The sequence below is a fragment of the Nostoc sp. ChiQUE01b genome, from assembly GCF_034531255.1.
Lineage (GTDB): Bacteria > Cyanobacteriota > Cyanobacteriia > Cyanobacteriales > Nostocaceae > Nostoc.
Genome location: NZ_JAVRBM010000011.1, coordinates 56,688 through 114,358 on the forward strand (window position 1 = coordinate 56,688; position 57,671 = coordinate 114,358).

Genomic DNA, 57,671 nt, shown 5'->3' on the forward strand with positions numbered 1-57,671 from the left:
ATTATTCCTGTGACTTTCCTTGAGGCACAATCTCGAACTTTAATATGAATAAACCTTAAAAAGGACAGATGATTACACCAATGCGTGTTTTTGTGTTAATTTTTAATGCTCGAACGGAAAATGAGGGGATTCACACGATTCGGGAAGGCGAGCGCAATAAAATTCTGATGTTCGAGTCAGAAGACGATGCGACGCGCTTTGCCCTGATGTTAGAAGCTCAGGATTTCCCCGCACCCACACCGGAGCCGATCGATGCTGAGGAAATCAAGGAATTTTGCGAAAGTGCTGGATATGAATGGGAAATCATCCCAGAAAACAGCAATTTAGTTGTAACTCCCCCAGAACTTAACGTCGAAAAAACTGACTGGCAAGAAGATGCCCAGAAGGAGGATACTGTTGAAGACACCTTCTCTCTCAATCAACAGCCACTAGAAGAACCAGAATTGTCTGATTCTGAATTAGAGAAGATTCGTCGCAAATTGGAAGGATTGTTATAAGTAGTCATTAGTCATTAGTCATTAGTCATTAGTCATTAGCCATTGGTCGCTAACTGACTAATGACAACGGACATAGATAGATGCCCAAAGGGCGGCGTAGGGTAGAACAAAGGACAAATGACAAAGGACAAATGACAAATGACAAAGGACAAATGACAAATGACAAATTTGCAAGAACGCGGGCATCTTTTAACTGAGCTGGTAAATCTTAACAGTCTGAACTTAGACCAGCTCAGTTCTCTGGAGTTAGTGGAGTTGTTTAATGACGAAGACCAAAAGGCCGTCGCAGCAGTTGCAGCGGCGAAAATTCAGTTGGCAGTGGCAATTGAGCGCACCGCAGAGCGTTTGCGCCACGGAGGACGCCTATTTTATATCGGTGCGGGTACAAGTGGCAGGTTAGGGGTGTTAGATGCTGCTGAGTGTCCACCTACTTTTTGTACACCTCCAGAGTTGGTACAGGGGATTATTGCTGGTGGTGCTGGCGCATTAGTACGCAGTTCTGAAGATTTAGAAGACAGCATTGAAGATGGTGAGGCTGCGATCGCTGGGCGACACATTACCCAATTAGATGTCGTAGTTGGCATTACCGCTGGGGGGACAACGCCTTATGTCCACGGCGCGCTTCATGCTGCTCGTCAGCGAGGAGCTACAACTATTTTTATTGCCTGTGTTCCTGCTGAACAAGTTAGCTTTGATGCTGATATTGACATTCGCCTATTGACAGGGCCAGAAATAATCGCTGGTTCAACTCGCCTGAAAGCTGGTACAGCCACTAAATTAGCTTTAAATATCCTTTCTAGCGGCGTAATGGTCAAGCTAGGCAAAGTTTATGGCAATCGCATGGTGGATGTAGCAGTAACAAATCAAAAATTACGCGATCGCGCTTTGCGAATTTTGCAAGACCTCACAGGTTTAAGTCGGGAAACTGCTGGTTTTTTACTTGAACGTAGTGGTAAATGGGTTAAGCTGGCGCTATTGATGCACTGGACTGGTTTGGAAAAAGACGAAGGCGATCGGCTGCTTTCAGAACACCAAAGTAATCTCAGGGCAGCTGTTGTCAGCTATCAAAACCACAAGCAACTTTGAAGAAATTTTCTAAATAAATACTTTATAATCTGGCTGCTACTTGTTTTAGTAGCACGCCTTTTTTTAAGAATAATGTTTTCTAGAAAAGTTGATTTTAATTAAAATAATTAAGAATAGTAAACTTAAATAAATATTTTTAACCTCTATTGTCAATTTTAATAATTAAAGCACAACTCTCTACTTTTTTAAACAAAAATTCAGAATTTATACGGATATGATTCAGTATGAAAATTCCTAAAATAATATATCATTACACCAGGATGTCGACTATGGCAACCAACTTTAGTCATAAAAATTAGCAGAAAAGTAAACTCTGCCAATAAAGAAAAGACTCTATGCTAGATTTATTTACTAGCAATAGTTTTGCCCTCTTAACATCTACCTTGCTTTTAACAATGTTGATTTAGACTGCTATATATCAAATGTATTTGCACTGATTCACATATCTGCCAATCGCTATATAGCTTGAACACTGTAACAGAAGTGTTGCCTACCTTTAACAAGTGACTTAATAAATTTGTCTAGTTAATTGAGATGGTAGCTGGATTTACGCCGTGCTTTAATAGTATCGGTTTTTAATGGCTAGCTTTTTAATAAAAGGAACAAACTATGCCTCATCAAGAACTTATTTCAAATAACCTAGTAAATGAATTTAAAACTTGTACTCAGTTGCAATACAATGGCAAATTAAATATTAAGAGTTCCAAAGGCAGCCAATGGACTTTTTACTATCGACTCGGACGGATAGTTTGGGCAACAGGAGGAACTCATCCCTTCCGGCGATGGCGTAGACATATAGCTCAAACTTGTCCCCAGATTAATGTTGATAAGTTGCAGTTACGTGTGCAAGATCTATCAACTGATTACTGGGACTATAAACTGATAGAAATATTTTATAAAAAACAGAAAATTCAAAGAGAACAGATTCAATCTATTGCAGAAAATACAATAGCAGAACTATTATTTGACCTAGCTTTGCAAGGAAACTTTGCTTCTCTAAGTTGCAATCGCACTCAAGAAGTTATCTTAGAAACCCCAATGAGCTTCACGAGTTCAGAAATGTCTGTAAAGCACATGCAAGACTCATGGAAAATTTGGTCAGAAGCTGGTTTAGCAAATTTTTCTCCTGACTTAGCACCAGTTCTACGGCGACCAGAACAACTTGAGCAGATGGTAAGTCCATCTGTCTACAAAAACTTTGTGAATTTAATCAATGGTAAATTCACTCTGCGAGATTTAGCCACGAAAATGAAGCAGAGTGTACTACCACTTACCCGTTCATTGCTTCCCTATATCCTTAAAGGAATCATTGAATTGGTAGAAGTACCTGACATGCCTTTAGGAATTACGGAAGTCAACAATAACTCTACCACCACACAAGCCAAGAAGCGGATTGCTCCACTAGTGGCTTGCGTCGATGATAGCCCTCTGGTATGCAAAATAGTAGAGGATATTGTCACTTCCAATGGATTGAGGTTTGTCAAAATTCAAGATGCTGTACAAGCTCTACCAACCCTTATTCAGGATAAACCAGACCTGATTTTCTTGGATTTGATTATGCCAGTTGCTAGTGGTTACGAAATTTGTACTCAGTTACGACGAATATCTACTTTTTCTAATACACCAATAATTATATTAACAGGCAGTGATGGTCTTTTAGATAGAGTTCGTGCCAAAGTAGTTGGTTCTACAGATTTTCTGACTAAACCTGTAGTGGCTGATAAGGTAATGGGTATAATACGTAAATATTTACCTACACCGAGTCTATCCAGCGATAAGAGGAAATCTAATTTAGAGGTTTGTAATTAGGGAGACTTAGAGGCGATTTTTGATTCGGAATTCTTCCTCAAAATTTATAGACTTTTCCACCTCAGTAAACATGAAATTATTGAGGTTAAACAGTTTTAGATTAACTCTATTCCTCAAATCAGTGATTTGTCACCCAATTTTAGATTTTGGATTTACGATAGCGAAGCGTTCGCGAGTCCGCGTCCCTTGCGCGTCTCGTAGAGAGCGTATGCGTGGATTAACCTCTCCTTATAAAGAAGAAGCTTAAATATTGAAAACTTTTGAATTTTCTTCCCGACTAAAAGTCGAGGGCTTGAAACCTTTTTTTAGATTCTAGATTTCAATTTAATCCAAAATCCAAAATCTAAAATTAGGTTATTAAATTATTTTGTATTCAACTATCTTATATCAAGTTATATTTATTACGTACTTTTTCTGAGGTTGATATATAAAGATTGAATCAAAATTAGACAAATACAATTTTTTGTATTTATAGCAGTCCTATTTGATTTGTGAAATATTGGTTAGGGCAAAGGGGTTAGGGCTAGTCTCTAGTCCCTTCTATGTGTTTTTGAGGAATCATTTAGGATTTGTATATTTTGTTTACATTTTCAGAAAAAGTTAACGAGTAATTGCCATGAATACTGTTTTAGTTGTTGAAGATGGCTTAACAGATATGGAAATAATCAGCCTTTACTTGCAACAGGCAGGTTATTCTGTGATTAGCGCTACTAGTAGTGAAGAGGCTCAAGACAAAATAGATAAAAATAAGCCAGACCTTATATTTCTCGACGTAATTTTACCGGGTAAAAGTGGCTTTGAAATTTGCCGAGAACTGAAAAATAATCCCGATACTAGCAATATACCTGTGGTTTTTTGCTCTACAAAAAATAGTGATGTAGATAAAATTTGGGGTAATATGTTAGGCGCTGATGGTTATCTATCAAAACCGATTGATCGAGACGAACTAGTGGTAATTCTAAAACGATTAATTAATTAGTAAAAATATGATCAATCAACAAATCTTAGAAGTCACTATTTCTTAGATAGAATCTCTCCCAAAAGAGAAAATAACTGCAACCAGTGGCTAAAGATAAATAATCAAAGACAAAGGATCAATAGTTTTGGAAACCCAGGAAAAGTTTTTAAGTTTTAATTTAGGAGTAAGTGATACAGCGGTAATTTCTTTACAACATATCACAGAGGTTTTGCAAGTTTCATTGCCAGAAATATGTGGTGTTCCTCAGATGCCCAGTAGTGTCTTAGGTATTTATAACTGGCGTGGTGAGATGCTTTGGTTAGTAGATTTAGAGGCAATGTTCGGTTATCCTTTAATGTCGCAAGAAGCAAATTTACTTTCTAGAATGATGGCGATTGTTCTAGAAAATGAGGGTAAGTATTTGGGACTATTGGTGCGACAGCTTCTAGATATTGAGTGGCTGGATACTAAACAAATGAAAGTCCCAGGTGCCGAATTATTTTATCCAAAAATTTCACCTTTCTTGCAGGGATATTTTCTTAATGATTCCGAGGAGATAATTTTCAATTTAGATGCTATATCAATTATTCAAGCTCCCATGTGGAAAATTCATAATTGACAACTACCTAATTACTAATTCTTGAGATCCAGAGCCAATAAATAAATTTATCTGTAGAGAATTAAAATCAGCAGAACCTTGCTTTTGAATTTGTCAATATTCAATTATTAACGATTAACAATTACTGAGGTTAGACCATGAAATTTTTGTATCAAAATAATCGAAAAAATGAACGCCTAGTTAGTGAATTAGAAAATCAAAATGGGAGTGCAAGCGTAGTAAATATTCCTAACGATGAAATATCATTATTAAGTGCGATCGCTCAAGAATTTAAAAGTTGGCGGCAACAGTTAAAAGACATTGCAACTCAAATGCGCCAAGCACCTGATATCGATACTCTAGTCAAAGTCACTGTAGAGCAAATTAGGGAAAAGATTGGTTGCGATCGCGCCTTGATTTATCAATTTATTTCCTTTGATTCTGGTACTGTTTTAGCAGAATCAAGAACACTAGATTGGACACCAACTTTAGGCGAAAATATTCCGGTAATCCTTTTTGGCTCTTACACAAATCAAGACTATTTAGAACCTGTAGCTATTGACAATATCAATCATCTACAACTTACCCCTTATCAAAAGCAGCTACTAGAGAAATTTCAAATTAAAGCTAGTTTGAGTTTACCAATTACAGTAGAAGGTAAAATATGGGGCTTACTGGCAGTAAACAATTGCTCCTCAACACGGCAATGGCAGGAAGTAGAAATTAGCCTATTATCTCAAATTACAACAGAATTGACCTACAAATTGCAGAGCTTTGAATTGCAAAAAGAATTACAAAAGCGAACACAGGCTAAGAAATCAGTAGCTCAAGTCATTGATAAAATTCTCCACGTATCAAGTCTCGATAAAATTTTCCAAACAACCACTCAAGAAATCCGCAATTTACTGCGATGCGATCGCGTCGGTGTTTATCGCTTCAAACCTGACTGGAGTGGCGAGTTTGTGGCTGAGTCGGTGGGTAATGGTTGGGTAAAATTGGTTACGCCTGATTTTTATATGGTCTGGGAAGATAGCCACTTGCAAGAAACCCAAGGAGGACGTTATGCCAAGGGTGAAACTTTTGTAGTCAAAGACATTTATCAAGCAGGTCATGCTCAATGCCATATTGATATTTTAGAACAATATGAAATGAAAGCTTATATCATTGTCCCAATTTTTACTGGAGAGAAATTATGGGGCTTGCTAGCAGCTTATCAAAATTCTGGGCCTCGTGATTGGCATCCTTGGGAAGAAAGCTTTCTGACTCAAATTGGCTTGCAATTTGGTGTAGCTGTCTCACAAAGAGAATATGTGGAACAAGTGCAGACAAAATCTGAGCAATTAACTCAAGTTTTTGCCCAAGAAAAAGCTTTAACCAAAATAGTCAATCGGATTCGACAATCCTTAGATGTAGAAAGCGTCTTCAGAACAACCACTCACGAAGTACGACAATTACTAAAATGCGATCGCGTCACTGTCTATCGTTTCAACCCCAACTGGAGTGGTGAATTTGTCGCTGAGTCAGTAGGTGATGGTTGGATAAAATTAGTAAGCCCTGATATTAAAACTGTTTGGGCAGATACCTACATGCAAGAAAATCAGGGAAGTCGATATACCAAAAGTGAAAGCTTTGTTTCTAATGACATTTCTCAGATCAGTCGTTTTCCCTGCTATGTAGAAATGTTAGAGCAGTTTGAAATCAAAGCTTATGTAACTGTACCTGTATTTTCTGGGGAAAAATTGTGGGGTTTGCTGGCAGCTTATCAAAACTCAGGTTCTCGTGATTGGCAACCTTGGGAAGTTAACTTTTTGACTCAAATTGGTTTGCAATTTGGTGTAGCTATATCACAAGCAGAATATCTTGAACAAGTGCGGGTGAAATCCAAACAACTAGCTCAATTAGCGGAACAAGAAAAAGCGATCACCAAAATCACCAACCGCATTCGACAATTATTAGATGTAGAAGAAATCTTCAAAACAACCACTCAAGAAGTACGGCAATTTTTAAAATGCGATCGCGTCGGGATCTTTCGCTTCCAACCTGACTGGAGTGGCGAATTTATCGCTGAGTCAGTGGGTCATAATTGGGTAAAACTAGTAGGTAGTGATATCAAAAACCTCTACGAAGATACCTACTTACAAGAAACTCAAGGAGGTCGATATGCTAAAGGTGAAAGCATAGTTGCTAATGACATCTATCAGGTTGGTTATTCCCCCTGCTACATTGAGTTGTTAGAGCAGTTTGAAGTCAAAGCTTATATAATGGTTCCTGTATTTTCTGGAGAAAAATTGTGGGGCATACTGGCAGCTTATCAAAATTCCGGCTCTCGTGATTGGGAAGAATCACAAGTCATCTTGTTAGCACGTATTGGCGACCAGTTAGGACAGGCATTACAACAGACTGAATATTTGCAACAGCTACAAGCGCAGTCAGCAAAACTAGCAGAAGCCGCAACACGGGAAAAGGCAGCCAAGGAATTACTACAACAACGATCTATTCAACTCCTAACAGCTCTTAGACCCGCCCTCAACGGCGATTTGACGGTACGTGCGCCAATTACAGAAGACGAGCTAGGCACGATCGCAGATGCTTACAATAATACTCTGCAAGCGCTGCGGCAAATCGTTATTCAGGTACAAGGGGCTGCTCAACAAGTTGCTCAAACTTCTAGCAATAGCGACGCTTCACTAGCAGGACTAACCAATCTGGCACAACAACAGTCTGAGGACATTACCGCAGCCTTAGATGACATTCAACAGATGGTGGACTCTACTCAAGCTGTAGTAGCGAATGCTGAGTTAGTACAACTAGCAGTGCAAAAAGCCAATCAAACTGTAGAGTCTGGCGATACTGCCATGAACCTGACTGTAAAAGCAATCCAAGGAATTCGTGAAACCGTTGCTCAAACCAGCAAAAAGATTAAACGCCTCAGCGAATCCTCACAAAAAATCTCCAAAGTGGTGAATTTGATTGGTAATTTTGCCACACAGACAAATGTACTGGCTCTGAATGCAGCTATTGAAGCTACTCGTGCCGGTGAATATGGCAAAGGCTTTGCAGTTGTTGCCGATGAAGTCCGTTCTTTATCTCGCCAGTCAGCAGCAGCGAGCATCGAAATAGAAAAATTAGTTCAGGAGATTCAAGCAGAAACCGGGGAAGTTGCAGTAGCGATGGAAACTGGTATTCAGCAGGTGGTAGAAGGTACAAGTCTTGTCAGCGACACTCGCCAAAACTTAAATGCGATCGTTTCTGCAACTGCCGAAATTAGTCAGCTAATCGAGCGAATTACCGCAGCAACTCAAAAACAAATGGCGCAATCTGTAACAGTAACTAAATCAATGCAAGATGTTGCAGAAATTGCCGATAAAACTTTTGCTGAATCTCAAGAAATTGCGACTGTGTTCCAAGATTTATCAGGAATGGCGCAAGAGTTATTAACAACTGCTAGTAAATTTAAAGTGAAATGAGAAATAGTTAGGAGTTAGGAGTTAGGAGTTAGGAGTTATTAGGTCAAAGCATTAATTATATAAAGCACTATTTTATTGGCAAATGTAAAATGCTTTGACCTTAATTACTTCTAACTTTTTAGTTAAAGAGAGGAGAAGAGTAATTGGCAGAGAGTATTATTCAACAGAAGAGTTTTAAATTTGCTTTAGAAATTATTCACCTATATATTAAACTGCAAGAGCAACGGGAATATGTGCTTTCTAAGCAATTACTACGAAGTGGGACAAGTATTGGCGCGAATGTTGAAGAGGCTAGCGGTGGTCAGAGTAGAAAGGATTTCTTGGCAAAAATGTATATTGCATACAAAGAAGCTAGGGAAACCAAATACTGGCTACGTCTACTACAACAGTCCAAACTAGTAAATATTGATTTAACTAATGAACTAACCTATGCAGACGAAATCATTCGGATTTTGAGTTCAATAGTCAAGACAACTGAAAAATCAATTGGTCGATCAACTCCCAACTCCTAACTCCCAACTCCCAACTCCCAACTCCTAACTCCCACTCCCAACTCCTAACTCCTAACTCCTAACTCCTAACTCCCAACTCCTAACTCCTTAATTATGATTACAGATAACGAAATTCGCGAACAAGGGTATATCTATTTTCTAGCTGAAGCCCCAGAATTAGTCCAAATTATTGAACAAGAACTATTTAGCTTGTCGGAAGATTATAGCATTGCTAAAATTCACAATTTAATGCGGGCTACTCATACACTTAAAGGTGGTGCAGCTAACGTTGGGCTAGAATTAATTAAGATGATCGCCCATTTTTTAGAAGATGTATTTAAGGCTTTATACAATCCAAAAGTGGTAGTTGATGCAGAATTACAAACACTTTTATTACAAGCTTATGAGTGTTTGAGTATAGCATTAAATACTGAGCTAATCGGCAGTATTGTTAATGATGAAGAACTACTTCATCGAGCGACTTCAGTATTCGCACAACTGCAAGAAAAGCTGGGTGATGCATTTGGTGCTGAATCTCATATTCCTACTTCTGAAGAATTGGGATTTGATATTGTACAATCTGTTTTTGAAGTAGGAGTAGAACAACGTCTAAACAGTATTGCTGACGTTGTTAACAATCCACCAAATAATAACGAGTTTATCGAATTTTTACACTCTCAATCTGAAGTATTTCTTGGCTTGGCAGAATCTCTAAATTTACCTGGATTGGGAGAAATTTCCCAAACGATTATTTCAGCGTTGCAAGCAAACCCCAATCAGGTACAGCAAATTGCAGAAATTGCCCTGGCAAATTTACAGCAAGCAAAAAAATTGGTATTAGCAGGCGATCGCACATCTGGTGGAGAACCTTCTTCTGGTTTGCGAAAACTTACAATAGTGGCAAATAATCAGTTATCTGAAGAATTACCAAATAATTCATTTGCTGGCACATTTTTCATCAATGAAGAACAATTTTATCAGTTTATCACTACATCTGATAACAATAAAAACGAATCGGTAAAACCAACAACTGCCAAGTTTTATTTAAAAGTAATTCGCTACATTTTTGGCTGGTTTAACCACCAGATGCAAATACCAGAGGCAGAACTCAGTTTAAATTTACTAGTTCCCAGATTAGAAATAAAAAGTCTGCTTAATTATATCAAAAACTGGCTGCAAGACTTTCTTAATTTTGTTCAAGATGAAGAAGATAGTCAAAGTCTTTGTATTTATCGACGTGGGATCATTTTAATCATCCTATTTGCAGTTGCAAAATTTCAATATTCTTTGAAAGCGTCTGATAGCCACCTTTCAGGAATTAAAATATTACAAAACCAAATCTATAAATTAGCAAAAGAATATAAAAGTTATCCTCCTGTTACTAGTGAAGAAAAAAATTGGCTTGATAGTCCCAAGTTACAAAAACTGTTAGTGATTAAAGAGATTGTATCTTCTCCATCAACTGATAACTTACTAGAAGCAATATGGGGAGAAGAAACTAGGCAAAACCTTGCCGTTGAAGTCGTGACAACCCAGACTGATAATTATTCAGCAAAGCTTGATTCATTAACTGTCAGTGAGCAGGTAGTTGTAGACGTTTCTGAAACAGCTATTGAAGTCATGTCTGATATAGCTACACAAATCAATAAAGAAATAGAAGATAAATCACAGTATGTTCAAACTAAAAACTTTCGCCAACCTTCATTTATTCGGGTAGATACAGAGAGACTGCAACACCTCAATTATCTAGCTGGAGAATTGCTGATTTACCAAAAACGGCGTAGTCTACAAGATGAACAAGTCAAAGAAATAATTGAACAACTAGTACAGCAACTCACTAGACACCAAACAACTTTAAATGAGTTACGCGATCTACCTTTACAAATACAAAATGTTACATCAGAACAAACGCAAAGTTTTGCAGTGGATTTTGACTCTCTAGAAATGGATGTATATACAGAATTTCACATGACATTGCATGAAGCAATAGAAGAGACACTGCAACTACAAGAAACTACAGAGTCTCTTGATTTACTTCTGACACAAGCTACTCAAATTAGTGATAAACAAGAGAATTTAACTCTTAATATTATAGATAGCTTAGTCGAAGCACGAATGTCGCCTTTAGGCAATATCCTGAATCGTTTTCCCCACATGGTAAATAAGTTGGGGAATGTTCATGCCAAACTTGTAGAATTGAAACTTACTGGTAGTGAAGTACTGGTAGATAAAGCGATCGCCCAAAAGCTCTACGATCCCTTGTTACACTTAGTACGTAATGCTTTTGACCACGGTATTGAAGCTCCGCAAGTTCGCCGAGAGCTTGGTAAACCAGAAAAAGGTTTAATCGAAATCTGCGCTTATCATCAGGGTAGCCAAACTGTTATCGAAGTTCGTGATGATGGTCAGGGATTGAATTTAGACAGAATTCGCAAAAAAGCTGCTGAACTTTATCCTATACAAACTGAAGAAAAAATTAGAAGCATAGCTTCTAGTCTGGCTGAAGCTGAACTTTTAGATTTAATATTTTCGCCTGGATTTTCTACTGCTAATAAAGTAAGTGAAATTTCTGGGCGCGGTATGGGTTTAGATATTGTGCGTACTCAGATGCACGCACTCAACGGCTCGGTTTCAGTTCAATCCTTGCCCAACCAAGGAACAATATTTATACTTAAAATTCCTTTTTCTATGACTACAGAAAAGTTAATGCTAGTTCAAGCCAAAGGTGTTGTTTATGGTCTGATGTTGGACAGTATCGAAAAAATCTTGATTCCCTCTGAACAACAGATTAAAGAAATTAAAGGAAAAAAAGTCTTACATTGGAATATAGATAATGATGAGACTATGGTCAACCTTCATCACCTTTCAAAGTTGGTTGATTATAATGGTTCATTCTTTAATAGTGAGACTCCGTACAACACATCAAATACTCACGACCCAAGCATAGCGAAAAATCCGGTGATTTTGCTACAGCGAAATCAGGGAAAAGTTGCCTTAGAAGTTGACCAAATAATTGGTGAACAAGAACTGGTAATCAGACCTTTAGGAAATGCGATCGCACCGCCAAAATACATTTATGGTTGTAGTAGTTTAGCTAATGGTAATCTCATCTTAGTAATTGATGCTTTGTTGCTAGTAAAATCTAGCGAAATCCAACAAACAACACTTGATATCAGGGCGCTACCAGTAACTTCTTCATCAAATAAAAAAGCTTTACCGATATCAGGGCATACTTTTTCATCTACACCATTACTTGCGGCATCGACTTCTATAACAACTATAGAAACCCAACTTAGTTATTCTCAAGAGCCAGATTATAAATCACCAAAAGTTATTTTAGTAGTAGATGATGCAATTAGTCTCCGGCAGACTCTTTCTCTCACTCTGCAAAAATCTGGCTATCAAGTAATACAAGCTCAAAATGGTGTAGAAGCTTTAGAAAAATTACAGTTACATCCTGAAATTAAAGTTGTTGTATCGGATTTAGAGATGCCACGAATGAATGGTTTTGAGTTGTTGAGCAATTTCCGCCAATACACCAATTTAGCAAAAATACCTGTAGTGATTCTTACTTCTCGCAGCGCTGAAAAACATCGCCAGCTTGCTAAAGAATTGGGTGCAAAAGCTTATTTAACTAAACCTTTTTTAGAATATGAATTCATCTCTAAAATTAAAGAGTTAATTAACAGTAATGCAGATGATTTAGATGGTTTACTGAGAGTGAAAAATAATTAACAATTCGTAATTACTAATTATCAGGTAGATTATTTGGATCAACACCTAGAGAACGTAAATACTGCGATAATTGTTCAGCCCTTTGCCGTTCTTGTTGTGCCTGTTCTGCATCTGTCAAATAGCGGTTTCCTTGCTCGTCATACCAACATAAAAACTCCTGTTGTATCCCCCCGATTACAGCTTGGTGTCGCCCAATACCTAACCCTACCTCTGGCATCAAATAGGGTTCACCTATTTGTAGTTGGTAGTTTTCATCTATCAACTTATACACTTCAAAGGGTTGATGTTGGTCGCGTCGCCAAAACTCAGGGTTATAAATTACGTAGTACAATACACCGAGTTTTCTATATATATCTAGCTTCTGGTCGTATTCACCTCCTGGGGTGTGGGATACCATTTCTAATGTGAATATTGGAACTATCCCATTTTCTTCCCAAACTGCATAACTTTTGCGTGATTTACCACCCTTTTTCCGTTCTACTCCCAAGCTTAAAAAAGCATCTGGTACTACAGGTACTCTAGGATTTACTCCCGTGGTGTGATATACTGCCATATCTACTCCGAAGTACCAATCTATGCGATTTGCCCAAATGGAGTTAAGTAAGAAGAGTAAAATGTTGGGCAAAAAGTTTTGGTCTTCGTTATCCACTGGTATATCGTCTGAACAGGGAAGTTCATCAGTAGTTGGTAACGCATTTTTGAGATCAGGTGAGAGCATAACCGTTGTCTCGCTGGCGTTTGATGCCTTTATTATAAGTGAGTGACCAAAAGTTTAGCGTTTGGGTGTAGCTTCACCAAACTTAATCAAAAATGCGATCGCAATACTAACAAGCAAAATTAACGTCATACTCAAGGCTGAACCAAATCCCCAATTTTGCGTTGCTCCAAGAAACTGGTTATAAACTAACCGCGCCGCGGTCATACTAGAAGCACCACCGAGTAATTCTGGATCGACAAAATCCCCTAAGCCAGTAATAAATACAAGCATGGAAGCAGCCGCAATTCCCGGAAAAATTTGCGGTACGGTTACTTGGAAAAAAGTTTCTACCGGATTTGCACCTAAATCAGCCGCAGCTTCTAGCAACCGCTTGTCTAGCTTTTCGAGAGAAGCATATAAAATCAAAACCATATAAGGTAATAAGCTGTAACTCATACCAATCAATACAGCTTGACTATTGTTAAGTAATTCCCAAGTAGGCAAGCCTAAATTGCTGAGTAAACTGTTTAATAAACCAGTAGGACGAAGAATTGTAATCCAAGCATAAGAACGGAGTAACGAAGAAGTCCACAAAGGTAGAACAAAACCTAATAACAGCAAATTTCGCCAACGCTGCGGCGCTATCTGAGCAATCCAATAGGCGACAGGGAAGCCCAAAATTAAACAAATTATCGTAGTACCAAACGCAAAAAATAGCGATCGCGCAATTACTTGCACATAAAGGGAGTCAAATATTCGGATATAATTTTTGAATCCGTTGGGATTGACTAAATCTCCCGGTCGGATGTCTGCAACTAAACTCAGCTCGAAAATTATCAAAGTCGGCAGCACCAACAAAAGTAATAACCAAATCCCAGATGGTGCAAGCAATACCAAGGGTTGCAGCCAATTTCTGACGGGGTGCTGCAATTGTTCTATTTTAGAAATCTCATTTTTTTCCAAATTAATCACTCCAAACTCCAAACTCCCCACTCCCCACTCCTTAATTATTTTAACTGCTAGTTAATTGAGTCCAATAGCGATCGTAAACCTCTTCAAATTCTCCTACAGGTGTAACACGTTCACAATTTTTTAACAGGGACTCTGGGGGAAACAAATTAGCGTTGTTTTGGATTTTTTCTGGCAATTGCTCAAATCCGGCTTTATTCGGTGTAGAAATATTCAGGCGTTGAGTGAGTTGGGCTGCTATTTCTGGTTGCAAAATCATGTTAATCCAAGCATAAGCTCCAGCTTGGTTGGGGGCTGTTTTGGGAATTACAATAGTGTCTGTCCATAATGAAGAACCACTGCGAGGAATCACATATTTGAGTTTAGGGTTTTCTTGAGAAATTTTCACTGCATCTGCTGAATAACACATTGCCACTAGTAAATCTCCTGCCAGAATTTGATTTTGCCAAGCGTCAGTGTCAAAACGGGCGATCGCAGGTTTTAGCACCTTCAATTTTTCATAAGCTTGTTTGATTTCTTGTTCATTTTTTGAGTTATAAGAATAACCGAGCATTCGTAAGGTTGCACCCATCACTTCTCGAACATCATTGAGCAACGTCATCCGCTGATTAAGTTGCTCTTGATTTTGCCATAGATAATCCCAGTCTTGTGGTGTATTTTTGATTTTTGCACAATTGTAAAGTAAACCTGTTGTCCCCCAGTTAAAAGGGATACTGTAGCGGTTATTCGGGTCATAACTAGGATTTTGAAACCGGGGAAATAAATTCTCTAGACCGATTAGGCGATCGTGATTTATTTCTGTTAACAAGCCTTTGTCTACCATCTTCTGCACCATATAATCAGATGGGTTGATGATGCTGTAAGTGCCACCGCCTCCAGCTTGCAATTTAGCCAGCATGACATCATTGGAATCATACACATCTGCCAGCACTTTCATGCCAGTTTGGGCGCTAAAAGTTTTCAATAATTGGTTGTCAGTATATTGTGTCCAGGTAAAAATATAAAGTTGGTCACGCTGACCATTTGTATTAGAATTAGCACGTACTTCAGCCAGCCTCCAGCCACAACCACCTAAAGATAAGCTAGAAAGTGCTGCCACCCCTTTTAAAAATTGGCGTCTGTTAGTCATTAAGTTAACGGCAATATTCAACCTGCTTTAGATTATATCAAGGATATATTTGGCTTAATGGATTTGTATCAACAGGAATATTCTACTCCCAATGAAATAATTCAAGACGAAATCGAAGCAATTGACCTCAATTATATCCGCGAAGACTTACCTAAGTTAGTGGGTTCTATGCAAGAAGGGGTGAAGCGAATTCGGGATATTAGTACTTCTTTACGAACCTTTTCTCGTACTGATAGCGATCGCCCCATTGCTTGTAACATTGATGATGGCATCGATAGCACCATTCTGATTCTCAAACATCGCCTCAAAGCTTCAAAAACTCGCCCAGAAATTCAAGTTATCAAAGAGTATGGTCAGCTACTATAAGACTATGATTTGATTGCGTGAAAAAACTCGCTCTCAACTCGAAAAGCCTTCAGTCCTATTCCCTACTCCCCAGCTACCTAGATAATTTCAGAAATCAAATATGATTCCTATATTACAAGTAAAATCAAAAATTTTTGACTATTTATTTACTACAAAAGCTGTTGGTAAAGGGACGGGGTTGGGGTTGGCGATCGCTCGACAAATCGTCGAATCAACCCACGGCGGAAAATTGAGTTTTAACTCTGTTATCGGTGAAGAGACAGAATTTATCATTGAAATTCCAGTATGATTTTTTGCTCTTGTAGTTAAACAACTTCAGATATCTGGGAATACTAAATCCAGAAATTGTGAGGATGAGCGCAATATGGTTAGCAGCATGGTCAGTATTCCCGGATATCGCATCAATGAAGAACTCTACAATGGTTCCAGAACCCTAGTTTATCGAGGCTATCGAGAGACTGACTCATTAAGAGTAGTCATTAAACTGCTGAAAAATCCTTATCCCAGCTTCTCTGAACTCTTGTCGTTTCGCAATCAGTACACCATTGCCAAAAATCTCAACTCACCTAGTATTGTCCAAACCTATAGCCTAGAAGCCTACCAAAATGGCTATGTGTTGGTAATGGAAGACTTTGGAGGGATTTCTCTCAAAAATTATTTCACTTCTATAGAGACGCGATATATCACCTCTCTACAACAGTTTTTAGAAATAGCGATCGCCCTCTGCAATACCTTAGATATACTCTACCGAGAACGCATTATTCATAAAGATGTTAAACCCAGCAATATTTTAATTAATCCTGAAACTAAACAAGTCAAATTAATAGATTTTAGTATTGCATCTTTACTTCCACGAGAAACACAAACACTCGTCAGTCCTAATGTATTAGAAGGAACGCTTGCTTATATTTCTCCCGAACAAACAGGCAGAATGAATCGGGGTATTGACTATCGTACAGATTTTTATTCTTTGGGTGTAACTTTCTACGAATTACTCACAGGTAAATTACCATTTTCATCAAATGATGCAATGGAGTTAGTGCATTGTCACATTGCGAAAGCACCGCCATTATTATATAAAATCAACTCAGAAATTCCGGCTGTCATATCAGATATTATCAACAAATTAATGGCGAAAAATACGGAAGATAGATATCAAAGTGCTTTGGGATTGAAATTTGATTTAGAAAATTGTTTATATCAGCTAAAAGAAACGGATTCGATTACAGGCTTTGAAATTGGGCGACGGGATGTGTGCGATCGCTTTATCATCCCCGATAAACTCTATGGACGAGAAGCAGAAATAGAAATTCTACTCCAAGCTTTTGAGCGAGTTAGCTTGGGTGCAACTGAAATGATGCTAGTAGCTGGGTTTTCGGGTATTGGTAAAACTGCGGTTGTCAACGAAGTTCATAAACCGATTGTTCGTCAACACGGTTACTTTATCAAAGGGAAATATGACCAATTTCAACGAAATATTCCCTTTTCGGCATTTGTGCAAGCCTTTCGGGATTTAATCGGGCAATTGTTAACAGAAAGTGATGCTCAACTGCAAGTTTGGAAAACCAAAATTCTCGAAACTGTTGGTGACAATGGACAAGTTTTAATTGATGTCATTCCCGAATTAGAGTGGATTATTGGCACTCAATCCCCAGCAACGGAATTATCAGGGAGTGCTGCCCAAAATCGTTTCAATTTGCTCATGCAAAAATTTGTACAAGTTTTTACCAGCGCAGAACATCCCTTAGTAATATTTCTGGATGACTTGCAGTGGGCAGATTCAGCCTCACTAAAATTGCTGCAATTGTTGATGTCAGAGACACGACATTTATTAGTTTTAGGTGCGTATCGGGATAATGAAGTGTCACCAGTTCACCCCTTCATCCTTACCATAGAGGATATCGTTAAAACCGGGGCGACGGTAAATACAATTAGCTTACAAGCATTAAGTCTGGTGGATATAAATCAGTTGGTAGCAGATACACTCAATTGCGAATTATCGCAAGCTCAACCGTTGACCGAATTGGTGTACCAAAAAACTCAGGGTAATCCCTTTTTTACCACTCAGTTTCTGAAAGCATTACATGAAGATCAATACATTACTTTTTCCTTTGAAACACATCATTGGCAATGTAATATCTCTCAATTGAAAGCTTTGGCAATTACTGATGATGTAGTCGATTTTATGGCAGTGCAATTACAGAAATTGCCGCTGCCAACTCAGAATATTCTTAAACTGGCAGCTTGTATTGGGGCGCAGTTTGATTTGAATACCTTGGCGATCGTTTCAGAAAAATCAAAAGAAGATGCGGCAGCTGATTTGTGGAAAGCATTGCTTGAAGGGCTGATTATTCCGCAGGAGGAAATTTACAAGTTCTTTACGCAATTGGAAACGGCATCGGTTGATCGGGCAGGCAATCCCACTTATCGGTTTTTACACGATCGCGTTCAGCAAGCTGCTTATTCTTTGATTCCCGACGTTCAAAAACAGGCTACCCATTATCGCATTGGTCAACTGCTGCTGCAACAGATACTTCCAGAAGCAAGAGAAAACCGCATCTTTGAATTGGTCAATCAACTAAACTATGGAACTGCTTTAATTACCCAACAGGAACGCGATGAACTCGCCCAACTCAATCTCATCGCCTGTCGTAAAGCCAAAACTGCCACTGCCTATCAAGCAAGTCGCGAGTATGCCAACACGGGATTGTTTTTGTTAGGGGAAAATGCTTGGCAGCGGCAATATGAAATGAGCTTGGCGCTGCACGATTTAGTAACAGAATTAGCTGCGTTATGCGGTGACTTTACGGCAATGGAACAGTTAATTGAAATAATTATAAAACAGGCACAATCATTATTAGAACAAATCAATGCCTACCGAATTAGAATTCAGTCAAGTACTTCTCAGAATCAGCTGACCGAAGCTATTGCCATTGCTCTACAACTCTTGCAAAAATTGGGTGTCACTTTTCCCGAAACAGTTACACAAAACGATATTCAACAAGCAGTTGCAAAGATTAAACAATTAATCGGAGACAGAGATATTAAAGATTTGATTCATCTACCACTAATGGTGGACAGAGAAAAAATTGCCATTGTGCAGATTATTAGTAGCATTATTCCAGCTGCTCATGTCTCTGGTTCTCCCTTGTCTCCATTACTGATTTGCTTATCAGTCAAGCTATCGATTCAGTACGGAAACATATCGGCTTCAGCCCTTGGTTATACCACTTATGGCAGTATTGCTTGTGGTTTCTCGCAAGATGTAGATACAGGGGTAAAGTTTGGTCAGTTGGCACTTCGAGTCGTCTCTAAACTAGATGCTAAAGCTGTTAAACCAGGGGTATTACACGTAGCAGGGTTATTTCTCTTACACCGCAAGTCCCACATAAAAGAAACATTAGCGATTGCGCAGGAGGGGTATGCGGCGGCGCTAGAAGTTGGAAACTTGGAATACGTCGGATATACAGCCCATTTCTTTTGTTTCAATTCTTTTTGGTGCGGTTCGCCCCTGATAACTTTAGAGCAAGACACCCGCGCTTACTGCAATGAGTTGGTGAAATTGAACCAATTGACAACAGCCAATTACTGTCGCATCTATTGGCAACCTATTCTCAATTTACTGAGTGTTGCAGAACATCCCAGTCAATTGTCTGGAGAAGCCCTTCAAGAAGCAGAAGCTTTGCCCTTACTGCTGTCTGCCCATGACTTGTATGGGTTATACGTCTTCCATCTCTACAAACTGATGCTTTGCTACCTTTTTGGGGAAATAGAATCAGCGCAAAACCATACTGTTGAGGCTAGCCCTTATTTCATGGCTGGTACTAGCACCGTTGGTGAACCTGCATTTTATTTCTATGATTCTTTGATTGCTTTAGCTGCTTCGAGTTCATCAGAGGCACTCCAACGGGTAGAACAAAACCAAACGCACCTGCAACAGCACTGGGCGCACTATGCTCCCATGAATCACCAACATAAAGTCGATTTGCTGGAAGCTGAGAAATGTCGAGTGTTAGGACAAACAGCCGCAGCCATTGAGTTTTACGATCAGGCAATTTCTGGAGCTAAAGCTAACGAATATATCCAAGAGGAAGCACTTGCCAACGAACTTGCAGCTAAATTCTACCTCAATTGGGGCAAAGAAAAAGTCGCAGCCGGATATATGCAAGAAGCCTACTACTGTTATGCCAAATGGGGAGCACTAGCCAAAGTTAATGATTTAGAAAAATGCTATCCTCATCTACTACAACCGATCCTGCAACAGCAACGAATCAACCTCAAACACGACGAAACTGTTAGTTTTCTGGAGACTTGTTCATCCACTCGCACGAATACTACCAACAGCACCAGTATTTCCGATACCCTAGATTTTACCAGCGTACTCAAAGCAGCTATTGCTATTTCCAGTTCTCTGGAATTAGATACACTGATCGCTAGCCTTACCCAGATTATCTTAGAAAACTCTGGTGCGAAAAAATGTGTACTGCTGCTTCCTCAAGACAATACTTGGCAAGTTCAAGCAATTACTTTGATTGCTGACGATCAAATACAAACAATTCTAGAAAAACAACTACTCGAAAATTGTCAAGATATTCCTATAAAAATTATCAATTACGTCAAAAATATCCAACAAACAGTTGTGATAGATAATTGCAAAACAGATATTCCTGGGATAATTGGGAAATATATGATCTCACATAAACCCCAGAGTGTATTGTGTTCCCCAATTATTAATCAAGGGCATTTAGTAGGAATTCTCTACCTAGAAAATAGTTTAACTCCAGGAGTATTTACTAGCGATCGCAAGAGCGTCATTAAGTTACTTTCTTCTCAAGCGGCAATCTCTTTAGAAAATGCTCGACTGTATCAACAAGCACAGCAGGCATTACAAGATTTACAACAAGCTCAATTACAAATTGTTCAAAGTGAGAAAATGTCCGCTTTGGGTAATCTTGTTGCAGGGGTAGCTCACGAAATGAATAATCCTTTGGGCTTTATTGCTGCTAGTCTCAAACAAGCGAAACCAACGTTTACTGATATTGTGGAACATTTGAGACTCTATCAAGAAATTTTACCCAATGAGAGTGAAAAAATCAAAGACCATGCCGAAGAAGTTGACTTGGAATATAGCTTATCAGACTTACCAAAAATGCTTGATTCCATGACGATCGCCTGCGACAGGCTGAAAAACATCAGCACTAGTCTTCGCACTTTCTCCCGTGCTGATAAAGATTACAAAGTGCTATTTAATATCCACGAAGGTATAGACAGTACAATTTTAATCCTCAAACATCGTCTGAAAGCTAACCCTGAGCGTCCAGCAATTGAAGTGATAACTGATTATGGAACTTTGCCGCAAATTGAATGTTTTCCTGGGCAATTAAATCAGGTATTTATGAATATTCTGGCAAATGCCATTGACGCATTAGAAGAATCCAATAATGGACGTAGTTTTGAGGAAATTCAAGTTAATCTCAACCGAATTACAGTTATAACTTCAGTGGAAAATCAAGATGTAAAAATATCAATTGCTGATAATGGTCAAGGGATGAGTGAACAAGTCAAACAGAAAATATTTGACCATTTATTTACTACAAAAACTGTGGGTAAAGGGACGGGTTTGGGGTTGGCGATCGCGAGGCAAATCGTTGAAGAAACCCACGGCGGAAAACTTAGTTGCAACTCTGTTGTAGGTGAGGGGACAGAATTTTTGATTGCAATTCCTCTCTAGACTTTGTCATTTTCAATCCTGCTCGATCACCGATCGCACCTCCACCTCCGACAGGCTCAATGCCTCGGTGATTTGTTCTAGTGTTAGTCCTAGCGATCGCAATCGAGAGACCGCATCTAATCGAGCTTGCCGTTCTTGGTCAGCGCGTTGCCGTTCTTGGTCAGCGCGTTGTCGTTCTTGGTCAGCGCGTTGTCGTTCTTGTTGGGCTTGCTGTATTGCATCCTCCTCTGGCAACGGGACTAATCCAGAACCTGATGTGAATAACCGTAGCGTCTGACCATCAATCCCCCAATACAACCCTAACTCATCACTCCACAGCCAGCCTTGGGCATTGGGCGCGATCGCTTCATACTGCCCCCGTACCAGCTGGAAACCCTGAAACTCTAGGGTGAATGGATCGAACCAAAAATATTCAGGAACTCGCCAAACTGATTGGTAAATCTCTTTTTTCTCGCCGTGATCGACAGCCGCCGTTGAGTCAGAGAGCAGTTCTACAATTAAGTTGGGGTACTTACCATTCTCATGCCAGACTGTCCAACTGCGACGAGAGTGATTTTCAGTGCCGAGAACAACGAACACATCCGGGCCGCGAAAGTACTCAGATTTCTTTTGATTCGGGCTGTAGTAAACCGTTAAGTTACCAGCCACATAGACATCCTGGCGATCGCGGCAAACCCAGCGAATTAGGCGAATCAATAAATCAATCTGGTCGCGGTGTAAATCACTTTCCAAAGGGGGTTCGTCACTCCATAAATCTGCGGGAGGAAAGGCTACAGTATCTTCTAGCAGCTGTTGAGCAGCAGTCGGTAATGCTTGAGTCATCGTCTTTACCCCATGCCGAATAGCTTTATTATAAATAGCCATTATCAATTGCATACACCAGAACAGATGAAAATGCAGTTACAAACTATCTGGGTCGATACCTCGCTGTTGAAGACGATTTCGCAAGTCTTGTAAGGCTTGTTCTGCTTTGTCTACGCGTTCATCGGGGGTAGGAAAGCGTGAGCCTGCTTGATCGAACCAAAATAACCAGTCTCGCTCCCAACCTTTATGAATACCTGAAGCTACCCCAATTCCCAATTGCAACTCCGGTATCCAAAACTGTGACTGGGACTGCAAAATAAACTCATCATTAACCCGCTTGTACACCTCAAAGGGAGCATGATTATCCCGTTGCCAATATTCTGGATTGTAAATCACGTAATACAACACACCCAAATCCAGATATTTGTCCATTTTGAGATCGTATTCGCCACCATAAGTTTGAGAGACGATTTCCACGACTAAAATCGGTGGTGTCCAATTCTCTTCCCACAGCACGTAACTGAGTCTGCCATTCGGTACTCGTCGCCGTCTCTCCACACCCAAGCTCAAAAAGCCATCGGGGACGATGGATTTTCTCGGTGCTGTCGGGAGGTAGTAGATACCCATATCTACACCAAAAAACCAATCGGTGCGATCACTCCAAATAGCTGACAAAATAGCCAACAGTAAGTTAGGAATCAGGTTTTGCAGTTCGTTATCCACTGGTGTATCGTCAGAGTCAGGAAGTTGAGCCGCCGTTGGCAGGGGCGGTAGAGGAATGGGGTGTTCCATAGGATAGGTTCACAAGGCAACAGAATAAATCAATTCTACGATCTGGGAATACTAAATCCAGAAATTTATTCACTGGAGGGCAATCTGTGACGTGGAAAAAGTATTTGCCAAAAAGCCAGGGTTTTTGCCGGATAAACAAAACCAAGTTCTTAATTTTGGATAAAGTCGAGCTAAACAAGTTACTATTTGTCCTAAAGTTTTAGCAGATAATTCCAGACAGTGATCTAACCCTCTTTGATAATTTTCAATAAATAAAAGTCATCAACTTTTATTTTCAATAAAACAGTAAATATACTGATGCAGTTTTCTAAGTTAGCTAGAAACTCTAACTATTGCAACCATCAGCCAAAACACTATATGTCTTTTTTGTTTTTAAGCTATGAATTTTCTCAAAATCAGGCTATTTGTCAGGAAAATGAGATATTTCTACTGAGACAAGACTTATGCAAGATGTGCCTGAAAACCTGATTATTGCGTAGTGGTAATTCATGAATTACCGCTACTTTCGTTATGTTTTGCGTAAATCCTATGAGAGATTCATAAAAACTTATTTAATAAAATCTTTTGTATATATATATTTGTCGTTAAGAAGTATTAAGAAATCCTTATTAAAAAATATTGCAATACCTTGATTTAATTGCTAACGTGTGTATGACAGCGATGCTGATGAACGCTCGGATCTAGGAGAAATAAAATCTATGAGCTATACCCATTCAGCCAAGTGTGTTAGGCTTTGAGGGGTTCAAAACGAGAAATTTCTGCCTCATATAGATAAATATGAGGGATTGCAGATTAACCAAGAAATATCTTGTTGCTAAAGGCTTAGTTTCAGTTTGATTTCAATTGTGATTGATTATTTGTCTTACTTTGTGCCGACAAGCAAGTAGCTCTTGCTTGTATGTATCGGCAATAACGAAGAGTTTGGTAAGACTTAAATTTTGGAGAATAGAACTAATGGAGATTCAAGGTAAAGTTGCCCTAATTACAGGGGCTTCGCGTGGAATTGGACGAGCGATCGCCCTGGAATTAGCTCAACAAGGCATCAAGCGGATGATATTGATAGCACGCGATCGCCGCAAGTTATTGGAGGTAGCCAACGAAATCGAGGCTATGGGTACAGAAGCTGCGATCGTCGCCTTAGATTTGACGCAGACAATTGAAGTAAATATTGCTGTTGCCCAACTATGGCGCAATTACGGACAGATTCACCTGCTAGTTAATTGTGCGGGAGTCGCATACCAAAGTTCGTTTTTGCAATCTAAAATGCCCCAAGTTCAAGAAGAACTCTCTGTGAACTTGTTAGGAATGTACAACCTCACTAGTTTGATTGCTCGACGCATGGCCAGCCAAAGACAAGGGACAATTGTCAATGTATCGAGCCTGATGGGGAAAGTGGCTGCACCAACGATGGCGACATACTCAGCAACCAAGTTTGCCATCTTAGGATTTACCCAAGCCTTGCGCCAAGAACTAGCTGAACACAATATCCGCGTCATTGCATTACTGCCTTCCCTGACAGACACAGACATGGTGCGCGACTTAAAATTATTTCGCTGGGTGATCCCCATGACTCCTCAGCAAGTGGCTAAAGCACTCGTCACCGGAATGCAGAATGATTCATCAGAAATCTTAGTCGGATGGCAAAGTCATTTAGCCGTGTTGTGTCAACGCCTCGCCCCTTGGTTGTTAGAGCTAATTTTACGAATAGCAACACCACCGGCACCAAAAAGACAACGGCTGATTGAAAAACTTATCCCTTCGCGTAGCGTCTCGTAGAGAAGGGGAGATGCCGAGGGCGATCGCTTCAACACTCTTGAACAAACTTGTCCGAAACCTTCAGTCCTTTGGCTTTACTCTTGTGCAAAAAAGTAAGGCTCACAGTGCCAAGAAATGCTAATAAGCTGAAAGTAGAAGTAGATTCAGGAACAGACTTAGGATTCTCTATTTTGATCACTTGTCCAAGTCCAGGGCGATCGCCTCGGTTTGTCACGTAGATAGCACCATCAGCACCAATAGTCAAAGCAGTAGGAGACTCTAATCCATTGCCACTAAGAATAGTTGTGCGAGTCCCATCCCTGGCTATTTTAATTACAGAACCATCTAGATTACCTTTCCAGAGGGACTGATTAGCGTATTGCAAAGCATATAAATTACCCTCACTATCAAAAGCTAAGTCAGTAAGTTGAGTAAAGCCATCGGTATAAACTGTTGGTTGACCATCAGCACCAACTCGGTAGATTTTTGCTTCACCTTCTGGAAAAGGAAAACCAGTTAATTCGCTAATATAATAAGCGCCATCTGGGCCTATGGCGATATTTGTGGGTACTGCTTGAATGTCAAATGGCGATGACGATGCACCAGAGGGAAAAACTGGATTAGTTAATGTCTGCCGGGGAATTGTGGCGATCGCCTTTAAATTACTGCCATCAGTACCTACGGTGAGTAATTCATTAGCACCAGTATCAACTGCAACAATATTATTGCCATCTAAAAGAAGAGAGAAAGGATTGCTAATTAGATCGCCTTGATCGGGATTATTTGCAAGTTCATAATTAGCTAAATCAGCCACACTAGTCCAGGAATTTGTATTGAAATTAGCAGTAATAATTTTTCCTAAGTCAGTGTTACCTAATGTGGCGCGAAATGTGGGATTTGAACCATACCCAATTGCAATATAGGGCTTGCCAGTAGCATCAAATTTGATATCTTGAGGCCCAGAAGTATCAGTACCATCTGGTAATGCCAAAGAAGGAAGTCCTGTAAGTATACGTTCTTGCGTACCATTTCCTATTTTGGTGACTGCACCAGTTGTGCCATAACATAAAGATTGGTTGGCAACGCTCGGTGAAGGAACACAAGCTCCACTGCCGCCTGTTCCTGCCTCTGTGACGTAGAGACTGCCGTCAGGGCCAAAAGTTAGACCCCGTGGATTATTAAGATCGTCGGCAATTACCGAAAATGATGCCGCTTCTGCTGCTTTTATTCCTGAAAAAGCAGCAATACAAACACTCAAAAATGTAATTCCAAATTGTTTTAGTTTCATTAGACCCCTCCTAAAATTAAATTTGCGTAAATAAAGATAGAATAGACAATTTTATATTGATAAATACTACTATTTACCGTGTATAGTTTATATGGATTTTACAGCTTCTTTAAAAGAGGTAAACAGATTCAAACCCAGAAACCCAGATGAAATCTGAATTTATTAATTTCGAGTTGTATCATACCATTTCCAAAAATCTTTGCAACATAATGAATCGGCTGTAGAGGCGTACAGATGTACGCTTCTCGCAACAAAATTAAATAGGATTATTGTATATTTTCTAACATTTTTTATACAAGTATAATATCCGAACTGTTGAATTATAGAGATATTGCGGGACTACAAGACGATCCCAGTTTGCATCAATAGATAAAGTTGTAGATCAGAAATTGCCGTGCGATCGCATAATTAGACATACCTTGTTTCGGAGCAATCAGAAATGCTTTCCTTCCCCACAACCCTGACTCCTTTGCCCGAAATCATTGATGGCTTGCCGAATATTTCTGGTTGGGAAACAGAGGTTCTCTCTGTAGTTAACCATGATCAACCAGTATTTTTAGCAACAACGAATATCCGCTTAGAAGATGTAAATGCTGTGTTTGCGATCGCCTTACACATGCACCAGCCAACTATACCAGCTGGAAATGGCGGTACACTGATCAGCAATCTGCAATATATGTTTGAACATCCTCATGAAGGGGATAACCATAATGCAGATCCCTTTGCCTATTGTTACAGCCGCATGGGTGACATGATCCCCGAACTTGTAAATCAAGGTTGCAATCCCCGTGTGATGTTGGATTACTCTGGTAATCTTCTGTGGGGACTGCGGCAAATGGGACGCGGTGATGTTCTGGATAATCTTAAACGGATCACTTGCGATCCAACCTACCAACCTTATGTAGAGTGGCTGGGTACAATGTGGAGTCATGCAGTTATTCCTTCCACACCCATAGCAGATATTAAATTGCAGATCGTTGCATGGCAACATCACTTTGCCGCAATTTTTGGCTGGGAAGCACTAGCGCGAGTTAAAGGATTTTCGCCCCCAGAAATGCACCTACCAAATCATCCTGATGCTCTCTTTGAATTTGTGAAAGCGCTGAAAGAATGTGGATATCGCTGGCTACTTGTTCAAGAACATTCTGTAGAAACTCTTACTGGTCAATCTCTCACTCATAAACATTTACCACATCGTCTAATTGCCCGTAATTCTCAAGGTGAAACAATTAGCATCACAGCCTTAATTAAAACCCAAGGTTCCGATACGAAATTAGTTGCTCAGATGCAGCCTTATTATGAAGCTAAAACATTATCCAAACAACAAATTGGCAGTGTATTTGTACCACCAATAGTTAGCCAAATTGGCGATGGTGAAAATGGCGGCGTGATGATGAATGAATTTCCTAGCGCTTTTAAACAAGCTTGGTGGGATATGGTAAATAATGGGGGAGGAAAATCAGGTGTAGTTGGGATGTGTGGTACAGAATATTTAGAATTAATCGAAGCTACTGGATGCAAACCTGAAGATTATCCAACTTGTCAACCTGTAGGACAACATCAGATTTGGGAGCGAGTTTCACCAGATAATATTCAACCACAAGCTGTAGAGAATGCCATTCAAGAATTAAAGCAAACAAACTCTAATTTTCACCTGGATGGAGCCTCGTGGACAAATCATATCAGTTGGGTAAAAGGATATGAAAATGTGTTGTCTCCCATGTATCAATTAAGCAGTTTATTCCATCAAAAGATTGATCCCTTACTGCAAACTGACTCAGTAGAATCAATCACTAGACAATCTCAATACCGTAACGTTCTTCTACATAACCTTTTGCTGCAAACCAGTTGTTTTCGTTATTGGGGACAAGGTTCTTGGACTGATTACGCACGGGAAATTTATCAACGTGGCGAAAATTTATTGCAGATGAATTAAACTGGGGACTGGGGAAGGTGGGGCCCCCTCTGGGGATAAGGGGTGATGGGGATTGGGAAGACGAGGGAGATGAGGGAGATGAGGGAGATGAGGGAGATGAGGGAGAAATCAATTCAAAATTCAAAATTAAAGAACTTCTGCCCCCTGCCTCCTGCCTCCTGCCTTCTGCCTCCTCTGATAAAAAGTCAGTCAGGTGAATTGAGATTTAGTGCAAGAAAGTGGGAAGTCTAAGTGTGGGTTGCTGGGTGCTAACATCCGAATTGGATTAGCATCTGGTGTTCAAACTTACAATGAGGTAGTTGTGTTTCGAGTTGTTGTTGGTCATAGCGACGATCCTGATTCTCAAAACGCGATCGCTGAAGTTCTTCAAGAATGTAGCCGTTCTCTTGCAGGCTCACTTCCTCAGGCTGGAATTTTATTCACTGCTATAGACTTTGACCATGCGTTAATTTTGCAACGCATCCAGGATGCTTTCCCCAAAATTGAGTTGATTGGTGGAACTACAAATGGAGAAATCTCTTCAATTCTGGAGTTTCAGCAAGATTCTCTGACCTTAATGCTGTTTGCTACAGACGAAGTGGAAATTCACTCAGGTATTGGACGAGGAGTATCCAAAAATCCAGCCCTTGCAGCTCAAGAAGCGATCGCACAAGCAAAGGCGAAGAGTGCGTCCCTGCCACAATTGTGCCTCACCTTTCCCGATAGTTTAACGAGCAATGGGGTCTTAATTTTAGACGGTTTAAAACAAAGCCTGGGAGAGCATATTCCCATCATTGGAGGAATGGCTGCCGATGACTATACCTTTGACAAAACCTACCAATTCTTCCAGGGTGAAGTCTTGAGTGATTCAGTTCCAGTGCTGCTGTTCTCTGGACAACTACTATTTTCCCACGGAGTTGCTAGTGGTTGGACTCCCATCAGCCAACGTAGTCGTATAACTAAAGTGGATGGCAACGTAGTCTATGAAATTGATGGACAGCGTGCCTTAGATTTCTATCAGCATTATCTCGGTGAAGAAAGATTTGCGTCCAACTATGCCATCCATGCGCTAGCAGTTTTTGAGGATCAAGATCATTTCTATTTGCGGGCACCCAATGGCTACGATCAACACTCTGGTAGCGTGAAGTTTTTCTCAGATATTCCTGAACAGGCAGTTGTGCAAATTACTGATACAACTCGTGACAATATTCTGTCAGCTTCTGAGACATCCTTGAAAAATGCTCTTGCCGATTATCCCGGTGTGGAACCAACAGCAGCGTTACTTATTTCCTGTGCAGCCCGACGGCGAATTCTTGGGACTCTGGCAAAACTTGAGTATCAGCTGGTCAAAACTCATTTACCAAAGGCATTACCTTGTTGTGGTTTCTATGCTTATGGTGAAATTGCTCCTTTAGTGAGTGGAGGTCAAACACGATTTCATAATAAAACGTTTGTAACACTGCTAATAGGGACAAAATGAGTGATGTATGGATAACCAGGATGATTCCATACATATCCAAGAGTTGGAAAAGACCAACCGCATCTTACGGAAAAAGCTGGAACGCTGCGAAAATGAACGCCGCCAGCTAGAAACTGACATTGCAACAAAGGAGTTTTTACTCAAAAAAGTCATTTGTGAGTTAGAAGACTCTCAAACAGACTTGCAGCAGAGAGGCCAAGAGTTAGAAAATATGTTAGATAGTTTGCATAAAATGCAAGCTCAAATGATTCAAAGCGAAAAGATGTCTGCCCTCGGTCAAATGGTGGCTGGAATTGCTCACGAAATCAACAATCCCGTTAGCTTTATTTACGGAAATCTCAGCTATATCACCCAATACACCGATGACTTATTGCGACTTGTCCAGCTTTATCACCGTTACTTCCCCAACCCACCTGCTGAAATTCAAACCGAACGCAAAACCATCGATTTAGAGTTTATAGAAAAAGACGCGATTATGGTATTGCACTCAATGAATATCGGGACGGAACGTATTCGAGATATTGTGCTGTCACTGCGTAATTTCTCCCGCCTGGATGAAAGTGAGTTCAAAGCGGTGGATATCCATGAAGGCATCGACAATACTTTGATGATTTTGCAGCACCGCCTCAAAGCCACTGATAAAAGCCCAGAAATTCAGGTCATCAGAGACTACAGCAATTTATCCCATGTAGAATGCTACGCTGGACAACTAAACCAGGTTTTTATGAACATTTTAGTAAATGCACTCGATGCGCTCGAAGAATTCAATGCTTTACGGACTTATCAAGAAATCCAGCAGAATCCCAGTTGCATAACTATTCGTACCTCTGTCGTTGATTCGCAATGGGTAAAAATTGCGATCGCAGATAATGGCTTTGGGATTCCCGAATCGATTCAAAAACAGATTTTCAATCCCTTCTTTACAACAAAACCTGTCGGTAAGGGAACAGGAATGGGAATGGCTATCAGCTATCAAATCATCACCGAAAAACATGGCGGCAAGTTAGAATTGTTATCAACACCTGGAAAAGGAACGGAGTTTATGATTCAAATTCCTATCCAGCAGCAAGTTTGGGAAGTCGTCTAATGCAACGTTATCTTCAATAAAGGGTTTAAGACCCCAACCAAAACACGTAGCATATTTTCAGTTAGGGTTTAAATCTCCATCTGAAAATATCTTTAATTTTGAATTTTGTTAGCGCAGCGTCTCGTAGAGAGCGTCATTTTGAATTGTTAAAATGGGTATTCTGAATTCTGAATAAATCAAACTAAAGGCAATAAAATTTCAAATTTTGTACCTATACCAATCTGTGAATGAAAATTCAATTTACCGCCATGTCTCGCGGTGATAATTCGATAACTTACTGCTAAACTAGTATTTTTACCATTCTTTGTTTCCAGAGAAAAAGACTCCATAATTTGCTGCTGTAATTCTTCAGACATTCCAGAACCATTGTCAGCAATGCGAATTAAAACCCAGCGAGAATCTGGTGCATCTGGGTTACTTGCTTCTTGTGAAATAACTTCTGTGGTAATCTCAATTCGGGGTTTTTGAACAGTTTTTGTCTCTTCTAAATGTAATTGCTGTCGCACTCCTTCATTGAGTAAAGTATCCACAACTTCACTTAAAAGATTCATCAAAACTTGGTTTAACTGTCCCATGAAGCAATACACAGGGGGTAATTGACCATAGTATTTGACGATTTCAATTTCTCCTTGAAGACGGCTATTAATTAATAAAATTATACTATCTATACAGGCGTGTAAATCTACTGGTTTGGGAAAAAGTTCATCAATATGACAGAAGTTTTGCAAGCTAGTAACGAGTTTTTTTAATCTTTCGGCTCCCGTGCGAATACTAGCAAGCGATCGCGACAAATCTTGTTCTAAAAAATCAAATTCAATCTCTTCTTTAATCTGATTAATTGCTTGAGAAACTGATGGTAAATTTTGCTCGTAAGCTGCTATGAGTTTGAGTAAATCTTGACTGTAGTTTGAAACATAAATTATGTTACCCCAAATAAAACCCACTGGGTCTAAAATTTCGTGGGCTACGCCGTCTACCAAACGTCCCAAATTTGCCATTTTATCATTTTGAATCATTTGGGCTTGACTGCGTTCATAGCGGATCAAATTGTCGATTCCCCGAATTTGCCAAGAAATAATATTTAATTCTTGGACATCTAGCAATCTATAAGCACCAGATTCCGTTTGTACGACAATTGGTTCTGCTAATAATTCCGGCGATCGCTTTAAGCTAAGTTGCATTGTTGTTAAAATCGATGTTGTATCAGTAACAAGCAACATCGGTGTCCGCACATAGCTGTAGAGAACAGCTAATGGTTGCTGAACAAATAACTCTTGTCCGAATGGGCGAATCAAAAATTCCAGTAGTCGCCGCCGCGAAATCATCCCAATAAACTGTCCCTGTTCTACCAAAATTACTCCTGGTAACAAGGGGTATTTTTCCAAAAAACTAGCTACTTCCATCCCGGTGTGGCTAATTTCCACCGAGAAGTTATACATTGGTAGTTCTTGGAGGGTTGAATTTAAACCAAGATCGCGATCGCTACCCTCAGATAAAAATGGCGGTGAGATTTGGCAACTGAATTCTTCTGGCACTAGACACCCTGATTTTTTCAAAGACAGGTAAAGAATAAGTTAATATTTTACATTCTGCCACTCTCAAAATCTGGTTTTAGTTTAGGTATCTAATAAAACTAGTGGTCTGTCAAGCTAAAAATCTTTCTCAGGCGACTGGAACTAATTGGCGTGCAATTTATAATCTGGGTGGAGAATATTGAGAAAGCGATGTCTACGACGGGCTACGCCTACGCAAGCTAAACTAAAAATAACCTTTACGAAGAGTGCAAAGGTAGCGTTATGACCTCTGTAACCGATCCACCCAATGCCCTCGCTCCTTTCCCTTTCCCGGATCATACTCAACTTCCTGAGTCTAATGGTACGTTCGTGAAAAATTGGCAAGAGCATCCCCAAAGCCTCCTACTAACTGACTCTATTACACCCATCCTCAAGCAATTAAATCCTGAAGGTGAATACTGTATAGGGCAAGATTTAGGCATTTACTGGCGGTTGACCGATCCCCCTGAAAAAGGCGCAGAAGCATCAGATTGGTTTTATGTACCGAATGTACCATTTTTGCTCAATGGGCAAACGCGACGTTCTTATGTGATGTGGCGAGAGTTTATTGCCCCGTTGATTGTCTTAGAATTTGTCTCTGGGGACGGTAGTGAAGAACGGGATAAAACTCCTTTGAAGGGGAAATTTTGGATTTATGAGCAAGTCATTCGTCCTCCCTTCTACGGCATTTATGAAGCGAGTAAAGCCAGCCTAGAAGTTTATCATCTGATTGAAGGACAGTATCACGTTTTATCAGCAAATGAACGAGGACATTATCCCATAGGACTGTTAGAAGTTGAATTAGGTTTATGGCAAGGAGTTTATCAGAATGTGGAATTACCCTGGCTGCGTTGGTGGGATTTACAAGGTAATTTGTTGTTGAATGGCGATGAAAGAGCCGAACAGGAATCCCAAAGAGCAGAACAGGAATCCCAAAGAGCAGAACAGGAACGTCAAAGAGCCGAACAAGAATCTCAAAGAGCCGATCGCCTAGCTGCCCAATTGCGATCGCTCCGCGTTGAACCAGAAACCTAATACCGTACTACAAATTACGAATTACGTTAGCGCAGCGTTAGCGACGCAGGAGCGTCATTACGAATTAAAAAAGGGCTGGTGTAAAAGAGTCATCTGTGGCTTAATTTGTTTAGACACAAATTTTTACTGCTACCAGGGTAATCACGATGACAAATAGACCTCCTTCCGAACCGGAGTCATCTCAAAAAACTGCCCTTGGCTTTGATGAATTTATAGCCATTCTAGTTGCCTTCGCTACTATCGGAGCGATTCTTTTTTGGTCATTGTCTCGCAAGGATTCTAGTTGGAACTTAAACGGGCTGCTGTTGCCTTCCTCCACTCCATCTCCTAGTGTTCAACCAAATCAAGTATTGCCCTCTCCTACTGCCAAGGTAGAACCTTATGCAGTCCCCAACAACGTTTTGCCCTCTTCTCCACCTGAAGCTGTTGTTGAACCCACAACACGTTCATTCCCAACTAACAGCGCAACTCCTGACCGCGCAATGTTACCATCTATTTTGGTAATTCCAACTCAATCCCCACAACCACAAACACCTGTATCCTCTCCAACAGAACTTGAGTCATCAATTAAATCATCAGCGTTGCCTTTAGTAACTCCGGCAAAACCAAAATCAATCATTCCGCCGCCCATTGCATTTAACGATGTGCCCAATAACTTTTGGAGTCGGCGTTTTATAGACGTTCTTTCTGCTCGTGGGATTCTCAAAGGGTTTCCTGATTATTCTTTTAGACCAAATCAGCCTGTAAACCGCGCTGAATTTGCTGCCATACTAGAAAAAGCTTTTGACCAAGAACCGTCTAAGACTGCGATCGCATTTCAAGATGTACCAACAAAATTCTGGGCAACTCCAGCAATTGACCAAGCCATCAGTGCCGGATTTCTCAAAGGCTACCCGAAAAAAACCTTCAAACCACAACAAAATATTTCACGAGTGCAAGTTTTAGTTGCCCTTGTTAGTGGGTTGAATTTGAAAGCACCCACTTCCCCAAATCAGATTATTAGTGTCTATAAAGATGCTAAAGATATTCCACCTTATGCTATCGGCAAAATAGCTGCTGCTACAACCAATGGTCTGGTAGTTAACTATCCAAATCCCCAAGTCCTCGATCCCAACAAAGTAGCTAGTCGGGCAGAAGTGGCGGCAATGATTCATCAAGCTTTAGTTAAACGAGGCAAATTGGAGGCAATTACATCTCCTAATATAGTGAGTAGGCGTAGCCCGCCGCAGATATCGCCCAAAATATCTCCAGAACTTCCACAGACTCCAAAACCGAACCCAAAAGTTAAATTGCCCACCGGAGGTTCGCCTCAACAATAATTACTAATTCGTAATTAAACCAAGGATCGCAGGAAGCGACTTCTACGGGTACTAGCGTTATAGGTGTAATCTTGATATTACAAATTGTTAAAAATTTCGTCAGGAATTTTAGGAGAAGACTGAACGCCGATTTCCAGCGTCCAGTCTTCGGTGATTTAGAATTAGAGCCTACTTCTACACAGCAAGCTACGCGTAGCGTCTCATTGAGAAGCGATAATTAGATATTAAGCTTCTGGAATTTGTTTACCGACAACTTGTGATTTAAGAGTGGTGATTTCACTAGTTAACTCTTTCCTGGTTGAGGCTTTGAGTAAATAGCGATAAACAAACCAGGCAGAGTAACCAATACCGATCAACTCAAAAGTAGGTGCTACCAAGGGGATATCATTCAAAGCATCTAATATTGCCAAGAGTACTTTAACGGCAACAATTGATCCTAAAATTAAACCAACTGTTACTAGGGGTTGCTTATATTGATTAAAGAAGCTTCCCAGATAATCTGGTAATGTTGCTAAAAAGGTAGAAATTTGCTCCCCGTATTTTAGCCATTCATCTTGAGACTGTGCGGGAGGCTGGAGTTTGGTGATGGTTCCCGTTTGGCTATTGATCTCTGCCACTGTAGTATCTTTAGATGCGGTTTCGGTAAATTCTTGTTCTGGCATTTTCACTCCTATTAATTTGATAGTTGAGTTTTTCTAATCCTGGATAATTACAACCAAAAGGTTGTTGATTAGGTAATGTACTTGTGCATCAGTACAATTTGGTGAAAGGCACAAAAAGATTTTAGTGTCTTATAACCATAGTTGCCCCGTACTATCTACTGCATCAACTACAAGGTAGACAGTCAGTCAGTAGGAGGATAGAACTCAGAAGGCAGCAGGATGTATTATAATCAACTTCCTGAGTTCTATTTTTGGAATCAACTGGAATTCTCAGGTTGTGATTATCCCATTCCTTGTCATTTGCTCATAATCGTACTAAATAAGTACAAATCATGCAAAAATCAGTCTCCCTCTAATTTATATAAGCCTAGAAGCCGATTTTATTCGATATTAAAGTTATCTTAAGCCGCGTTCGTCAATTAAGGCATTCGTATTGATATTAATACGTAATAAAAATTTTTGTGTGTTAACATGGACTAGACTTTTAACCTATTTTATGATATATGCGCCTGGGATGAGGGGGAGCAAGGAGCAGAGGGGCAGAGGAGCAGGGGAGACAAGGCGACAAGGGGACAAAAGGGAATTATTGAACAGTCTCTCCTTTGTCTCCCCCCTCTTCTTTGTCTACCTTGTCTATTCTCCATGCCCAATGCCCCATCTGCAACAAGTATCAAACCTTTTGTTTTTTTTCCTGATTGTATTAATTTTATAGAGAAGCAGTAAGGTAGAGTAGTGGCGTAGGCGATCGCAAGAACTTATTGCTTGCTATCAACCGCATATTGAAGAAAGTAGGTGGTAAGGAGAAGATGCTCTCAGGCGGGTCTTTAGTGCAGGAAACTATATCATTGATCTTAAAAAAAGTGAATTTCTATTAACTTTAGTAATTATACTTAATAAATTAGTTATAAAATTTACTTATATAATCTAAGGTGATGCTAATTATTTAGCAAGCAATGATTTGCTCTTGCGATAAAAGAAGATAATGTAGATGTTAATAACTAAATTAAAGTATTTTGACAATCTAGACTAATTTGATTATTTTTGCGGGAAGGCAAGGAGGTTTGAGAAATGCCAACTCAAAAGCCAACCCCTATCTACAGCAGTTCAGAAAGCAAAAAAGTGTCAGCCGAAGAGCCATCGACAGACGAACTCCCAACTATAGAATTTCCTTCACGAGGAAAACTCAAAGCTAGTTCTTGGCGTATCCATCAAAAAATTGGCTATGGGTACTTTGTAGCTATCGGAATTGGCTTTTTTGGCTCATTGACTGGGTTAGTGATTGCTAGTTACTACCGGGGAAGGGAAGTTAGACAATTCAATCAAGCTTATGAACAAGGACAACTATTGAGTAATTATAGAGATGCAGTAGTAGGAGCGCAATTACATAGTTCTAACCTAGTTGCTGTCTTAGAAAATTCACAACAACTGCAAAGCAAAAAAGCTGATTTTCTGAAGAATGTTGAAAAAGCCAAGCAACTAGAGTCAAAAATTGGTGGATTTCTCGATAGTAAACCTAAAAGACTAGCAGCAACAAGTTCGACTTTACAGACGTTATTGCTGGATTATAAGACTAATTTAAAAGCCTACGTTGAACAAATCGAGGTCGTCTTACAGAAAATTGACTCGGCAAAAGTACAACCTCAGAAGATTTCCTCTGCCCGATCGCAGTTATTAACAATAATGCGTGGTGAAACAGCCATGCAGCTAGACCAGCTTTCTCAAAGCTTGGCTAACATCCTGCAAACTGCCCAAGAGCAAGAGCAAGAAAGGCAAAAAGCCGTTGAGCAGGCGAGAATAGTTGAGCGATTCATCGTGATCTTGAGTATGCTGGTTTCGGTAGCGATCGCAGCTATTGTAGCTTGGCGTACCAGTCGGGCGATCGCTGAACCAGTTATCACTGTAACCCAAGTAGCCGAACAAGTTGCAAGGAAACATAATTTCGACTTGCGAGCGCCCGTCACCACTGAAGATGAAATTGGCCTACTTGCCAAATCTCTAAATCGTCTAATTGAGCGAGTATCTGAGCGAACAAAACAACTACAACAAGCTAAAGAATTAGCCGAAGCTGCTAGCAAGGCAAAAAGCGTATTTTTGGCCAATGTTAGCCACGAATTACGCACACCGTTAAATGCTGTCATTGGCTTAAGCCAACTTCTAGAAGACGACGCTACCGATCTTGGTTTATCGCCAGACTTTATCACCGACTTAGAAACAATTAACGCTGCTGGTAAGCATCTACTGCACTTGATTAACGAAATCCTCGACTTGTCAAAAATTGAAGCGGGGAAAATGACCTTGTATCCTGAGACATTCGAGATTGCGACGCTAATTCATAACGTTGTTCTCACAGTCAAACCAGCTATCGAAAAAAATGCCAATGTTTTAGAAGTAAATTTTGATGAGCAACTTGGCACCATGTACGCCGATCAGACTAGGATGCGGCAGGTATTGTTAAACTTACTCAGCAACGCCAGTAAATTCACTACAAACGGCAAGATAACTCTGACAGTCAACAGAGAAAAGGATGAATTTCGACCAGAGGCTCCTTTGGGCAGCATTATTTTCACCGTTACTGACACAGGTATCGGTATGTCTAACCATCAACAGCAGCAGTTATTTCAACCTTTTACCCAAGGTGATACCTCAACGACGAAAAAGTATGGAGGTACAGGACTGGGGTTAGCAATTAGCCGCCACTTTTGCCAGATGATGGGTGGTGAAATTATTGTCAAAAGTCAGCCAGGAATTGGCTCTACTTTCACTATTCGTCTGCCAATGACTGTGCAGGATTGAGGGCATTGGGCAGAGGGGCAGAGGGGAAAGACTTACTACAACTTCTCCCCTGCTCCCCTGCCCCCCTACTCCCCCTCATCTGGGAATCCTCTGCAAAATTAAGTAATAATAGTCACCCTACCTGTATCTAAATCGTAACGACCCCCGACAATTTTCAATTTGCCTGACTCCACCTGCTCAGTTAAAAGCTTTGAGTGCTTCAATCGTTCAATTTGATATTGCACATTTGCCAGTACAGCGTTTTCAACTGCATCACCCGACTGACCCTTGACCTTTTCTACTGCTGGCTTAATTGCCTTCACAAAAGTACTAATATCACCGAGTAACGATTCGTTTTGGACAGCTGCGGTAACAGCGCCACAACGCTCATGACCCATCACCATCAGCAGTGGAGAACCTAATAAGACAACTGCATATTCAATACTACCGATCGCTTCATGTGTAGCAATATTTCCGGCAATCCGAACATCAAAAATGTCCCCAATACCCTGATCGAAAACAATTTCTGCGGGTACTCGTGAATCCGCACAACTAAGAATAGTTGCAAATGGATGTTGAGCTTGAGCAACTTCCTGCAACCGCAGCGCAGATTGATCGGGGTATTGCGGTTGATGATCGATAAATCGCTGATTTCCCTCTATCAGCTTTTGCAATGCGGCATCGGGAGTGAGGGATTCAGGAGAAGTTGAGGGGATTTCGGCAGCTTTAGCCTGTTCTACCTGCCATAGTAAATCGCTAGCAGATAGCATCATCCCAAAAGCCCCGGTCATTCCCAACTTCAAAAAGTCACGACGTTCCATGAAATGCTTCATTGAATTTATCACTCTCTTACATTGACGCGACACATCTGACAGAACGAATCTCCATCACATCGGAAACGTAGCAAGTACCTCCGAACTTATTCAGGAGTGGTTTGATATTTTCGACAACACGCTTGAGTTCTTCTGGCATACAAAACGCGAGGATGTAAACATTATCAAGCATGGTCATGTCTAAATCTTCTGTCGTTCCTCGTAATCCTTTACCAACAACATTTCGGATTACGGCATGGTTATGTACACCAGACTTGTCTAAATTATCTAAAATTTTGGCAAGCTCAAAGGAGTTGGCGATAATTTCTATCTTTTTAACTACGTGCATATTCTTACCTCCAAAATAGGTTAATTCCGTAGAGATATAACGGAATTCCCACAATAATATTGAACGGGAATGTGACTGCTAGAGCGGTAGAAACATACAGGCTGGGATTTGCCTCTGGAACAGTCATCCGCATCGCCGCTGGGACAGCAATGTAAGAAGCACTGGCACACAATACAGCGAATAACAGCGAATTTCCCTGAGGCATACCGATGAATTTGGCAATCACCAACCCAATGCCTGCATTGAGTATTGGAATTAGTATGGCAAATGAAATCAGGAAAACTCCGGTTTTTTGCAAGTCTTTAATTCTTCTAGCAGCGACCAGTCCCATATCCAGTAAAAAGAAGGTGAGAATGCCATAAAACAACCCTTGAGTAAAAGGTTCTAATACGTGCCAACCGTGTTCTCCTGTCAAGACGCCGATCAAGAGGCTACCGACTAGGAGAAAAACTGAACTATTAAGAAATGCTTCTTGCAAAACTTCCGACCAAGCAAACTCTCGCTTTTCATCGGCGGTGAATATATTCACCAAGATCAAACCAACAATGATCGCCGGGGATTCCATCAGGGCAAGAGCTGCTACCATGTAGCCATCATACTGAATCCCAAGCTCACTCAGAAAAGCGCCAGCAGTGATGAAAGTGACGGCACTGATAGAACCGTAGGTTGCAGCGATCGCCGCAGCATCGTAAGTATCCAGTTTCAACTTCAGGATAAAAAAGGTGTAAATTGGAACAAAACAAGCCATGATCATTGCTGCCAGGAGTGTTAGAACTACTTCCTGATTCAGCCCGCTTTTGATTAGTTCTACCCCTCCTTTAAAACCAATGGCAAACAGCAAATACAACGAAAGGAGTTTGGGCACTGGTGGGGGAATTTCTAGATCAGACTTGACAAAAACAGCAGTCATGCCTAAAAAGAAAAACAGAATTGGCGGATTCAAAAAGTTGGATACAATTAAGCTAAAATCCATATCCACCCCTCTTTATACTGGTGAAACCTGCAATTAAAGAAATTTTTCATCTTTAAAAATTTAACGGTTGAATCATGATGTATCGTGTATCGTTACCCTATGTCAATTGGGTACTCAAGGAGTGAATAGTCCTATTGGTGACAATAGTCTCGGCTAGGTATTACAGCGTTTTTCACTTCAATAAACCACAAGTTAAGGAACATTGCCGTGTCCCTACGAAAATCTGTAGTTGAATTAACTGAAAATAGCTGTCTGTTCTGTTAACAACAAAGAACAAGTGAGAGCTTGCCCAGTATTTTTATGATGTTTGATTCCCCGTCGCTGATTTTACGACAGAACGCGCCGGAATAACTAGCGGCTAACTTATCTACGTAGAAAAGTTAACGTATTGTAGGGGCAATTCATGAATTGCCCCTACACGAACCTTGTCTAAATCCCAGTATTCTTTGATTTACAACAGTTTGGTAAATCCCGTTTGCTGAAATGACGGTCAGATGTCAAAGCTTGAGTAATCCCCTCCTGTGTCATCACCGCAAAGCTAATACAGTCAGTTAGTCCCCAATTGTCATTTTACATCTTTTAGGGAATGAAACAGCCCTGCCCCTTTACAAGGGCAGGGTTAGGGAGGGGTAAAGATGTACTTTATTTAGATGCAAAATGCTGTATTATTTTTTGATTTATTTTTATCAAATTTTAGAAAAATAGATTTTGAAGATAAACATATTTTAATCGTTTCTGCCGTTTGATTTATTCTTTTCTTAATCTTTTAATGAAAATATCCTTAATGCTAGCTAAGTTATCTCATAACTACTATCGACAGCTTTAAATTTGGAATCTAAGTGTTTGACACTTTTACTCACTAACACAGATTAGTAGTTGACATTCTACTATCATTACTCAAGCTTTCGATAACTCTGAGAAAATACGTTTTTTTTAAATGGATTTTCATATTATCGACAAAATAGGACTGAACATATTTACCAAACTATATTCTTCTAACTCTGACATTTAACCGTAATCCCGGTTTATAGTATGAAAAAATAATTGGTTTTTCCCAGTAGAGTTAATGCAATTAGAGAACTTGTCTAGCTGGCGATCGCTCTCAAATCAAACAACCAACAAACATTCTAATTATGGCAATTGAATTAGTCGGTTTTGCCTCTTTACCCGCTGATACTTTTAGTGATGGGCCACCTTCTGGTAAAGATGTTTCAGCCAATGGTAGAACAGGGCCTTTCCCAGGACAGCCAATACAAGGCTTCAGCGGTGTCCAATTTGCTAACAGTAACTCTTTGTACTTCCTGTCAGATAACGGTTACGGTAGCAAAGATAATAGTGCAGATTTTCTACTGCGAATCAATCGTCTAGACCCAAATTTTAAGGGAACAGAAAATGGAGACGGCAGCGTTAAAGTTTTAGACTACATTCAACTGTCTGACCCTAACCACAAAGTTCTTTTTGGAATTGTTAACGAAGGAACTAATGACAGATTACTAACTGGTGCAGACTTTGATGTAGAATCATTCGTTTTTGATAAAGATGGGACAATCTGGATTGGAGACGAGTTTGGCCCCTACTTACTGCATTTTGATGCCACTGGTAAGTTATTAGAGGCTCCCATTGCTACAGCCGACCAATTCAAAACATTAAATGGAGAAGCACCTAAAGTTATTGGTCACAGAGGTGCAAGCGGCTATCGTCCAGAACACACCTTAGAGTCTTACAAGCAAGCAATTGAGCGCGGCGCTGACTTTATTGAGCCTGACTTGGTTGTGACAAAAGATGGTGTGCTAATTGCTCGCCATGAGCCAGCTTTAGCAGTTTTGAATGCTGATGGTACTGTTAATTTCAACAATACAACCACAGATGTTTACAAACATCCAGAGTTTGCCGATCGCAAAAAAACAGTAAGCTTAGATGGAAACACAATTACAGGTTGGTTTGCTGAAGACTTCACCTTAGCTGAAATCAAGACTCTAAGAGCAGAAGAACGTCTACCTTTCCGGGATCATTCATTTGACGATCAATTTGAGATTCCTACCTTCACGGAAATCATCAATTTGGTTAAGGATGTGGAAGCCAAGACAGGTAAAAAGATTGGCATTTACCCGGAAACTAAACATCCAACCTATTTTGCTGATGAAGCCACCTATGTAGGCACTACAGACAAAATACACAGAAACATCAGTCAGTTACTCATTGATACGCTCAAAGCAAATAACTTTACTGACCCCAGTCGGATTTTTATCCAGTCCTTTGAAGTGAGTAACCTTAAAGAACTGCATGATCGCATTATGCCTGCGGCAGGGGTAGATATTCCACTGATCCAACTTCTAGATGCCAGTGATATTGACATCAACGGTAAAATTATTGAAAGTCAGCCTTATGATTTGAAAGTCAGTGGTGACACTCGCACCTATGGTGACTTGCGAAATCCAGAAGGTTTGGCTGAAGTTGCCACTTATGCTGATGGCATTGGCCCTTGGAAGCGGATGATTGTTAGCGTCAAAGGTACTGATGCTAATGGTGATGGCAAAGCCGATGATGTGAATGGGGATGGAGCAGTCAATGATGCTGATAAGACAACATTACCTCCCTCTACCCTAATTCAAGATGCTCACAATGCAGGGTTACAGGTTCATCCTTACACCTTCCGGGCGGAAGATCAATATTTAGCAGCAGATTATAAAGGCAAGCTAGAGCTAGAAATCCAGCAATTTTACCAATTAGGTGTAGATGCACTCTTCTCAGATTTCCCAGATATCGCAGATGAAGTACGCGATAAACTCAGAGACGATCCTCAGTATAATGTAGTGCGATCGCCACAAAACCCTGATGTACTTTCAGGTGATGCCTTTGCTAATTTGGCTAGCTCCAAAGGTTTTGAAGGTGGAGCAATCAACGCCAGCAAAACCAAGCTCTATATGATGCTAGAAGGGACAGTCCAAGGCGATACTCCTGGTGCTTTGCGGATTAACGAATTTGACCTTGCTAGCCATAAATACAGCGATCACTTACGTTACTACAGATTGGATAACCCGTCAAATTCCATTGGGGATTTAGCAGTCATTAATGATAATGAGTACCTAGTCATTGAACGAGATAACAATCAAGGGGATGCGGCTAAATTTAAGAGAATCTACAAAATAGACTTGTCTAAAACAGATTCTTATGGCTATGTTGCTAAAGAAGAAGTTGCAGACTTGTTAAACATCCAAGACCCCAACGATCTGAATGGGGATGGTAAGACTACCTTCGACTTCCCCTTCCAAACCATTGAAAATGTTCTGGTTGTTGACAAAAATACCATTTTGGTAGCTAATGACAATAACTATCCCTTCTCTACAGGTCGTCCTGGCAATGATCCTCAGCATCCAGTAATAGACAACAATGAAATTCTACTGCTGAAGTTGGAAAAGCCCCTTAACCTTGCTCCTGGTTTAGGTCAACCTCAAGCTGAAAAAATTAATTTTGGCTCTACTAGCAGCAATGATATTACCGTTCAGCCAAATCAAACCTTATTTACAGGTGACGGAGCAGATTTTATAGAGGGTAGTAAAGCTAACACAATTGTGACAGGGAATGGTGAAGACACTGTGGTAGTCGGTAGTGACTCCTCGGTGTCCACAGGCGACGATAACGATCAAGTCTTAATTGGCGCAAATGGCCCTGCTAACCAGATTAATGCTGATGGTGGTGCTGGTAATGATGAAATTACCGTAGTGGAAGCCAATGGTACTAATAATTTACTTGGGGCAGCAGGTAATGATACTTTGACAGTTGTTGAAGGTTCGCGTCAATTTTCCTTTGGCGGTTCAGGTAACGACACTCTCAAGAGTCAAGGTAATAATAACCGTCTCTACGGTGGTTCCGGTGATGACAAACTCTTCTCCAGTGTGAATGATTTCCTGTTTGGTGGCGATGGTGATGATGTGCTATTTGCTAGTCAACAGGGTGATAATCGCCTCAGTGGTGGTGCTGGTGCTGACCAATTCTGGATTGCTAACGCCAGTCTTCCAACTAGCAAGAACATTGTGACTGATTTTGCGATCGGTATTGATAAAATCGGGCTCGGTGGGATTGGCGTCACTCAGTTTAGTGCCCTAACCCTATTGCAACAGGGTGCTGACACTATCATAAAAACAGGAAATACAGAGTTGGCTTCATTACTACAAATTACCTCAACTAGGCTGACTGCAAATGACTTCGTTTTCTCTGCTAGTGTTGTGGCTTAGTCTGTTCGCCTAGTGCAGCTTGGCATAAATAACTATCAGTTGAAACAGCGGTTTTCAATTAGTAGACTACAGTAAATAGTTCGTTATTGTGGGGTGGGCATTGTAATGCCCACCCTATTCTCGTTTCGCTGGAGTCCAACCTACCTCAAAGGGGTCACATTACTTATCAGTTGCTAAAATCGCAGTATTCCTTGTTCCTCAAGGTATGAATTCTTTTTGTTCTCTCAAAATAAGCCTACGTACAGTTAATATTCCCATTGCAAACATCTCTAAAGTTTTAATTTTCAATGAAGATGTATTGAAAATAACTACGATTTGGAGGAAATAGGTCAGAATGAGAGAACTAAATCTTAGAGTTAATGCCCTTTCACACAAATATTGTAGGATTGGGGTATAATTTTTTGTCAAATTAGTCTTTTAATATAATTTAAAACCTAACAATGTAATCATAAACTATATGTGAAAATACTAACATTAAAATATGTAAAAATACTTTCACATTTTTTATTTTATCTGTTTCTCTAAATAAGGAAATAACAAGATAATCTTAAATTTAAATACATTCCATTCTTGATTATTCATTAATATCAGTAATTTTGCTTTAAGTTAAAAATGAAACTAATAACTAATTCATTGGCTCAAAATAAAAATGAATTACTGTTGACTCATGGTCAAAATTCATTATCAGAAAACAACTTAGAACGAGAGAATTTAACATTAACTATTTTGAAAGAATCTGAAAAAAACCTACTAATAGAGTGGAATCATACTCAAACTGATTATCCTCAACAAGCGTGTATTCATCAATTGTTTGAAGCACAAGTAGAGAAAACACCTGATGCTGTAGCACTAATTTTTAATAACCAGCATCTCACCTATAGAGATTTGAATAGTCGTGCTAATCAACTAGCAAAACATCTACAATCACTAGGGATAGGAACAGAAACTCTTGTAGGAATCTGCATAGAGCGCTCCTTAGAAATGGTTGTAGCACTCTTAGCTATCCTTAAAGCAGGTGGAGCTTATGTACCATTAGATCCAGGGTATCCACAAGAACGTTTAGCTTTCATGCTGTCAGATACCCAGGTATCTGTACTATTAACTCAAAAAGAACTAGTTGCCAAATTACCTACTCATACAGCATTTGTAATTTGCCTAAACGCAGATTGGAATACAATTGCCCAAAATAAAAAAGATAACCTAAGCACTAGTGTCACTGCTGATAACTTGGCTTATGTCATGTATACATCAGGTTCTACAGGTACACCCAAAGGTGTTAGCGTTATCCATCGTGGTGTAGTTAGGTTAGTCAAAGAAACTAATTATGCTCAACTCACGCCTGAAGAAGTAATTCTGCAACTTGCTCCTATTTCCTTCGATGCTTCCACTTTTGAAATTTGGGGTTGCTTACTTAATGGTGGGCAACTAGTAATCTATCCTCCTAATACACCATCTTTAGAAGAATTAGGGCAGATTATTCAGCAATACCAAGTTACTACTCTTTGGCTGACAGCTGGTTTATTCCACCTGATAGTAGATGAAAAAATAGATGCTTTAAAATCCTTACGTCAACTTTTAGCAGGTGGTGATGTCTTATCTGTTCCCCATGTACAGAAATTTCTTCAAACAGTAGAGAACTGTCAACTAATTAATGGTTATGGACCAACTGAGAATACAACTTTTACCTGCTGCTATCCTATAACATCACCACTACAACCAGGTGTTTCGATTCCTATCGGTCGCCCAATTGCTAACACCCAAGTTTATATATTAGATAACAACCTCCAATCAGTATCAATTGGAGAAGCTGGTGAATTGTATATTGGTGGTGATGGATTAGCTAGAGGCTATTTAAACCGCCCTGACCTAACTGCCAAAAAATTCATTTCTCACTCATTTGATCACAATTTAGCAACGCGCCTTTACAAAACGGGAGATTTAGCTCGTTATCTTCCAGATGGAAATATTGAGTTTTTAGGTCGGATTGACAATCAGGTAAAAATTCGCGGTTTCCGAATTGAACTAGGGGAAATTGAGCGAGAAATTGCACAACATCCTGACGTTCGGGAAATTGTCGTTTTAGCTCGTCAGGATGAAGCAGGTGAAAAGCAGTTGACAGCTTATATTGTTCCTCGCTATAACAGTGGAGATACGCACAATAAATTACGTGGTTTCTTACAACAGCGACTACCTAACTACATGATGCCATCAGCATTTGTGATGTTAGAGTCACTGCCTTTGACTGCAAATGGCAAAGTAGATAGACATAAATTGCCAGCACCAAGTAGAGAACGTCCGCAACTGGAACAAGCGTACATTGCTCCACAAACAGATTTAGAACGTCTGCTTGCAGGTATTTTATCCGAACTGCTCAAAATTGATCGCGTTGGGATTGATGATAATTTCTTTGATTTGGGAGCAACTTCAATCTCAATTCTGCAAGTTGCTGCGCGAGTAAAACAAGAATTTGGTATTGAGCTACCTGCTGTGAAGCTATTTCAGTATTCAACAATTGGCTCTTTAGCAAAGTATTTGGATTCAAACCAGAACAGCCAACCGTCTTCTGACAAGCTGCAAAATCGTGCCCAACGCCAACAAGCAGCTCGTACTCGTCGCCGTAATCATCAACAAAGTGTTTAAGCAATGGTAAATATGCAAGCATCCGATAACCAAGATCCTAGTGATGGTATTGCCATTATTGGCATGGTAGGAAGATTTCCTGGCGCTGGAAATGTCGATGAGTTTTGGCGCAATCTGTGCGAGGGATTAGAATCAACGACTTTCTTTCAAGATGAAGAACTAGATCCTAGTATCGATCCGAACCTTTGCAAAGATCCTAGCTATGTAAAAGCTAGAGGGATAATTCCTGGGGGAGAAACCTTTGATGCTGCCTTCTTTGGTATTAATCCGTTAGAAGCTGTGGTTATGGACCCACAGGCTAGAGTTTTCCTAGAGTTGGTTTATGAAGCCCTGGAAAATGCTGGTTATGAATCAGAGTCTTTTGAAGGTTTAATTGGTTTGTATGCTGGTTGTGGTCAAAATACTTATTTTGCTAACCACATTTCTGGACGTATGGAAATTGTCGATCGCATCGGTGAGTTCCAGACGATGTTAGCCAATGAAAAAGACTTTTTAACGACCCGTGCTGCTTACAAACTCAACCTCAAAGGCCCAGCCGTCAGCGTCAATACAGCCTGTTCCACTTCTTTGGTAGCAATCATTCAGGCTTGCCAAGCTTTAACCAGCTATCAGTGTGATTTGGCTTTGTCTGGTGGTGTATCTATGACTACACCCCAAAACAGCGGTTATATGGCGCAAGAAGGCAGTATGCTTTCTGGAGATGGGCATTGTCGTCCCTTTGATGCCAGCGCTCAAGGCACAATGTTCAACAATGGCGCAGGAGTGGTTGTCCTCAAGCGTTTAGAAGATGCACTCAATGATGGCGATCGCATCTATGCCGTAATTCGTGGTTCTGGTATCAATAATGACGGCGCTGATAAGGTGAGCTTTACGGCTCCCAGCGTAGACGGACAAGCAGAAGCCATTGCAATGGCGCAAGCTTATGCCAACTTTCACCCAGAAACCATCTCTTATATTGAAGCTCACGGTACAGCTACACCTTTAGGCGACCCGATTGAAATTGAAGCGCTGACGCAAGCATTTCGCGTACATACAGATGCTAAACAATTTTGTGCGATCGGCTCTCTTAAAAGCAATGTTGGACATTTAGTTGCGGCGGCTGGGGTAGCAGGGTTAATAAAAACTGCTCTCGCCCTGCATTATAAAAAGATTCCCCCTAGTTTAAATTTTGAAGCTCCCAACCCCAAGATTGACTTTGCCAACAGCCCCTTCTATGTAAATACCAAACTAGCTGAATGGTCGGAGGGTGAAACTCCACGACGAGCTGGTGTAAGTTCTTTTGGTGTCGGCGGCACTAATGCTCATATTGTCCTAGAAGAAGCGCCACAAATCCAAAGTTCAGGATCTTCGCGTCCACAGCAGCTATTGTTGCTCTCGGCAAAAACTAGTCAAGCTTTAGAGGCTGCAACAGCGAATTTACAGCAGCATTTACAGTACAATGCCGAAATTAACTTAGCTGATGTTGCTTATACCCTACAGCGAGGGCGCAAAGCTTTTAACTACCGACGCAGTATAGTTTGTCACGATATTACAGATGCGATCGCAGCCCTGCAATCTTTAGATCCCAATCAAGTAAATACTCGTCATACAGAAATTCGCAATCCAGCCGTTGTCTTCATGTTCCCCGGACAAGGATCGCAATATGTGAACATGGGACTGAATCTCTACAACCGCGAACCTGTGTTTCAGGAAGCAGTAGATGAATGTGCTGAAGCCCTTAAACCTTTACTGGGCAGGGATTTACGAGAAATCATCTATCCTGTACCGAGCGATCGTGAAACTGCGGCTATCTCCCTGCGGCAAACCTGCTTTACCCAACCAGCATTATTTGTCATTGAATATGCGTTAGCGCAACTGTGGCAAAGTTGGGGAGTCAAGCCCCAAGGCATGATTGGTCATAGTATTGGCGAATTTGTCGCCGCCTGTATTGCGGGTGTATTTACTTTAGAAGATGCGCTGATGTTGGTTGCAACTCGCGGTCGCTTAATGTGGGAGTTACCGGCAGGGGCTATGCTCTCAGTGCGCCTACCAGCCAAAGAGGTTGAACCGCGATTGAGTGCAGAACTAGCGATCGCCGCAATTAATGGCCCTTCCCTGTGTGTAGTTTCTGGCCCCACAGAGGCGATCGCGGCTCTGCAAAAACAACTTGAAAGCGAAGAAGTTGTCTGTCGCCATTTATACACTTCCCACGCTTTCCACTCCCCAATGATGGATAGCATCATAGCCCCTTTTGCTAAGGTAGTTGGGAAAGTTAAATTATCGCCACCCCAAATTCCCTTTGTATCCACAGTTACCGCCGACTGGATTACAGCCCAGCAAGCAACTGATCCGATGTATTGGGCTACACATCTACGCCAGACTGTGCGATTTGCCGAAGGCATACAAATCCTATGGCAGCAGTCAGAACGCCTACTGTTAGAGGTGGGGCCGCGAATCACAACTACGACCTTAGCCCGCCAACAAGCAAAAGATATTAAACAACAGATAGCGATTCCTTCTCTGGGTGATAACGCTGAGAACGAAGCCGAATGGACGGCATTACTCAAGGCAGTAGGACAACTGTGGCTAGCAGGAGTATCTATTGACTGGAGCAACTTTTATCAAAGGGAAACGCGACAACGAATTCCTCTACCTACTTATCCCTTTGAACACCAACGCTTCTGGATTGATCCTCCACCTCATCCCAATCGTGCCGCAACTCCCAAACTTTTAAATCCCCAATTATTAGAAAAGACCAAAATTATGACAACATCTCCTCAGCAAAAGCTCATTCCCCTGCTCAAAGAAATTATCGAAGAAACTTCAGGATTAGAAATCACGAGTGTTGATGATTCGACAACATTTTTAGAAATGGGATTAGATTCCTTATCTCTGACGCAAGTCGGGTTAGCTTTGAAGAAAAAGTTTCAAGTCAAAGTAACGCTTAGGCAGTTACTAGAAATTTACCCAAATTTAGGAACACTGGCTGACTTTATCAATTCAGCCTTGTCTCCCGAAACTTTATCTGCACTAGGATTAACAGAAACCGTTGCAGACCCAATTCCAGAAGCACCGTTGCCAGAACCTACACCTACAATCACATTACCTACTTTGGTAGTGCATGAAGTTCATACAAATGGATCAAATGGATCTACACCTCAGATTTCTGCCCAACCTGCTGTATCTAATAGCATCCTAGAAAATGTGATTAATCAGCAGCTACAAATCATGAGCCAGCAATTGGCACTATTGGGTAATAACAGTCAATCTCTAACAATCCCAGTTGTACCTGCGCCGACATCTCAAAATAATGGTGTCAAGCCACAAAATGCTGTATCTATCCCCGCAATCCAAACCAGCAAAGAATCACAAGCATCGGTAGATAATGAGTCAAATGGTGCTAAAAAGGCATTTGGTGCGGCGGCTAGAATTGAAAAGACCCAGACTAAAACTCTGACAGCGCAACAACGCACTCATCTAGACAAAATTATCCAAAGATATACAAAACGAACTCAAAAATCCAAAGAATATACTCAAGCTCATCGCCCTTACTTGGCAGATCCCAGAACTGTTTCCGGGTTTAACCCGACGATGAAAGAGATGGTTTATCCTATCGTGGCGTCTCGTTCATCAGGTTCTAAACTTTGGGATGTTGATGGCAATGAATATGTCGATTTAAGCAATGGCTTTGGCTTGAATTTGTTTGGTTGGTCGCCACCTTTCATTACCGAAGCAATTGAAGCACAACTCAAACTCGGCATGGAAATTGGGCCGCAAACTCCCTTAGTTGGAGAAGTGGCAAAGCTAATGTGTGAGTTGACCAACTTTGACCGAGCAGCCTTTTGCAACACAGGTTCAGAAGCGGTATTGGGAGCGATGCGGATGGCACGCACGATCACAGGGCGTAACTTAATCGCCATCTTTTCTGGAGCTTATCACGGTATTTTGGATGAAGTAATTGTTAGGGGTACAAAAAAACTTCGGTCAATTCCTGCTGCTCCTGGTATTCCACCCGAAATGGTAGAGAACATTTTGGTGGTAGACTATGATTCGCCTGAGTCTCTAGAAATCCTCAGAAGTCGGGCTGATGAGTTAGCAGCAGTGATGGTGGAATCTGTGCAAAGCCGTCGCCCTGAATACCAACCCAAAGAATTCCTTCAGCAATTGCGTGATTTTACTGAGGAAGCTGGTATTGCCCTGATTTTTGATGAAATCGTTACCGGATTTAGAATTCATCCAGGTGGCGCTCAAGCACATTTTGGTATCAAAGCTGATATAGCAACCTACGGTAAGATTGTGGGCGGTGGACTACCGATTGGAGTTATTGCTGGCAAATCGCAATATATGGATGCTTTAGATGGTGGGTTTTGGCAGTTTGGTGATGACTCCGTTCCAGAAGTAGGCGTGACTTACTTCGCCGGCACTTTCGTCCGCCATCCTTTAGCATTAGCAGCCGCGAAAGCAGTACTTCAGCATTTAAAACAGAGTGGCCCCAGCTTACAGCAAAATCTCAATGCCAGAACCGATAAGTTTGTAGCGGAACTCATGGGTTATTTCCAGCAAGTTCAAGCACCGTTCACAGCTTATAATTTCGGTTCACTGTTTATGGTGAAGTCTGCACCAGAGTTTGCTTACGGAGATTTACTGTTTTACTTGATGCGGGATAAGGGAGTGCATACTTGGGATCACCGTCCTTGCTTCTTGACGACAGCCCATTCCGAAGCCGATCTAGCTTTTGTAATGGCAGCCTTTAAAGAAAGTATTGCTGAAATGCAGTCTGCTGGCTTCTTGTCTGCACCCCCCATAGAAGTAACAAACTGCGAAATTACCAATAACAGCTTACGCAATCGTCCTCCACAAGCTGATGCCAAATTAGGACGAGATCCCCAAGGCAACCCCGCCTGGTATATTCCCGATACTGAGCGACCTGGAAAATATTTACAAGTCGCAAGTGTTTCCTGAAGTGCTTTAAAAAAGCAATTGCACAGAAAGCATAGTGACCATCAGTAATTTTTGCAAATAGTAAATACTCATCCATTTTTGTATGTCAGTTGATAATCTACTTGAACCAAGTTCTATAAAGTCCGATGCGAAGCTTCCTGAACAAATAATTGAAACTGATATTTCAAACTTCCGGGAAAACTTCAACTCTTCGCACTTCATGTTTTCGCATAACCTTGCAGGACATCCTTTATTTGAGATCCCCCGCTTAGTTGAGCTTGCAAATACTATGCTAAGTCAGGGTAAAACAAATAAAATCCAGTCTTATATCAGCAAAGTCCCTGTTGAGCAAAAGTGGAATCAGCGACCTGGAATCAAGCAAATTAATGAGGCGATCGCACATATTGGAGAATCAGATTCTTGGGTCATGCTTGAAGATGTTCAAGTAGACCCAGAATATGCTGCCTTGGTCAACCAGATTATAACTGAACTCGAAACTCTTACAGGTAAACCCCTTCGGAAGCAAATGACGTGGCTAGGTGCTTACATCTTTATTGGTTCTCCAAATTCTATTACACCTTACCATATTGATAGTGAGTTGAATTTCCTGTTTCAAATTCAGGGCGAGAAAGATATGAGCCTCTTCAATCAAAACGATCGTTCTGTACTGAGCGAAGAGGAAATTGAAAAATTTTATGTAGGCGACCTGAATGTAGCAAATTATAGAGAGGAAAATCAGAGTAAAGCAAGGGTTTACCATTTGCAACCAGGCAAAGGACTCCATCATCCGATACTGGCACCCCATTGGGCCAAAAATGATAATAATGTCTCTGTAGCTTTGAGTATCCTCTTTTATCTGCGACCTTATGATCTCAAAGCCAGAATATATCAAATCAACAGTTATTTACGCAGACTGGGATTGGAACCCACTCCACCGGGTAAATCTGCCCTGAAAGACCGACTCAAAATTTTTGCTCTGGGTCTTCTATCTGATCGCCGACCAAAAAGTAAATTTATGATACTGCGCTCTGGTGTATTAAAACTCAAATCTCTTGAGGGAAGGCTAAAGCAATTTACCGACAAGATTATGAAAAAAATCTAAATTTTCCCAAATGATTAATTATTAATTAGCCTGAATACAAATCGGTGTTCTATAGCAATTCTAAATCATTTGTGACATAAATATTCTATTTTAGACGCTTCGTTTAGCTTGTTTTTATGCAACGTTACATCATTCATTGTAGACGACAGCAAGCAACTATGCATCTACGTTAAAAAATAATTTTTACAAATCAAATAGGATTGCTATAGATAGAAACTAAAACCAAAAATATCAATGTATAAACACATCAAATCACTCACTTCTTTACGTGGTATTGCAGCCTTGGTTGTTGTTATACACCATTTTTCTTACTACGGTTTACCGAAAACAGGTTCAACTTTATCAGCCTATAGTAATTTTTTTAAAAATGGATATTTATGGGTTGACTTTTTCTTTATTTTGAGTGGTTTTATCATGACCCACGTTTATGCAGAGATTTTTTATTTAAAAGTAAGTTTAAAGAACTATCGTTCATATTTATTTTTGCGTTTTGCTAGAATTTATCCTCTGCATATATTGATTATTTCTTTATTTATTGGATTAGAAGTTGTCAAATTACTTTTCCTAAATACTTCTGCCTTTACTGATAAATTTAACTTAACCGCACTTTTTGCAAATATTTTTCTTTTACAAGCATTCGACCTAAAATGCCCACCTTTATTATGGTGTAATACCTATTGGAATGAGCCGTCTTGGTCAATTAGCGTAGAGTTTTTTATTTACTGTATATTTCCATTTTTATTATTAACTTTGTTAAAAAACAACCACAAAACTGATTTGATAGTTTATAGTTGTACTCTCTTTAGTCTATTACTACTAATCACCTTTACCCGTGGCAATTTAGATACTATTATTGGCATCCCTTCAATAGCTAGATGTGGGCTAGAATGCATACTTGGTATTATAACTTACAAAGTTTACCATAGAGGTAATTATAAAAAGTATTTCAATCTTAATTTACTGGCAATTCTAGCTATAACTTGGATAATTATGATTATGCATTACTACTGGCATGATTTTCGTAACCTTCATGATTGGCTAATTTTACCGGCTTTTTCTTTACTAATTTTATCTGTATCTATCAACAATAATAGTGTAATATCAAAGTTTTTAAACTCAGGCTTAATGCTATATATCGGGACTATATCTTACTCAACTTATATGGTTCATTGGTTTATTCAAGAATTGTTAAGAATATTCTGGATTGATAAATTTTACGATGTTTTTGGCAAAGGATTCACAGAATATCAAGCATTGACATCTTTAGGAGTATTTCTTATGATTGTCTTATTGGCTGCATCATTGACATATAGATTTGTAGAAGTCCCAGCGCGTAATTATTTAAAGTCTACAAGCTTGGCTCAACAATGTATTTAAAGTCAGTAACTTAAAAAAAGATTGAGATTTATCCACATTCAATAAACTGAGAAAATAATAGATTTTTATGACCTTATCACCTGTAGATTATCAATCGACATTAACTGCGGTTGATTTTGATCCATTTGCAGATGGAGAATTACTTCTAACCGCCCCCGCCACAGAATCACAAAAAGAAATTTGGGCTTCTGTGCAAATGGGAGATGCTGCCAATTGTGCTTATAACGAGTCTCAATCTCTGCGACTAAAAGGCGAACTTGATGTCAAAGTTTTCCAGTCTGCGGTGGAAAAGTTAGTACAACGTCATGAAGCATTACGGACAACTTTTAGTACCGATGGCAATACACTCTGCATTGTTGCTTCTCGGCAAATTGAAATTCCTATTATTGAACTTTCTAACCTGGAACCACAGGAACAACAGGAAAAATTAGCTAGTATCTGGCGACAAGAGGTAGAGCAACCTTTTGATTTGGAACATGGCCCTCTATTTCGGGCAAAAATTGTCAAATTGCAGCCGCAGGAGCATCTAGCTATTTTGACTGCCCATCATATTATTTGTGATGGTTGGTCTTGGGCAATACTGATGCCAGATTTGGGTAAACTTTATTCTGGCTTGCAACAGGGTATTGTTCCTGAATTAGAAGAACCAGACTACTTCAGTGAATATGCGATTTTGCACGAAGAAGAGGCGGATAGTCCAGAAGCGATCGCCACAGAACAATATTGGTTACAACAATTCGCTGACTCTGTACCTGTACTAGATTTCCCTAGCGATCGCCCTCGTCCACCACTCAGAACCTTTAACGCTGCCCGCGAAGATTGGCATTTAAATCCCGAACTAGTTGCCAACCTGAAACAACTAGGAACAAAACTCGGTTGTAGCTTTATGACTACGATCCTGGGAGGATTTGAGGTTTGGCTACACCGTTTAACAGGACAAAACGACTTAGTTGTAGGCATTCCAGCCGCTGGACAAGCTGCTTTAGGGCAATATAATCTTGTAGGTCACTGCGTAAATTTACTTCCATTGCGTAGCCAGATTCATGGCGAAAAATCTTTCAGCGACTACTTGCAAACGCGGCGATCGGCTGTCTTAGATGCTTACGATCATCAACAATTTACCTTTGGTAGTCTGGTCAAAAAATTAGTATTGCCACGGGATTCTAGCCGTATTCCCTTAGTACCGATTATATTTAATGTCGATCAAGCTTTAGATAGCGATCGACTTCCCTTTATTAATTTAGAAGTAGAATTTTTCTCCAATCCCCGCGCCTTCGAGAATTTTGAACTGTTTATCAATGCTACAGAATTGCATGGTGAACTTATCCTAGAATGTCAGTACAATACTAATTTATTTGACGCTGATACTATCCGCCGCCGGATGGCAGAGTTTGAAACTTTGTTATTGGGCATAGTTGCTAACCCTAATCAAATTATTGCTAAATTGCCAATTTTGCCAGCAGTTGAGCAACAGTTATTAGCAAAATGGAACAATACTCAAACAGCTTATCCCCAAAATATCTGCATTCACCAGCTGTTTGAAACTCAAGTGGAAAAGACTCCAGATGCGATCGCTGTAGTTTTTGAAAATGAACAAATTAGCTACCGCGAACTGAATCAGCGAGCCAATCAGCTAGCCCATTACCTCCAAAGCTTAGGAGTCGGGTCAGAAGTTCTAGTTGGTCTGTGTGTCGAGCGCAGTTTGGAAATGGTTATAGGAGTTTTAGGCATTCTCAAAGCCGGGGGAGCTTATGTACCATTAGATTATGCTTATCCTCAAGAACGTTTAGCTTTCATGTTGCAAGATGCTCAAGTATCAGTGCTACTAACGCAGGAGAAGCTAAAATCGGGGCTACCCAACCATCAAGCAGAGATTGTTTGCCTTGATAACAACTGGCAATCCAGAGATTATGGCTTAGATAACCCTACACATAACGTCACTGCCAATAACTTAGCCTACGTCATCTATACATCTGGCTCGACAGGTCAACCGAAAGGCGTTCAAATTCAACATCAGAGTGCTGTTAATCTCCTAAATGCGATCGCTCAAGAACCGGGTTTAACTGCTGAAGATACTCTCCTCTCTGTTACTAGCCTATCTTTTGATATTGCCGTTTCAGAAATTTTTCTACCCGTGTCTGTAGGTGCGAAGTTGGTATTGGTGAGCCGTGAAGTTGCGGCTGATGGTACTCAACTGTTAAAAGCGCTAACCACCTCCGGGGCAACCTTTATGCAACCGACACCAGTTACTTGGCGGCTATTACTGGCAGCCGGATGGCAAGGTAGTCCTCAACTGAAGATGATTTCCACGGGCGAAGCCTTACCTAGAGACCTGGCAAATCAATTATTACCGAAGGGAGCTTGTCTGTGGAACCTCTACGGGCCTACAGAAACAACGATTTGGTCAACAGGCTACAAGGTGACAACGGCAAATAAACCAATAAGCATTGGTTGCCCTCTAGCTAATACGCAAATTTACATTTTAGACTCCCATTTACAACCCGTTCCCATTGGTATATCAGGTGAGTTGTATATTGGTGGCGAAGGACTAGCAAGGGGATATCTAAATCGTCCCGAACTGACTGCTGAAAGATTTATTTCTAATCCCTTCAACTCAAACCCTAAATCGCGCTTATACAAAACTGGAGATTTGGCTCGCTATTTACCAGATGGACATATTGAATACTTGGGTCGTATCGACTATCAGGTAAAACTGCGTGGTTTCCGCATAGAATTGGGTGAAATTGAAACCGCACTCCTGCAACATCCAGGAGTAAAAGAAGCCGTTGTAATTGTTCGAGAAGACACTCCTAATGAGACTAGTCTAGTAGCTTATATTGTTGCCGAAACTGCTCAAGATAGCTTGCAAGTGATTTCGCAATTGCGTCGATTCTTGAAACAAGAGCTTCCTGACTTTATGGTGCCAACAATCTTTATGGCACTAGAAGCTATGCCGTTAACCCCCAATGGCAAAGTCGATCGCAACGCATTGCCACAGCCAGATGCTTCCCGCCCGGAACTGAAGGCAAATTATGTAGCGCCCCGCACTCCCATTGAGCAGCAGATAGCAGATATCTGGGCGCAGGTTCTTAATGTCAAGCAGGTTGGGATTAACGACAACTTTTTTGAATTGGGTGGATATTCTCTACTAGGTATTCAAGTGGTTTCTCGAGTGCGCCAAGCCTTGCAAGCAGAAATTTTGATGTCCAATTTATTTGAATTACCAACGGTAGCGGATTTGGCTGAACGAGTGGAAACTCTGCGATGG

General features: G+C 40.4%; 35 protein-coding genes (1 of these 35 only partly in view). 24 read left to right on the top strand and 11 right to left on the bottom strand.

Annotation, left to right across the window (positions count from 1 at the left end; all coding sequences use genetic code 11):
* Positions 1-68 precede the first annotated feature (68 nt).
* From RMY63_RS10210 to RMY63_RS10245, 8 genes are all read left to right on the top strand, one after another.
* Positions 69-497 carry a DUF3110 domain-containing protein gene (locus RMY63_RS10210; RefSeq protein ID WP_322728582.1) on the top strand — a complete coding sequence of 143 codons (429 nt, stop codon included), beginning with the start codon at positions 69-71 and terminating at the stop codon, positions 495-497.
* A gap of 159 nt (positions 498-656) precedes the next feature.
* Positions 657-1,583: an N-acetylmuramic acid 6-phosphate etherase gene (gene murQ / locus RMY63_RS10215; RefSeq protein WP_322728583.1), complete on the top strand. Its 927-nt coding sequence runs from the start codon at positions 657-659 to the stop codon at positions 1,581-1,583.
* A gap of 609 nt (positions 1,584-2,192) precedes the next feature.
* On the top strand, positions 2,193-3,392 hold the full coding sequence (locus RMY63_RS10220) for a response regulator (protein ID WP_322728584.1): 1,200 nt from the start codon (positions 2,193-2,195) through the stop codon (positions 3,390-3,392).
* A gap of 616 nt (positions 3,393-4,008) precedes the next feature.
* Positions 4,009-4,371, top strand: a complete 363-nt coding sequence (locus RMY63_RS10225; protein WP_322728585.1) for a response regulator transcription factor — start codon at positions 4,009-4,011, stop codon at positions 4,369-4,371.
* 124 nt (positions 4,372-4,495) lie between these two features.
* Positions 4,496-4,969 (top strand): chemotaxis protein CheW, encoded by a 474-nt coding sequence (locus RMY63_RS10230; protein WP_322728586.1) that lies wholly within the window; start codon positions 4,496-4,498, stop codon positions 4,967-4,969.
* Between the two features lie 137 nt (positions 4,970-5,106).
* Entirely contained in the window at positions 5,107-8,415 is a 3,309-nt protein-coding gene (locus RMY63_RS10235; protein ID WP_322728587.1) for a GAF domain-containing protein, read from the top strand.
* A gap of 143 nt (positions 8,416-8,558) precedes the next feature.
* Complete coding sequence (locus RMY63_RS10240) at positions 8,559-8,927, top strand: four helix bundle protein (protein WP_322728588.1); 369 nt, start codon at positions 8,559-8,561, stop codon at positions 8,925-8,927.
* Positions 8,928-9,020: 93 nt separating this feature from the next.
* Entirely contained in the window at positions 9,021-12,641 is a 3,621-nt protein-coding gene (locus RMY63_RS10245; protein WP_322728589.1) for a response regulator, read from the top strand.
* Between the two features lie 13 nt (positions 12,642-12,654).
* Here the strand turns inward: RMY63_RS10245 and RMY63_RS10250 are convergent, their stop codons facing one another.
* From RMY63_RS10250 to RMY63_RS10260, 3 genes are read right to left on the bottom strand one after another with little or no spacing between them, the layout of a single operon-like run.
* Complete coding sequence (locus RMY63_RS10250; RefSeq protein WP_322728590.1) at positions 12,655-13,359, bottom strand: Uma2 family endonuclease; 705 nt, start codon at positions 13,357-13,359, stop codon at positions 12,655-12,657.
* Positions 13,360-13,413: 54 nt separating this feature from the next.
* Positions 13,414-14,307, bottom strand: a complete 894-nt coding sequence (locus RMY63_RS10255; RefSeq protein ID WP_322728639.1) for an ABC transporter permease — start codon at positions 14,305-14,307, stop codon at positions 13,414-13,416.
* 43 nt (positions 14,308-14,350) lie between these two features.
* Positions 14,351-15,436: a spermidine/putrescine ABC transporter substrate-binding protein gene (locus tag RMY63_RS10260; RefSeq protein WP_322728591.1), complete on the bottom strand. Its 1,086-nt coding sequence runs from the start codon at positions 15,434-15,436 to the stop codon at positions 14,351-14,353.
* A 57-nt stretch (positions 15,437-15,493) separates the two neighbouring features.
* Between RMY63_RS10260 and RMY63_RS10265 the strand changes: the two genes are divergently transcribed.
* The 3 genes from RMY63_RS10265 (at position 15,494) to RMY63_RS10275 (ending at position 21,533) form a co-directional block, all read left to right on the top strand.
* Positions 15,494-15,802 carry a hypothetical protein gene (locus RMY63_RS10265; RefSeq protein ID WP_322728592.1) on the top strand — a complete coding sequence of 103 codons (309 nt, stop codon included), beginning with the start codon at positions 15,494-15,496 and terminating at the stop codon, positions 15,800-15,802.
* 100 nt (positions 15,803-15,902) lie between these two features.
* The gene (locus RMY63_RS10270; protein WP_322728593.1) at positions 15,903-16,091 is read left to right on the top strand and encodes a HAMP domain-containing sensor histidine kinase; all 189 of its coding nucleotides are present in this window, start codon (positions 15,903-15,905) and stop codon (positions 16,089-16,091) included.
* 75 nt (positions 16,092-16,166) lie between these two features.
* Entirely contained in the window at positions 16,167-21,533 is a 5,367-nt protein-coding gene (locus RMY63_RS10275) for an ATP-binding sensor histidine kinase (protein WP_322728594.1), read from the top strand.
* A 12-nt stretch (positions 21,534-21,545) separates the two neighbouring features.
* On the opposite strand, the gene RMY63_RS10280 is transcribed toward RMY63_RS10275, so the two are convergent.
* Positions 21,546-22,355 (bottom strand): Uma2 family endonuclease, encoded by an 810-nt coding sequence (locus tag RMY63_RS10280; RefSeq protein WP_322728640.1) that lies wholly within the window; start codon positions 22,353-22,355, stop codon positions 21,546-21,548.
* A 78-nt stretch (positions 22,356-22,433) separates the two neighbouring features.
* Positions 22,434-23,129, bottom strand: coding sequence for a Uma2 family endonuclease (locus tag RMY63_RS10285; protein ID WP_322728595.1), 696 nt, complete (start codon positions 23,127-23,129; stop codon positions 22,434-22,436).
* A gap of 954 nt (positions 23,130-24,083) precedes the next feature.
* Here RMY63_RS10285 and RMY63_RS10290 point away from each other — a divergent pair.
* On the top strand, positions 24,084-24,905 hold the full coding sequence (locus RMY63_RS10290; RefSeq protein ID WP_322728596.1) for an SDR family NAD(P)-dependent oxidoreductase: 822 nt from the start codon (positions 24,084-24,086) through the stop codon (positions 24,903-24,905).
* 28 nt (positions 24,906-24,933) lie between these two features.
* On the opposite strand, the gene RMY63_RS10295 is transcribed toward RMY63_RS10290, so the two are convergent.
* Complete coding sequence (locus RMY63_RS10295) at positions 24,934-26,172, bottom strand: ScyD/ScyE family protein (RefSeq protein WP_322728597.1); 1,239 nt, start codon at positions 26,170-26,172, stop codon at positions 24,934-24,936.
* A 439-nt stretch (positions 26,173-26,611) separates the two neighbouring features.
* On the opposite strand from RMY63_RS10295, the gene RMY63_RS10300 reads away from it, so the two are divergent.
* The 3 genes from RMY63_RS10300 to RMY63_RS10310 all read left to right on the top strand — a co-directional run bounded on the left by RMY63_RS10300 (position 26,612) and on the right by RMY63_RS10310 (position 30,654).
* Positions 26,612-28,108 carry a glycosyl hydrolase family 57 gene (locus tag RMY63_RS10300; RefSeq protein WP_322728598.1) on the top strand — a complete coding sequence of 499 codons (1,497 nt, stop codon included), beginning with the start codon at positions 26,612-26,614 and terminating at the stop codon, positions 28,106-28,108.
* A 301-nt stretch (positions 28,109-28,409) separates the two neighbouring features.
* On the top strand, positions 28,410-29,567 hold the full coding sequence (locus tag RMY63_RS10305) for an FIST signal transduction protein (protein WP_322728641.1): 1,158 nt from the start codon (positions 28,410-28,412) through the stop codon (positions 29,565-29,567).
* 7 nt (positions 29,568-29,574) lie between these two features.
* Complete coding sequence (locus RMY63_RS10310; protein WP_322728599.1) at positions 29,575-30,654, top strand: sensor histidine kinase; 1,080 nt, start codon at positions 29,575-29,577, stop codon at positions 30,652-30,654.
* A gap of 176 nt (positions 30,655-30,830) precedes the next feature.
* Here the strand turns inward: RMY63_RS10310 and RMY63_RS10315 are convergent, their stop codons facing one another.
* A complete protein-coding gene (locus RMY63_RS10315) occupies positions 30,831-32,189 on the bottom strand; it encodes a sensor histidine kinase (RefSeq protein ID WP_322728600.1) in 1,359 nt (452 codons plus the stop codon).
* Positions 32,190-32,450: 261 nt separating this feature from the next.
* Here RMY63_RS10315 and RMY63_RS10320 point away from each other — a divergent pair, with 261 nt between their 5' ends.
* The gene (locus RMY63_RS10320) at positions 32,451-33,242 is read left to right on the top strand and encodes a Uma2 family endonuclease (protein ID WP_322728601.1); all 792 of its coding nucleotides are present in this window, start codon (positions 32,451-32,453) and stop codon (positions 33,240-33,242) included.
* Positions 33,243-33,388: 146 nt separating this feature from the next.
* Positions 33,389-34,561, top strand: coding sequence for an S-layer homology domain-containing protein (locus RMY63_RS10325; RefSeq protein WP_322728602.1), 1,173 nt, complete (start codon positions 33,389-33,391; stop codon positions 34,559-34,561).
* Positions 34,562-34,785: 224 nt separating this feature from the next.
* On the opposite strand, the gene RMY63_RS10330 is transcribed toward RMY63_RS10325, so the two are convergent.
* Complete coding sequence (locus RMY63_RS10330; RefSeq protein WP_322728603.1) at positions 34,786-35,223, bottom strand: CAAD domain-containing protein; 438 nt, start codon at positions 35,221-35,223, stop codon at positions 34,786-34,788.
* Between the two features lie 1,068 nt (positions 35,224-36,291).
* On the opposite strand from RMY63_RS10330, the gene RMY63_RS10335 reads away from it, so the two are divergent.
* The gene (locus RMY63_RS10335) at positions 36,292-38,016 is read left to right on the top strand and encodes a sensor histidine kinase (protein ID WP_322728604.1); all 1,725 of its coding nucleotides are present in this window, start codon (positions 36,292-36,294) and stop codon (positions 38,014-38,016) included.
* A 98-nt stretch (positions 38,017-38,114) separates the two neighbouring features.
* Here the strand turns inward: RMY63_RS10335 and RMY63_RS10340 are convergent, their stop codons facing one another.
* From RMY63_RS10340 to RMY63_RS10350, 3 genes are read right to left on the bottom strand one after another with little or no spacing between them, the layout of a single operon-like run.
* The gene (locus RMY63_RS10340) at positions 38,115-38,816 is read right to left on the bottom strand and encodes a carbonic anhydrase (protein ID WP_322728642.1); all 702 of its coding nucleotides are present in this window, start codon (positions 38,814-38,816) and stop codon (positions 38,115-38,117) included.
* 28 nt (positions 38,817-38,844) lie between these two features.
* Positions 38,845-39,156: a P-II family nitrogen regulator gene (locus RMY63_RS10345; RefSeq protein ID WP_322728605.1), complete on the bottom strand. Its 312-nt coding sequence runs from the start codon at positions 39,154-39,156 to the stop codon at positions 38,845-38,847.
* Between the two features lie 4 nt (positions 39,157-39,160).
* Positions 39,161-40,129: a sodium-dependent bicarbonate transport family permease gene (locus RMY63_RS10350; RefSeq protein WP_322728606.1), complete on the bottom strand. Its 969-nt coding sequence runs from the start codon at positions 40,127-40,129 to the stop codon at positions 39,161-39,163.
* Positions 40,130-41,262: 1,133 nt separating this feature from the next.
* On the opposite strand from RMY63_RS10350, the gene RMY63_RS10355 reads away from it, so the two are divergent.
* From RMY63_RS10355 to RMY63_RS10380, 6 genes are all read left to right on the top strand, one after another.
* Positions 41,263-44,364 (top strand): esterase-like activity of phytase family protein, encoded by a 3,102-nt coding sequence (locus RMY63_RS10355; protein WP_416212502.1) that lies wholly within the window; start codon positions 41,263-41,265, stop codon positions 44,362-44,364.
* A 612-nt stretch (positions 44,365-44,976) separates the two neighbouring features.
* Entirely contained in the window at positions 44,977-47,004 is a 2,028-nt protein-coding gene (locus RMY63_RS10360) for a non-ribosomal peptide synthetase (protein WP_322728607.1), read from the top strand.
* A gap of 3 nt (positions 47,005-47,007) precedes the next feature.
* On the top strand, positions 47,008-51,945 hold the full coding sequence (locus tag RMY63_RS10365; RefSeq protein WP_322728608.1) for an aminotransferase class III-fold pyridoxal phosphate-dependent enzyme: 4,938 nt from the start codon (positions 47,008-47,010) through the stop codon (positions 51,943-51,945).
* 82 nt (positions 51,946-52,027) lie between these two features.
* Positions 52,028-53,026, top strand: coding sequence for a cupin-like domain-containing protein (locus RMY63_RS10370; protein ID WP_322728609.1), 999 nt, complete (start codon positions 52,028-52,030; stop codon positions 53,024-53,026).
* 234 nt (positions 53,027-53,260) lie between these two features.
* A complete protein-coding gene (locus tag RMY63_RS10375; RefSeq protein ID WP_322728610.1) occupies positions 53,261-54,403 on the top strand; it encodes an acyltransferase in 1,143 nt (380 codons plus the stop codon).
* A 67-nt stretch (positions 54,404-54,470) separates the two neighbouring features.
* A protein-coding gene (locus RMY63_RS10380; protein WP_322728611.1) for an amino acid adenylation domain-containing protein crosses the window boundary here: on the top strand, positions 54,471-57,671 show its 5' portion. Its footprint extends 66 nt past the window's final position; the window shows 3,201 of its 3,267 coding nt (coding positions 1-3,201); it begins with the start codon at positions 54,471-54,473; its stop codon lies off the right edge, out of view.

Bases quoted from the DNA above. Each gene is read 5' to 3' on its own strand.
- RMY63_RS10210 (WP_322728582.1), top strand. From the start codon at position 69: ATGATTACACCAATGCGTGTTTTTGTGTTAATTTTTAATGCTCGAACG.
- murQ (WP_322728583.1), top strand. From the start codon at position 657: ATGACAAATTTGCAAGAACGCGGGCATCTTTTAACTGAGCTGGTAAAT.
- RMY63_RS10220 (WP_322728584.1), top strand. From the start codon at position 2,193: ATGCCTCATCAAGAACTTATTTCAAATAACCTAGTAAATGAATTTAAA.
- RMY63_RS10225 (WP_322728585.1), top strand. From the start codon at position 4,009: ATGAATACTGTTTTAGTTGTTGAAGATGGCTTAACAGATATGGAAATA.
- RMY63_RS10235 (WP_322728587.1), top strand. From the start codon at position 5,107: ATGAAATTTTTGTATCAAAATAATCGAAAAAATGAACGCCTAGTTAGT.
- RMY63_RS10245 (WP_322728589.1), top strand. From the start codon at position 9,021: ATGATTACAGATAACGAAATTCGCGAACAAGGGTATATCTATTTTCTA.
- RMY63_RS10250 (WP_322728590.1), bottom strand. From the start codon at position 13,359: ATGCTCTCACCTGATCTCAAAAATGCGTTACCAACTACTGATGAACTT.
- RMY63_RS10260 (WP_322728591.1), bottom strand. From the start codon at position 15,436: ATGACTAACAGACGCCAATTTTTAAAAGGGGTGGCAGCACTTTCTAGC.
- RMY63_RS10265 (WP_322728592.1), top strand. From the start codon at position 15,494: ATGGATTTGTATCAACAGGAATATTCTACTCCCAATGAAATAATTCAA.
- RMY63_RS10270 (WP_322728593.1), top strand. From the start codon at position 15,903: ATGATTCCTATATTACAAGTAAAATCAAAAATTTTTGACTATTTATTT.
- RMY63_RS10275 (WP_322728594.1), top strand. From the start codon at position 16,167: ATGGTTAGCAGCATGGTCAGTATTCCCGGATATCGCATCAATGAAGAA.
- RMY63_RS10280 (WP_322728640.1), bottom strand. From the start codon at position 22,355: ATGACTCAAGCATTACCGACTGCTGCTCAACAGCTGCTAGAAGATACT.
- RMY63_RS10285 (WP_322728595.1), bottom strand. From the start codon at position 23,129: ATGGAACACCCCATTCCTCTACCGCCCCTGCCAACGGCGGCTCAACTT.
- RMY63_RS10290 (WP_322728596.1), top strand. From the start codon at position 24,084: ATGGAGATTCAAGGTAAAGTTGCCCTAATTACAGGGGCTTCGCGTGGA.
- RMY63_RS10295 (WP_322728597.1), bottom strand. From the start codon at position 26,172: ATGAAACTAAAACAATTTGGAATTACATTTTTGAGTGTTTGTATTGCT.
- RMY63_RS10300 (WP_322728598.1), top strand. From the start codon at position 26,612: ATGCTTTCCTTCCCCACAACCCTGACTCCTTTGCCCGAAATCATTGAT.
- RMY63_RS10310 (WP_322728599.1), top strand. From the start codon at position 29,575: ATGGATAACCAGGATGATTCCATACATATCCAAGAGTTGGAAAAGACC.
- RMY63_RS10320 (WP_322728601.1), top strand. From the start codon at position 32,451: ATGACCTCTGTAACCGATCCACCCAATGCCCTCGCTCCTTTCCCTTTC.
- RMY63_RS10325 (WP_322728602.1), top strand. From the start codon at position 33,389: ATGACAAATAGACCTCCTTCCGAACCGGAGTCATCTCAAAAAACTGCC.
- RMY63_RS10330 (WP_322728603.1), bottom strand. From the start codon at position 35,223: ATGCCAGAACAAGAATTTACCGAAACCGCATCTAAAGATACTACAGTG.
- RMY63_RS10335 (WP_322728604.1), top strand. From the start codon at position 36,292: ATGCCAACTCAAAAGCCAACCCCTATCTACAGCAGTTCAGAAAGCAAA.
- RMY63_RS10340 (WP_322728642.1), bottom strand. From the start codon at position 38,816: ATGGAACGTCGTGACTTTTTGAAGTTGGGAATGACCGGGGCTTTTGGG.
- RMY63_RS10345 (WP_322728605.1), bottom strand. From the start codon at position 39,156: ATGCACGTAGTTAAAAAGATAGAAATTATCGCCAACTCCTTTGAGCTT.
- RMY63_RS10350 (WP_322728606.1), bottom strand. From the start codon at position 40,129: ATGGATTTTAGCTTAATTGTATCCAACTTTTTGAATCCGCCAATTCTG.
- RMY63_RS10355 (WP_416212502.1), top strand. From the start codon at position 41,263: ATGGCAATTGAATTAGTCGGTTTTGCCTCTTTACCCGCTGATACTTTT.
- RMY63_RS10360 (WP_322728607.1), top strand. From the start codon at position 44,977: ATGAAACTAATAACTAATTCATTGGCTCAAAATAAAAATGAATTACTG.
- RMY63_RS10365 (WP_322728608.1), top strand. From the start codon at position 47,008: ATGGTAAATATGCAAGCATCCGATAACCAAGATCCTAGTGATGGTATT.
- RMY63_RS10370 (WP_322728609.1), top strand. From the start codon at position 52,028: ATGTCAGTTGATAATCTACTTGAACCAAGTTCTATAAAGTCCGATGCG.
- RMY63_RS10375 (WP_322728610.1), top strand. From the start codon at position 53,261: ATGTATAAACACATCAAATCACTCACTTCTTTACGTGGTATTGCAGCC.